The following is a 55,451-nucleotide window of genomic DNA, read 5'->3' as shown; positions in this document are numbered from 1 at the left end:
GCGCCGCCGTTCCTCGATCCGCTCGACGAAGTAGTCGTACAGCGGCGACAGCGAACGGTGCAGCCCGCCGCCGCCCTCGTGCGAGTCGCTCAGCTCCTCACCCAGGCCCATGATCGAGAGCAGCCGCTGGTGGTCGGACTCGGGCACGCCGAGCAGGTCGGCGATGATCAGCAGGGTGTACGGCTGGGCGTAGTCGTCGATGTACTCGCAGCCGCCCCGGGCCAGGACGACGTCGAGCTGGCGGTCGGTCAGGCGGTGGACGAACTCCTCGTTCTCCTGCAGGCGCTTCGGGGTGATCAGACCCATGAGCAGCGCCCGGTGCGCCGTGTGCGTCGGCGGGTCGAAGGTGACGATCTGGTCGCCCTGCGCCATCTGGCCCCGGTACCGCTCGACGAGTTCGGTGATGTCGTCGCCCGCCACCTCGACGCCCTCGGGGAACGGGGACATCGGCCCGGTCACCACGTTGGCCGACGAGAAGGTCTCGGAGTCCCGGAAGACGGTGAGGGCCTCCTCGAAGCCGGACACGACGGCGCAGCCGTACCGGGTGTCCATGTACACCGGGTGCTCGCGGACGAGGGAGTCGTAGTAGGCGTACGGATCGAGCGCCGTCGCCTGGTCGGTGAAGGGGTCGATCGCGGTGACGTCGGTCATCCGTCGGCTCCGGTTCTGCTGAGGTCGGGATCGGTCGAGGTGCTGCAGCTCAGGCGCGCGGGCCGCCGGCGACGTAGAGGACCTGGCCGGAGACGAAGCCGGCGCCCTCGCTGGCGAAGAAGGACACGGCGTGGGCGATGTCGGCGACCTGGCCGACCCGGCCCACCGGGATGCCCTTCGCCCGCTCCGCGGCGTAGTCGTCCCACGACCGGCCGAGGCGCTCGGCGGTGGCCCGGGTCATGTCGGACTCGACCAGGCCGGGCGCGACCACGTTGGCGGTGACGCCGAACTTCCCCAGCTCAACGGCCAGGGTCTTGGTGAAGCCCTGCAGTCCGGCCTTGGCCGCCGAGTAGTTGGCCTGCCCGCGATTGCCCAGCGCCGCCGTCGAGGACAGGTTCACGATCCGGCCCCACGCCGCGTCGATCATGTGCTTCTGCGCCGCGCGGGACATGAGGAACGACCCGCGCAGGTGCACGGCCATCACCGTGTCCCAGTCGGACTCGGTCATCTTGAACAGCAGGTTGTCGCGGGTCACGCCGGCGTTGTTGACCAGCACGACCGGCGGGCCGAGCTCGGATGCGATCCGGTCGACGGCGGACTGGACCTGCTCGGCGTCGCTGACGTCGGCTCCCACCCCCAGCGCCCGGCCCCCGGCGGACTCGATCGCCTCGACGGTGCCCGTCGTCGCCGCCTCGTCGAGGTCCAGCACCGCGACGGCCAGGCCGTCCGCTGCCAGCCGCTGCGCGGTCGCGGCACCGATGCCGCGGGCCGCGCCGGTGACGATGGCGGTCCGTCGGCCGGCGGTGGATCCCGTCATGCTGACTCCTTCTCTCGCACGGATGAGCGGAACCGGGCCCGAGCCCCACGTCGCTCGCCCGTCGGGACGACCGTACCGCCGAACAATAGTCGACGTCGAAGTCAGGAATGACTGGCCCCGGGAACCTGCGGGCGGGCAGGCTGGGGTCATGACCGTCGACTCCCGGCTCCTCGACTTCGTCGCCACCCGCAACCGCGGCGTGCTCGCCACCCTCAAGCGCGACGGACGCCCGCAGCTGTCCACGATCGGCTTCTCCTACGACGCCGAGCAGCGGCTGTTCCGGGTGTCGGTGACCGCCGACCGCGCCAAGACCCGCAACGCCGAGCGCGACCCCCGGGTCACCCTGCACGTGAACAGCGACGACTACTGGACCTGGGCGGCCGTCGACGGGACCGCCGACCTGTCACCGGTGGCCAGCGGTCCGCACGACGACACGGTGGAGGAGCTGGTCGCCCACTACCGCGCGGTCAGCGGCAAGGAGCACCCGGACTGGGACGGGTACCGGGCGGCCCTGGTCACCGAACGGCGACAGGTCCTCCGCTTCACCGCCGAGCACACCTACGGCCGGATCGCCGACTGAGGGCCCCACCCGGCGGCAGCAGTCCGGCCGGGGCGACCGCATCGCCGGGCTCGGTCGATGGCACGCGCGGGAGCCGGTCACTACCCTTCGGCCGTGACCGGCGATGGAGGGACCTCCGAGGGAACTGCCGCCGGCAAGAAGCCGACCCGCGACCTCCTGCTCGACAGCCTGGAACGGCTCATGATCCAGGACGGCTACGCCGCGGTGTCCTACCGCGCGGTGGCCGCCGAGGCGGGCGTGACGCCGAGCCTCGTGCAGTACTACTTCCCGTCCCTGGACGAGTTGCTCGGCGCTGCGGTCCGCCGTCGGTCCGAGCAGAACATCGTCCGGTTGCGGGCGGCGCTGGCGGAGCGACCCGACGAGCCGTTGCGCGTGACGTGGGACTTCAGCCGGGAGGAGGCCACGGCCACGCTCATGACGGAGTTCACCGCCCTGAGCAACCACCGCAAGTCCATCCGTGCGGTGATCGCGGAGGTGACCGAGCAGGTGCGGGAGATCCAGTTGTCGGCCCTGCGCGATGCCACCGAGAACCGCTCGTTCCCCGTGGGCGACCTGACTCCCGAGGCGCTGCTGTACCTGCTGGCGGGCATCCCCAAGCTGATGAGCCTGGAGAAGGGCATCGGCGTGGAGACCGCGCACGCGCACACCGTCCAGGCACTGGAGTCCTACCTGGACGCTGTCGAGCCGCGCCGACCGGCGCGGCCCGACGGCGGAGGTGGCGACCGGCACCCCTCGGGCGCCTGACCGCCCCGGCGGTCAGCCCACCAGGGCCGGCATGCTCGCCCACCCGCGCACCGTGGACGACCGGGCACGGCGTGCCTGCGTCATGTCGATCTCCCACGTCGGGAAGCGCTTGAGGACCTCCTCCAGCGCGACGCGTCCCTCCAGCCGGGCGAGGGCGGCGCCTAGGCAGACGTGGGCACCGGTGCCGAACACCATCTGGCCGGTGACGCGACGGTGGACGTCGAACCGGTCGGGGTCGTCGAAGCGTCGCTCGTCCCGGTTGGCGCTGCTGAGCATGCAGAGCAGAGCACTCCCGGCGGGGACCGTCTCCCCGTGGAACTCGACGTCCTCCGTCACGTATCGGGCCACGTGCGGACCTGGCGGCTCGTAGCGGAGCAGTTCCTCCACCGCGTTCGGGATCAGGCTCGGGTCCTCGACCAGCTCGGCCCGCTGGTCCGGGTGCTCCGCCAGGACCTTGCCCATCCACCCGAAGAGGCGACCCGTCGTCTCCACCCCGGCTCCCGCCACGACCGCGAGGAACACCAGGACCTCGCTCTTCCGGAGCTTGCGGAGGGTTCCGGTCTCGTCGGTGAACTCGACGGTCAACAGGTCGGTGATGAGGTCGTCGGAGGGGTTCTTCGCCCGCCACTCCACGTACTCGGCGTAGTGCGCCCCTCCGGCGGCGTAGTTGTCCTTATCGACGTTCATCGGCTCGCCGGCCTGGTTCTCCAGCGACTTCTGAGCGTGCTCGCGGACGGCGGGCTGCTCGGCGTGCGGGATGCCGACGAGCATGCCGATGGTGCGCATCGGCAGTTCCGCGCCGATGTCCGCGACGAAGTCGAAGCGCCCACTCCCGACGAGCGGGTCCAGGCTGCCCGCGCAGAACGCGCGCACCTGCGACTCGATCTCGCGCATCTTCCTGGGCCGGAACAGCCGCGCGACGAGAGCGCGGTGCATCGCGTGCAGGGGCGGGTCCTCGTTGATGAAGACGCCTGGGGGGATGACCGGCTCGGCCAGCACCACCTCGAGGATGTCGCCCTTCGCCGAGCTCAGCCGTTCGTGGTCGCGCAGCGCCGCCTCGACGTCGTCGGCCCGGCTGAGGCCGTAGAAGCCGTGCTTCTCGTTGTGGTACAGCGGCGACTCGTCCCGCAGACGCCGGTACGTCGGGTAGGGATCGAGGTCGATCTCCACGTCCCAGGGGTCGTAGTACAGGTCGCTCATGGCGCTGCCTCCGCTCTCCGTGCGCCCATCTGGAACGCGGACCATACGGTCGTACAGGGCCCGCGTCGGGTCAAGCGCCCGCTCGCGACTCGTCCGGCGGCCGACGGGGTGGTCCCGGTCACATGTTTCCCTTTACGCCCGTACAGGGCTGCCCTAGGGTCCCCGGCGTGAGTACGCGAGGCAGGTCGTGAATCGGGTCGCCGTCGTCACCGGGGGCGCCTCCGGTGTGGGCCTGGCCATCGGCCGGCACCTGGCGCGGCAGGGTCACCGGATCGCCGTCCTCGACCGGGACGGCACAACCGCGGAACGCGCCGCGGGCGATCTGCGGGACGGCGGCGCGGAGGCGCAGGCGTTCGCCGTCGACGTCGCCGACCGCGCCGCCGTCGAGTCCACGTTCGCCGCGGTCCGGACGGGTCTGGGCCCGGTACACGTCCTGGTCACGAGCGCCGCGGTCTCCGGCTTCACCCCCCTCGACGCCATCACGTGGGAGGAGTGGGACCGGTACCTCGCCGTGAACCTGTCCGGCACGTTCGCCTGCATCAGGGCCGCTCTCCCCGACATGGTCGAGGCGGGATGGGGTCGCATCGTCACCATCTCGTCCGCGGCCGGCCAGACCGGGGTCGCCCGGCAGACGCACTACTCCGCGACGAAGGGCGGCGTGATCGCGCTGACCAAGGCGGTCGCCAAGGAGTACGCGGGCCGCGGCATCACCGCCAACTCGCTGCCCCCGTTCGCCGTCGAGACGCCGATGCTGGCGCACGCGCGGGATTCCGGGGACCTGCCCGCACCCGAGGTGCTCCAGCGCATGATCCCGGCCGGTCGGGTGGGCACCCCGGACGACCTCGCCGCCACCTGCGCGTTCCTGTGCAGCGAGGAGGCCGGCTACCTGACCGGTCAGGTCATCGGCGTCAACGGCGGAGCGGTCACGTGAGCGACAGGTTCTCGGTCGAGGGACGGGTCGCCGTCGTGACGGGCGGCGGCACCGGCATCGGACGCGCCTCGGCTCTGCTGCTGGCCGAGCACGGGGCCGACGTCGTGCTCGCCGGCCGGCGTCCCGAGCCGCTCGAGCAGACCGCCGCCGAGATCGAGCAGCTCGGCCGCCGCGCCCTCGCCGCGCCGACCGACGTCACCGATGCCGCCCGGTGCCAGGACCTGGTCGACCGCACGCTCCAGGAGTTCGGCCGACTGGACATCCTCGTCAACAGCGCCGGCGGCGCTCCCCTGCGCCCCATCCTCGACGTGACCGAGCAGGAGTGGCAGGACATCCTGGCGCTGAACCTCGGTAGCGCCTGGTTCCTGTCACGGTGCGCGGCACACCACATGATCGGCCGGCAGAAGGGCGCGATCGTGAACATCTCCTCCGGCGCGAGCATGCTGGCGATGCCGCCGGCGGCCGTCTACGGCGCGGCGAAGGCGGCCCTGAACAGCCTGACGGGCAGCATGGCGGCCGCCTGGACCGGCCAGGGCGTGCGGGTCAACGGGATCGCCGTCGGCGCCGTGCGCGCCGCGACCCTCACCGACGAGGCCCAGCGCATGGGGCTCGACGCCGAGGACTTCGGCCGGAACAACGGCCTGGGCCGCCTCGGCGACCCGGACGAGATCGCCCACGGGGTGCTCTTCTTCGCCTCGGACGCGTCGAGCTTCTGCTCGGGCCAGACCCTGCGGATGCACGGCGGACCCGGCGCGAGCGGCGTCTGACACCAGGGGCGCCGCCCCTCCCCCACCCGTCCCCTCGCGTCAGGAGCAACCGCCATGGACCCGATCGACCTCGAGCGGCTCGCCCGCGACGTGCAATACCTCAAGGACCGCCGCGAGATCGAGGACGTGGTGCACCGCCACGCGCGCGGGCACGACCGGTTCGACGTGGACCTCATGACCTCCTGCTACCACCCCGACGGCATCGACGAGCACGGCGCCGCGGTCAACACCGGTCCCGACTACGGGGCCTGGGCGAACGAGATCCACGCCCAGGGCTCGCGGCTGACCCTGCACAACATCACGTCGCACACCTGCGAGATCGACGGCGACACCGCGCACGCGGAGAGCTACGTCCTCGTCGCCCTGCTCAACCCCGACGGCGTGACGGCGCGGTTCCTCAACGGGCGGTACGTCGACCGGCTCGAGCGGCGCGACGGCGTCTGGCGGATCGCGCTGCGCCGCTGCACCCTCGACGTCCTCATCCAGGGGGACGCATCCCTGATGGCCTCCCCGTACCTCAGCGCGAGCCGCTACATCCAGGGGCAACGCGACGAGACCGACGTCTCGTACCAGCGCCCGCTGGACCTGGCGGTCGACGTGCCACGGCTGGGCGAGTGACGCCCGGCCTGATCCGTCCCGACATGGCGGCCCTGGTCGGGCAGCCCTACGACGTCCGCGTCTCCTTCCCGGTGACCTCCTCGGACATCCGGCGCTGGGTCATCGCGGTGTACCACCCGGAGCCGCCCCCACCGCGCTACCTCGACCCGGCTGCCGAGCCCGGGGGGCGGCTCGTCGCCCCGCTCGACATGAACGTGTTCGCCTGGGGCGCCGCCCGGGTGGTGCCGACCGGCCGGGAGATCGACGTCGACCCCGTGCTCGCCGCGTACGGGGCCGTGGAGCACCACCTCGGCGTCGTGCCGCCCGACCTGCGGCACGGGCTGCACGGTGGCGCCTCGGTCACCTACACCGGCGTCCGCATCCGTCCTGGCGACGTCATCACCACGAGCACCGTCATCGACCGGTACCTGGAGAAGCGTGGCCGGGTGGGGCCGATGCTCATCGCCGACCTCGAGACCACCTGGACCGACCAGGACGGGCGAACGGTCAAGGTCGCCCGCATGTCCCAGATCCGCTACTGACCCGCCCCGGACACGGGCGGCCGGTCAGGAGACGACGCGGCCGCCGTTGACGCCGATGGTCTGCCCCGTGACGTAGCCGGCCGCCTCCTGGCAGAGCCACGCACACGTGTTCGCGATGTCGTCGGGCTCGCCGACGCGCCGCACCGGGATGGACTTGGCGAGGACCTCGACGGGCACCTGGAAGCGCGCGCTGTTCGCGTCGGCCATGATCGTGCCCATCACGGACCCGGGCGGGATGTTGTTGACCGTGATCCCCAGCGGACCGAGCTCCTGCGCCAGCGACCGCGTCAGGGTGATGACCGCGCCCTTCGACGACGAGTACGCGGCCATGTTCGCCGTCCCCGTCTGCGCCGAGGAGGAGGAGATGTTGACGATCCGGCCCCAGCCGGCCGCCTTCATGTCCGGCAACACCTCCTGGGTGACGATGAACGTGCCCTTGACGTTCACGGCGTAGACGGAGTCCCACAGCTCGTCCGTCGTCTGCTCGAACGGCGTGAAGTCGGTGACGCCGGCGTTGTTCACCAGGACGTTGACGGGGCCGAGCGCCTCGCGGGCCGTCGCGACCGCCGCCTGCACCTGGTCCCGCCGGGAGATGTCCGCACCGAGGGCCACCGCCCTGCCGCCCGCCGCCTCGATCGCCGTGACCGTGTCCGCGCAGCGGTCGGCGTCCAGGTCCAGAACGCCGATCGCGAGTCCGTCCGCGGCCAGGCGCTTCGCGCAGGCCGCGCCGATCCCCGCCGCCGCACCGGTGACGATGGCAACTCTGGTGGTCACTCGCTGTCCTTTGTCCGTCGAGGTCTCTACGAAGGGGGTCCGCCCGTCAGGCGAAGGGCTCCTCGCCCTCGAGCTTGGTGCGGTGCATCATGCGGCCGCTGTCGGCCGGGTACGCCTCGGCCTTGTGCATGGTGCCGGTGTTGTCCCAGATGACCATGTCCCCGACGCTCCACCGGTGCCGGTAGACGAACCGGTCCTGGGTGGCGTGGTCGCGCAGACGGGTCAGCAACGCCTGACCCTCGCGCAGGTCCATCCCCTCCACGTGGGAGGCCGTCGACCCGAGGACCAGCGACTTGCGGCCCGAGCGGTGCTTCCACACGAGCGGGAGGACGTTGGGCTCGAAGCGCTGCCACGCCCGGAGCTCGTCGTAGCTGGGTTCCGGCCGGACATAGCGCTGCGCCGTCTCGAACATGTGCACGACGCGCAACTGGTCGAACTCCTCCTGCTCCTGAGGGGGGAGGTCGTCGAACGCCGCGTAGGTGTTGGCGAAGAGCGTGTCGCCACCGACCGGGGACAGCCGTCGCGCACTCATGACCGACGCGAGGATCGGCACGTCCGCCGTCGTGCCGTCGATGTGCCAGTAGAACGCGCCCTTGATGAACTCGGCGTTCGGGTTCTCCAGCGGATCGATGGTGACCTTGTAGATCCCGCCCTCGCCCTCCTCGACGATCCGCCCGAGGGTGCGGGTGAACGCCACCTGCTGCTCGTCCGTGAGGCCGATCCGCGGGAAGACGATCACCCCGCGCTGCTCCAGCAGCGCACGGATGTCCTGGGCGAGGGCACCGCTGAGCAGCGTGTCGACGTCGGTCTCGATCACGGTCCCGATCCGCGGCGCGACGTCCGTCTGCCGGAGTTCTGACGTGCTGGCCTGGGTTCGCATGACACCTCTTCGGACGGCCGCCCGGAGGCAGCGGATGAGGGGCTTAGGCGACTGATTAATACCGCCCGCTAGTGTGTCCGTCAACACACTGCCGGAGGGAGAACCGTGGTCGACGTCGAACTCGACGAGGGCGTTGCGGTCATCACGATCGATCGTCCGCACGCCCGGAACGCGATCGCGCTGTCGACCATGGGCGAGCTGGAGGACGCGCTCGACCAGGTCGCGGGGGCGCGTGCGCTGGTCATCCGCGGGGCCGGCGACCGGGCCTTCGTCTCCGGTGGGGACCTGAAGGAGCTCGCCGCGATCCGGACCGAGGAGGACGCCGCCGCGATGGCCTGGCGGATGCGCCGGATCTGCGACCGCATCGCCGCCTTCCCGGCTCCGGTCGTCGCCGCGCTCAACGGGCACGCACTGGGCGGCGGGGCCGAGGTCGCGGTCGCCGCCGACATCCGGGTCGCCGCCGACGACATCCGCATCGGCTTCACGCAGGTGACGCTGGCGATCATGCCGGCCTGGGGCGGCGCGGAGCGGCTGGCCACCCTGGTCGGGCGCGGCCGCGCGCTGATGCTCGCGGGCAGCGGCACGGTGCTCGACCCCGTCGAGGCCCAGCGACTCGGCCTGGTCGACGTCGTCCTGCCGCGCGCGTCCTTCGAGGCCGGGTGGCGCGAGCTGGCACGGTCGCTCGCCAACCGGCCTGCCGGCGAGATCAAGCGCATCACCGCCCCGGACGCGACGGCCGAGGACGCCGTCCGTGCCTTCGCCGGCACGTGGGTGTCCGACGACCACTGGCGCCTGGCCGACGCGGTCCTGAAGAAGAGGTGACGGGCGGCGCTCCCTAGGACGCGAGCTCGACCACGGTCGCGTTCGCGGTGCCGCCGCCCTCGCACATCGTCTGCAGGCCGTAGCGGAGCCCGGTGTCGCGCATGTGGTGGATCATGCGCGTCATCAGGACCGCCCCGGAGGCCCCGAGCGGGTGTCCGAGCGCGATCGCGCCACCGAGCGGGTTGACCCGTGCCGGGTCGGCGCCGGTCTCGGCGAGCCAGGCGAGCGGGACGGGTGCGAACGCCTCGTTGACCTCGAAGACCCCGATGTCGGAGAGGTCCAGCCCGGCCTTCCCCAGGACCTTCGCCGTCGCGGGGATGGGGCCGGTGAGCATCAGGACGGGGTCGGAGCCGGTCACCGCGCCGGCGCGGTAGCGGACGAGCGGGGTGAGCCCGAGCTCCCGGGCGCGCTCGGGCGTGGTCACCAGCAGCGCCGCCGCGCCGTCGGAGATCTGCGAGGAGTTCCCCGCGTGGATCACGCCGTCCTCGGCGAAGGCCGGCTTCAGTCCGGCGAGGCCGTCCACGGTGGTGCCGCGCCGGATGCCCTCGTCCGCCGTCACCGTCGTGTCGCCGGTCGCGACGGGGAGGATCTGCGCGTCGAAGGCGCCGGCGTCCTGCGCCGCCGCCGCCCGCGCGTGGGACTCCGCGGAGAACTCGTCCAGCCGGGCCCGCGAGAAGCCCCACTTCTCCGCGATGCGCTCCGCCGAGATGCCCTGGTTGAACGAGAAGCCGTCGTAGCGCTCGATGGCGGCCGGTCCGTAGGGCTGCCCGTCGGCCCTCGCGGCACCCAGTGGCACCCGGCTCATGACCTCCACTCCCCCGGCCACCACGACGTCCATCTGCCCGGACATCACGGCCTGGGCGGCGAAGTCCAGCGCCTGCTGCGACGACCCGCACGCCCGGTTGACCGTGGTGCCGGGGATCTCCTCGGGCCAGCCGGCGGCCAGCACGGAGTACCGGCCGATGTTGCTCGACTGGTCACCGACCTGGGAGACACAGCCCCAGACGACGTCGTCGACGACGTCGGGTTCCACGCCGGCCCGGCGCAGCAGCTCGTTCAGCACCGACCCGGACAGGTCGGCGGGGTGGACGCCGGCCAGCCCGCCCCTGCGCCGGCCCACCGGCGTGCGCACCGCCTCGACGATGACCGCTTCCCGCATGTTCTCCACCCTCTCGATCAGTAGCTCCGTGGCAGCCCGAGCACGTGCGAGCCGAGGTAGTTCAGGATCATCTCCTGGCTGATCGGGGCGATCTTCATCAGCCGCGCCTCGCGGAAGTAGCGCGCGACGTTGTACTCCTCGGCGTAGCCCATCCCGCCGTGGGTCTGCAGCGCACGGTCGGCCGCGGTGAACCCGGCGTCGGCACAGAGGTACTTGGCCGTGTTCGCCTCCCGACCGCACGGACGTCCGTGGTCGTAGAGCCAGGTCGCCTTCCGCAGCACCAGCTCGGCGGCGTCCAGTCGCGCGAGCGAGTCGGCGAGCGGGAACTGGATGCCCTGGTTCATGCCGATCGGCCGGCCGAAGACCTCCCGCTGGTTGCCGTAGGCGACCGCCCGGTCGAGCGCGACGCGGCCGATGCCGAGGGCCTCGGCGGCGATGAGCATCCGCTCGGGGTTGAGCCCGTCGAGGATGTAGGTGAAGCCCCGGCCCTCCTCGCCGACGCGGTCCTCGACCGGGATGCGCAGGTCGTCGATGAAGAGCTCGTTCGAGGTGACGGCGTTGCGGCCCATCTTGCGGATGGGCCGGATGTCGACGTGGGCGCGGTCGAGGTCGGTCAGGAACAGCGTCATCCCGTCCGTCTTGCGCTCGACGTCCTCCAGCTTGGTCGTGCGGGTGAGGAGCAGGATCTTCTCCGACTCCACGGCCTTGGAGATCCAGACCTTGCGGCCGTTGACCACGTAGCTGTCGCCGTCCCGGCGGGCGAAGGTCGTGATCCGGGTGGTGTCCAGCCCGGCCCCGGGCTCCGTGACGCCGAAGCACACGTGCAGGTCACCGCTGGCGATGCGCGGCAGCGTCCGCGCCTTCAGCTCGTCCGACCCGTGGACCACCACCGGGTGCATGCCGAAGATCGACATGTGGATGGCGCTCGCGGCGTTCATGCCGCCGCCGGACCGCGCGACCTCCTCCAGCAGGAGGGACGCCTCGGTGATGCCGAGACCGTGCCCGCCGTAGGCCTCGGGGATGGTCAGCCCGAGCCAGCCGCCGGAGGCGATGGCGTCGTAGTACTCGGTCGGGAACTCGTGGGCCTCGTCCTTCTCCGCCCAGTAGTGGTCGTCGAACCGGCGCACCAGCGCCGCCACCGACTTCCGGATCAGTTCCTGGTCCTCGGTCAGGTCGAACTCCACGACCCCCACCCTCCTGAGAGCTGCCGACGTCCTCGCCACGCGAGCTCACCACGGGACGGGGAGAGCGGAGGAAGCGGGGCGAACGCGTCGGGGGGATCCCACGCCGGCTCCGCCGTGGTCCGAGTGTTGACGCTTTTTGAAGGTGATGTCAATATTCAGTCACTCGATGAAGAACGTCCCCGGCCGGTGTCCACCGTCCGGGGAGACCTGGAGGAGCATCGGTATGGCACTGCCTGCAGAGTTCGCTGACCTGGAGCCCTACGCGGACTGGATCCTGCCGACCGAGCCGCAGCGGTACGACAAGCGTCTCGCCTCCTCGATGGAGCAGATGCAGGCGTTCTACGACGTGGCCTTCCCCCGGATGGAGCAGGCCCTGGCGTACCTCGGCGACACCCCGCTCGAGGACCTGTCGGAGCCCGAGCGCAACCTGCTCTACCTCATGCAGTCGCTGGTCATGGTGTCCTTCCCGATCGAACTCTGGCGCCAGCCGCGGGTCCCGGACACCGGTGCCGCCTACCTCGACCTGATCGTCGAGCCGGTCGTCGCCTGATCCCCCCGGGGCGCCGGCCGCGCCCCGCCCGACCGGGCACCGGAGGACCCTCGGGGGTCCTCCGGTGCCCGGTTCGCTGTCGTCCCCGGCGCTCACTCCGCCGGCAGGGCCAGCAACCGCCTCGCCGCGCCGTAGACGTCGGAGCGCCCGTCGCCGACCTCGGCCACCAGGCCGTCGAGGTCGGGGTGGCTCCGGAGCAGGGTCTGGGCCAGCGACAGGACCTGGACCCGGGCGCGCGCCGCGCGGCGATCCGGATCGTCGGCCCGGTGGTGGGCCTCGATCGCCTCGACCAGCTCGGGCACTCCCTCGCCCCGGATCGCGACCAGGGTGAGGACCGCGAGACCGGTCTCGACGTGCAGGTCGCGCACGGTCTGGGCCGCGCCCTCCCGGTCGGCCTTGTTCACCACCAGCAGGTCGGCCACCTCCAGCAGGCCGGCCTTCGCGGCCTGCACCGCGTCGCCAGCCCCCGGGTTCAGGACGACGACCGTGGGGTCGGCGACGGCGGCGATCTCCACCTCGGACTGGCCGACGCCGACGCTCTCCAGCAGCACCACGTCGAAGTCCAGGGCCGCCAGGACCCGCAGCGCCGCCGGGACCGCCGCCGCCAGGCCGCCGAGGTGCCCACGGGTCGCCAGGGAGCGGATCAGCACATCGGGATCGGACACGTGCTGGGCCATCCGGATCCGGTCCCCCAGGATGGCTCCGCCGCTGTACGGGGACGAAGGGTCGACGGCGAGCACGGCGACACGGAGGCCGCGCTCGCGGTAGGCCCCGACGAGCGCCGCGATGGTCGTGGACTTCCCCGCGCCCGGCGGCCCGGTCACCCCGACCACGCGGACCGGACCGGCGTCGATCGCGTCCAGCAGGACGCCGCGTTCCGGCCCCTCCGCGAGCGTCAGCAGCCGCCCCACCGCGCGGCGGGACCCGCCGCGCGCCGCGTCGAGCAACGCGGCGACCGCGGCCGGGCCGGGTGGGCCCTCCCGATGAGCGCTCAGTCCGGTGCCCACGGGCGATCCCTCAGGACGCGGCGGAGGACCTTGCCGGACGGCAGTCGCGGGATCTCGTCCACGATCTCCACCCGGCGGGGGCGCTTGTAGGAGGCCAGGCGCTGCCCCACGAGGTCCCGCAGCTCGGAGGGGTCCACCGGCCTGGAGACCGTCACGGCGGCCATCACCGCCTCGCCGTCGGCCGGGTCGGGGACGCCGAAGACCGCGCAGTCGGTCACCGCGGGATGGCCGTGCAGCACCGCCTCGACCTCGGCGGGGGCCACCTGGAACCCCCGCACCTTGATCATCTCCTTGGACCGGTCGGTGAGCCGGACCCAGCCCTCGGCGTCGACCGTGCCGACGTCGCCCGTCCGGTACCAGCCGTCGTCGAACGCGTCGGCGGTGGCCTCGGCCGGCACGTACCCGACCATGGCCGACGCTGCCCGGGCCTGGATCTCCCCCACCTCCTCCGGCGGCAGCGTCTCGCCGGTCTCGAGCGACACCACCCGCAGCTCCACCCCGGGGACGGCCCGGCCGGCGCTGTCGAGCCGGGCGCCGTCCAGCGGGTTGCAGGCGATGACGGGCAACTCGGACGCTCCGTAGGCGGGTACCCAGCCCACCCCGGTGCGCCGGGTCACGGTCTCGGCGACGCTCGGGGTGACCGGCGTGGCCCCCCACATGATGTAGCGCAGGGAGGAGAGGTCGAAGGCCTCCAGCCGGGGGTGGTCGGCCATGGCCAGCGCGATGGGCGCCACCGCCATCTCCACGGTGATGCGGTCGGTCTCGATGGCGTGCAGCACGGCGTCGAGGTCGAACCGGCGGTGCAGCCGCATCCAGGCGCCGGCCTCGAGGACCGTGACGATGTTGAGCAGCCCGAGGATGTGCGACGGCGGCGTGGCCACCTGCAGCCGGTCGTCGGCGGTGAGCCCGAGGGCGTCGCGCCAGTGGACGACGGCCGCCCCCAGCGTCGCGTGGGTGTGCCGCACCGCCTTGGGCATGCCCGTCGTCCCGGAGCTGAAGACCAGCACGGCGTCCGCCGCCGGATCGGGGACGACCACGGGCACGTCGGCGGCCGGGGTGATCGGCTCGTCGAGCGACACCATCGGCACGAGCTCGGCCAGCACCGGGTGGTCACCGACGGCGTGCTCCGGTGAGGTGATCCGCAGGGCGTGCTCGGCCTCCCCCCGCCGCCAGGCCGGGCTGAACAGGACGACCGCGGCGCCCAGTCGCCAGATGGCGAGCACCGCGACCACGAACTCCGGCCGGTTCGACGACATCAGCGCCACCCGGCTCCCCGACCGCACCCCGCGTGCGGCGAGGGTGCCCGCCAGCCCGGCGGCCAGTGCGTGCAGCCGCGGGGCGGAGAACTCCTGGTCCTCGAAGACCAGGACGGTGCGCTCGCCGTCGAGCGGCTCGGTCGGGCTCATGCCCAGGGGTCCCCTTCCTCGGAGTGCCGGCGCTACGGGAGCGTCGCCGCGGAGCCGTGCTCGCCCAGCTCCGGCGGCGGGCCGTAGGCGGGGACATGGCCGGCGATGCGGATCGGGCTGCCCACCAGGCGGAAGCCCCCGGCGTCGACCACCATCTCCGGGGTGGCGTCCAGGGCCTCGGGCAGGGACCGCACGGCACCCGCGGGGACCCCCAGGGGTCGCAGCCGCTTCTCCCAGCCGATCGCCGTGTCGCCGGCCAGCACCTCGGTCACCGCGGCGACGACCTCGCTGCGGCGGGCGGCGCGCTCGGCCATCGAGGTGAACCCGTCGATCCCGGCCTCTCCGGCGAAGGCCGCCCAGAAGCGGTCGTGGGTCACGAACAGGGCCAGGTGCCCCTCCGCCGTCGGGAACAGCTGCGCGGGGACGTAGAAGGAATGCGCGCCCGACGGCAGCCGCCCCGGCGTCACCCCGTCGTTCAGGTACGCCGACGCCTTGTAGTTCAGCTGCGACAGCATCACGTCCCGCAGCGAGACGTCGACCTGCCCGCCCCGGCCGGACACGATCTGCGCGAGCAGGCCGAGCGCCGCGGCCAGCCCGGCCGAGTTGTCCGCCGCGGAGTACCCCGGCAGCGTCGGCGGGTCGTCGGGGTCCCCGGTCAGTGCCGCCACCCCGGTCAGCGCCTGGATCACGTAGTCGAAGGCCGGGTCGTCGCCGCCGTCCAGGCCGTACCCGGTGAGCGCCACGCACACGATGCGCTCGTTGTGCTCGCGCAGCGCGTCGTAGGTCAGGCCGAGCCGGCGGATCACCGACGGCTTCAGGTTGACCAGCAGCGCGTGCGACTCCGCCACGAGCTCGTGCAGCCGCGCCCGGTCCTCCGGCTCGTCCAGCGACAGGACGATGCTCCGCTTGCCGCGGTTGATGCTGGCGAAGTAGGCGGGGGTGACCTGCCGGGAGAGGTCGCCCGTCGGCGGCTCGATCTTGGTGACCTCGGCGCCGAGGTCCGCCAGCAGCATCGTCGCGTAGGGGCCGGCGAGGATGTGGCCGACCTCCAGCACGCGGATCCCCGCGAGCGGTCCGTCGGTCACTGCGGCGCGGTCGTGGCGGTGAGCGCGCGCACCTCGGCCACCAGCGTCTCCAGCGGGGTGCCGGTGGGGAACACGGCGGCCACGCCCACCTCCCGGAGCTTCGGGACGTCGGCAGCGGGGATGGTCCCCCCGACGATGACCGCGATGTCGCCGGCGTCCGCGGCGCGCAGGCCCTCGACGGTGCGCTCGGCGAGCGCGAGGTGGGCACCCGACAGGATGCTGAGCCCGACGACGGCGACGTCCTCCTGCAGGGCGATGGAGACGATGTCCTCGATCCGCTGGCGGATGCCGGTGAAGACCACCTCGAACCCGGCGTCGCGCAGGGCGCGGGCCACGATCTTGGCGCCGCGGTCGTGACCGTCGAGGCCGGGCTTGGCGACCAGGATCCGGGCGGGCATCAGAACACCACCGGCTGCTGGAACTCGCCCCAGACCGCCTTGAGCGCGCCGACCATCTCGCCCACCGTGCAGTAGGCGTTGGCGCAGTCGATCAACGGGCCCATGAGGTTGACGTCGCCCTCGGCCGCGCGCTGCAGCGCCGCGAGGGTGTCCCGCACGGCGTCCGGGCTGCGCTCGGCCTTCACCCGCGCCAGCCGCTTGAGCTGCAGCGCGCGCCCCTCGGCGTCGAGCTCGTACGTCGCGATCTCGGGCGCGGGCTCGTCGGACACGAAGCGGTTCACGCCGACGACCGGCAGCTCTCCGGACTCGACCTGCTGGTGGATCTTGTAGGCCTCGTCGGCGATCAGGCCCTGCAGGTAGCCGTCCTCGATGGCACGGACCATCCCGCCGTGCTGCTCGAGGTCGTCCATGATCTCGACGATCCGGCTCTCGGTGGCGTCGGTGAGCGCCTCGACGAAGTAGGAGCCGCCCAGCGGGTCGGCGACGCGGGCGACCCCGGTCTCGTGGGCCAGGATCTGCTGGGTCCGCAGCGCCAGGGTGGCCGACTCCTCGCTCGGCAGGGCGAAGGGCTCGTCCCAGGCGGCGGTGAACATCGACTGCACCCCGCCGAGGACCGACGCCATCGCCTCGTACGCCACGCGGACGACGTTGTTCTGCGCCTGCGGCGCGTACAGGGAGGCGCCGCCGGCGACGCAGCCGAACCGGAACATCGCGGCCTTGTCCGCCGTGGCCCCGTACCGCTCGCGCACGATGGTGGCCCACCGCCGGCGGCCGGCCCGGTACTTGGCGATCTCCTCGAAGAAGTCGCCGTGCGTGTAGAAGAAGAACGAGATCTGCGGCGCGAACTGGTCGATCGTCATCCGGCCGCGCTCGAGCACCGTGTCGCAGTAGGTCACGCCGTCGGCAAGGGTGAAGGCCATCTCCTGGACGGCGTTCGCCCCGGCGTCCCGGAAGTGGGCCCCGGCCACCGAGATGGCGTTGAACCGCGGGACCTCGGCGGCGCAGAACTCGATGGTGTCGGCGATCAGCCGAAGGGAGGGCTCGGGCGGCCAGATCCAGGTGCCGCGGGACGCGTACTCCTTGAGGATGTCGTTCTGCACCGTGCCGGTCAGCTTCGCCCGGGGCACGCCCGAACGCTCGGCCGCGGCGACGTAGAACGCCAGCAGGATGGCTGCCGTCCCGTTGATCGTGAAGCTGGTGCTGATCTCGTCGAGCGGGATGCCGTCGAACAGGACCTCGGCGTCGGCGAGGGTGTCGAGAGCCACCCCGACCCGACCGACCTCCTCGGAGACCTCCGGGTCGTCGGAGTCGTAACCGCACTGGGTCGGCAGGTCCAGCGCCACGGACAGTCCGGTGCCGCCCTGCCCGAGCAGGTAGCGGTACCGCTGGTTGGACTCCTCGGCGGTGCCGAAGCCGGAGTACTGCCGGAAGGTCCACAGCCGGCCGCGGTAGCCGGTGGGGAAGTTCCCGCGGGTGAAGGGGAACGAGCCGGGCGCGGGCGGCTCAGCACCCTTCCGGTCCTCGGGACCGTAGGAGGGCTGCAGCGGTATCCCGGAGGCGGTGTGCGCGAACTCGGTCATGTCTCTCTCGTCTCGTCAGACCGCGGCGATCGAGCGGACCTCGACGAAGCCGTCGATGCCCTCCCGGCCGAGTTCCTTGCCGATGCCGCTCTGCTTGAGGCCCCCGAACGGAGCGGCGGGGTCCATGGGGTACTGCTGGTTGACGCCGAAGGTCCCGCTGCGCACGCGCCGGGCCACCTCCATGCCGCGACCGGGGTCGGCCGTCCAGACCGATCCGGACAGCCCGTAGTCGGAGTCGTTGGCGATGCGGATCGCGTCCTCGTCGTCCCGTGCGGGCATGACCGTGACGACCGGGCCGAAGATCTCCTCGCGGGCGATCCGCATGCCGTTGTCGACCCCGGCGAACAGGGTCGGACGGACGTACCAGCCCCGGTCCAGGCCCTCGGGGGGTGTGCTGCCGCCGACGACGACGCGCGCCCCCTCCGCCTCGCCGACGGAGATGTAGTCCCGGACCCGGTGCTGCTGCCGCTGGGAGACGAGCGGGCCGAGTTCGGTGGCGGGATCGGAGGGGTCGCCGACCGCGACGGAGTCGAACATCGCGGCGAGGGCGTCCACGAACTCGTCCTGCCGGCGCTCCGGCACCACGAGACGGGTGAGGGCGGTGCACACCTGGCCGCTGTTCATCAGGCCGGCGACCCGCTGCGCCGCGGCGAACGCCGCCGGGTCGGCGTCGTCGAGCGCGATCCCCGCCGACTTCCCGCCGAGCTCGAGGCTGAAGCGCTTCAGGCCGCGGCCGCAGACGGCGCCGACCTCGCGGCCGGCCGCGGTGGAGCCGGTGAAGGACACCTTGTCGACCCCGGGGTGGCCCACGAGTGCGACGCCGACGTCGGCGCCGCCGTGCACCACGTTGAGCACGCCCGGGGGGACGCCCGCCTCCGCGCAGAGCTCGGCCATCAGGTTCGCGTCGAGCGGGGTCTCCGGTGCGGGCTTCAGGACGACCGCGCACCCGGCGAGCAGTGCCGGGACGAGTTTCGTCACGATGAGGAACTGCGGCATGTTCCACGGGACGATCGCCGCGACCACACCGACCGGCTCCCGGCGGATGGTCACGTCCTTGCCGTAGACGCCCGGCCGCGGCTCCTCCCAGGGGTAGGACTCCGCGATGTCGGCGAAGGCGCGGATCATCGCCCACGGCAGGCGGGTGTGCGAGCGTCCCGCCCACATCGCCGGAGCGCCCATCTCCGCGGTGATCAGCGTGGCCATCTCGTCGATCCGGGCCTCGTAGAGCTCGGCGAGGCGGCGGACCACCGCGACCCGGTCCTGGGGGTCCCTGCGCGACCAGGCACCGTCGTCCACCACCCGCCGGGCGGCCGCCACCGCCCGCTCGACGTCCGCCGGACCTGCCGTCGCCACCCGGGCGACGACGTCCTCGGTGTGCGGCGAGACGACCTCGAGGACGCCGCCGTCGGACGGGACGGTCCACGCCCCGTCGATGAACAAGCGGTCCTGCACGTACATGTGTCCTCCTGGACTGGGCCCTCGGGTCAGGACTCGCGGCGGGCGATCTCGCGGAGCAGCGTGCTCCTGGGCGGCGGGTCGAACGAGAGCCCGACGGGTGGCGAGTGCTGGCCGGATCGCGCGGCCGTGCTCAGTGCCGTCTGCACCGCCTGGAGGTCGTCGGCCTCGATCTCGTAGATCGCGACGAAGGGCGCGTCCTCGTCGAACGGGGCGAACCGGCGCGCCGAGACGACCCCCTCGACGCCGAGGACCTCTCCGAGGTGCGTCTCCTCGTACCACCGGTGGTAGTCGGCGGCCTCCGCGGCCGAGCTGGGCCGGGTCTCGACGTAGAGGATCCCCTTGGGCATCGAACGTCCTCCTGTTTCGTGTCGGGTGGGTGGTCGGCGTCGGGCCGGCCGGGGACGGTGCCCCGGCCGGCCCGGCGCCGGACGACCTGGGTCGTCCGGCGAGGCGGCGGATCAGTCGTTCCGGAAGACCCGGCCGTCCTTCATCACGAACCGCACGTCGCCCAGCGCCGAGATGTCCTCGGCCGGGTTGCCGGACACCGCGATGATGTCGGCCAGCAGACCCGGGGCGAGCCGGCCCCGGTCGTCGACGTCGATCAGCTCGGCGCTGGTCACCGTCGCCGCCCGGATCGCCTGCATCGGGGTCATCCCCCGGTCGACGAGCGCCCAGAGCTCCTTGTGGTTGGCACCGTGCGGGATGGCCGGCGCGTCGGTGCCGCAGGCGATCTTCACCCCCGCCGCGATGGCCTTGCTCAGCGTCCGCCGGGCGATCGGGAAGATCTCGGCGGCCTTCGCCTGGAGCGCCGGGTGCGCCTTGGAGACGTCGAGCCCCTCGGAGAGATAGCTCGTCGGCACCAGGAACGTCCCGTGGTCGATCATCATCTGGATCGTCTCGTCGCTGGCCAGCGAGCCGTGCTCGATGCAGTCGACCCCGGCGCGGACGCACGCCCGGATCGCGGCGTCGCCGTGCGCGTGCGCGGCGACCCGGAGCCCGGCCCGATGCGCCTCGTCCACGATCGCCGCCAGCTCCTCGTCGGAGTACTGCTGCGCTCCGGCCGCGGTGCTGTGCGACATGATCCCGCCGGACGCGGAGATCTTGATCAGGCCCGCGCCGTACTTGATCTGGTACCGCACGGCCTTGCGCACCTCGGACACCCCGTTGGCGATGCCCTCCTCGACGCTGAGCGGCATGATCTGCGGCGCCAGCTTCTGGAACATCGTCGGCTCCAGGTGCCCGCCCGTCGGCGCGATGGCGTGACCCGCGCAGACGATCCGCGGCCCCTCGACCCACCCGTTGTCGATCGCGCGGCCCAGGGCCACGTCGAGCAGGTAGCCGCCGGTCTTCACCATCAGGCCGAGGTTGCGCACGGTGGTGAACCCGGCCATCAGCGTCGTCCGCGCGTTCAGCGTCCCGCGCAGCGTCCGGTACACGGGATCGTCCTGCACACCGTGCATCGGGGTCGGCAGACCCGTGGGGGTCTCCGGCCCGCCGATGAGCAGGTTGACCTCCATGTCCATGAGGCCGGGCAGCAGGGTGACGTCCCCGAGATCGATCTCGGTCGCGGCGGTGGGCGGGGTCTCGGGGTCCACCGCGACGATGCGGTTCCCCTCCACCACGACCACCGCCGGCGACCGGACCTCGCCCGCGTCGACGTCGACCCAGCGCTGCGCCCGCAGGACGTAGCGGTCGGTCATCGGGCCGCCCGCCACGTGGACGACAGCTCCGGGACGGGCGTCACGGTGCGCCGACCTCCACCCGGGACTGCCGCAGGTACTCCTCGACCTTGTCGGCCACGACCTTGTGCAGGTGGCGCACCAGCACCTCCTGGTCGTTGAGCGCGAACGTGGTGACGGCGCCGGACTCCAGCGAGATCTGCGTCGCCTCCAGGGTGTTCGCGTCCTGCAGGCCGTACTCCTTGAAGGTCACCGCCGCCATCTCCTGCGCGATGCGCTCCCGGGCGTTGCGCGGCGGGACGAAGTACACGTTCGCCTCGAACACGTGCTTGTTGTAGGCGGTCGGCCAGTAGTGGTAGGTGAGGTACCAGCCGCTCCCCCAGACCAGGAGCACCATGTTCGGGAAGACCTGGAACGAGTCCAGGCCCCACGGGTCGCACTTGGCGGGGTTGAGGCCGGGCGGGTCGACCCACTCGATCTCGGGCTTGTCCCAGGGCCCGAACAGACCGCTGCGGGTCGCGTCCTCCATCGGCCGGCGCATCTCGTCGGGCATGTCCTGGGCGCGCACGCCGGCCGTGCTGACCAGCCGGTGCGGCCCGTCGACCTGGTAGTGCGGCGCCTCGAAGCCGATCTGCGCCATGGCGGTCGCGTAGGCCTTGGTGGTCTGCCCCGCGTGCAGGATCGGCGCGTGGTAGAACTCGGCGAAGGCGTCCATGTAGAGCTTCCAGTTGGCGCCGACCTCCGCCCGGTAGTGGTAGCGCTCGGACAGCTTGTCGAACGGGTAGCCCTCGAGGTCGGTGACCATGGGGCCGAGGAAGTCCCGCAGCGACTGCTCCGGCTCCTCGGACAGGTTGATGAAGATGAAGCCGGCCCACACGCCCACGTGCACCGGGGCGAGGCCGAACTCGCTCTTGTCCAGGTCGAAGAACTCGCCTTCCTGCTGGACGTAGTTCAGCGAGCCGTCCAGGTTGTACCGCCAGGCGTGGTACTTGCAGGTGAACTGGCGGCAGGTGCCGGCGGTCTCGTCGCGCGGGTTGTCGTCCCAGACCAGCTTGTTGCCGCGGTGCCGGCAGACGTTGTGGAACGCGCGGACGCCGTCGTCACCCTCGCCGCTGCGCACGATGATCACCGAGTTGTTGGTGACCTGGATCTCCTTGGTGAAGTAGCTGCCCTTGCGCGGCAGCTGTTCCACCCGCCCGACGTTCAGCCAGGCCTTCTTGAAGATCGCGTCGCGCTCCAGCTCGTGGAACTCGGGAGAGATCGAGTCCGCGTAGGAGATGGGTGCGGTGTCCAGGTCGAAGTGCTTGGTCCAGCTGCCCTCAGCCGGCTTGGGCCAACGTGCCATCGGATGCTCCTCGGGTCGGTCGTCGGTGGTGCGGGAGGTCGTGCAGGGGGTGGTGCAGGGGGTGGGACTGCGGCCGCGCCGGCCGCTCACCCCCTGGTCTCGGGGAGGTCGGGCGCCGCGCCGGGGTCCATCTCGGCGTCCAGCTCGAGGCCGACGCTGTTGAAGACCAGGGCCAGGCACAGGTAGGAGCCGACGATGAACAGGACCTCGAGCAGCTGACCGCTGTCGAGCTCGCCCTGCAGGCCGCTCCAGGTCGCGTCCTCGACGCGGTGGACGTCGAGCAGCTGGTCGGTCGCGTCGAGCAGGAGTCGCTCGACCGGCGTCCACACCGGGTCGTCGGAGCCGCGCGTGACGGCCTCGACCTGCGGGTACGTGAGACCGACCTGCTGACCGATGCGCGCGTGCTGCACCCACTCGTACCGGGAGTGGGTCTGCCAGGCCACCCGCAGGATCAGCAGCTCCCGGAGGCGGGGTTCGAGGGAGACGTCCTGGAGGAGCACCCCGTTGTAGTGCAGCCAGGCGCTGCCGAGGCTGAGCTGGTGCCCCAGGATGCCCAGCACGTTGGGCAGCCGCGGCGCGTCCGGCTCCCCGGAGAGGTACTTCTCGGCCGTCCGCAGGTGCCCGCGCAGCATCGCGCGGGACGACTCGTCCCACTGGTCGGCCGGCACGGGCGCCAGCCGCACGGAGGTCTCGGTCACGTCGTCCCGCCTCACTCGTAGACCACGGACACGGAGGGGCCTTCCGGCACCGCCTGGCAGGTGAGCACCCAGCCCTCGTCGAGGTCGTCCTGTTCGAGCACGTCGTTCGCGCGCATCGGCGCCGAGCCCTCCTCCAGCCGGGCCATGCACGTGGCGCAGTTGCCCGCCTCGCAGGACGACGGCGGGGTGAGGCCCAGCGTCCGAGCCGTCTCGAGGACGGTCGTCCCGGGGTGGTGCTCCCCCGTCACCGTGCGCCGCCCGAGGCGGATGGTGACCTGGGTCCTGGTCAGCGCCTGACCGTTCTGGGTCACCGGTGCTCGCCACCCGGTCCGACGGCCGCCCGGGAGCCCCTGCCCCCGGCGAGCGTTCGCGTCACCGCACCCCCTGCTGACGTCCCGGCCGCGCGGGACGGGCAGGCAGCGAGCCGGCTCCGCCGTCCAGGCGCGCTCTTAATCGACTGATTATGTGATGCTAACCACTGGGGTTCGACGGATGTCAAGAGGGGCACGGCACCGCCGGGCCGACGGCGCGGCACGGCGCAGGCCACGGGCGCGCGCCGCCCGGTCGGCTCCTTGCCGCGTTGCGCCCCGCGGGCGATGCTGTGGCGTCGGAGACGTGCGGGATCCCCGCCCCCATCGGTTGACGGAGGTCGTACCTCGTGAGTTCGGGCCGCCCGGTACCCGTCGACGAGGGCAGCCCCGCCGCCCTGCTCGACGCGGCGGAGAAGATCCTGATCGAGGAGGGCTACGCCGCCGCGAGCTCCCGCCGGGTGGCCGGGGAGGCCGGGCTCAACGCCGCGCTCGTCTACTACTACTTCGGCACGATGGACGACCTCTTCGTGGCCCTGTTCCGGCGGGGATCCGACCGCAGCTTCCAGCGACTGCAGGAGGCGCTGTCGGCCGACCAGCCGCTGTGGTCGCTGTGGGAGGCCATCAACGACCGGTCCAGCACGGCGCTGACCCTGGAGTTCATCGCCCTCGCCAACCACCGCAAGGCCATCCGGAGCGAGATCTCCAGCTCCGCCCTGAGGTTCCGGCGCATGGAGCTGGACGCGGTGACCGAGGTGCTGGCCCGCCACCCCCAGCAGCCGCCGCCCGTCTCCCCCGCCGCGCTGATCCTGCTGATGGGCAGCGTCTCCCGCTTCCTGCTCATGGAGAAGGCCTTCGACGTCACCGTCGGTCACGAGGACGCGGTCGCCATGGTGGAGGGCTACCTGACCGCCATCGAGGGCGACCGCCGCCCGACGGCCGCCTGAGCGGTCCTGGCGGCCGAGCCCCGCCCCGGCGGTCACCGGCCGGCCAGCCGCAGCACGCGCTCGGCCTGACGGAAGATCGGGCCGTCCACCATGCGGCCCTCGAAGGTGGTGACCCCACGGTCGTCCCCGACGGCCTCGAGCAGCCGGCCCGCCCAGGCGACCCGCTCGTCATCGGGCCGGTAGGCGCCGCGGATGACCTCGACCTGGCTCGGGTGGATGGCCACGGTCGCGTCGAAGCCGACGGCGACGGCGTCCTCGCACTCGGCGCGCAGTCCCTCGACGTCCGCGATGTCCATGTGGACCGCGTCGATCGCGAGCCGGCCGTGCGCCTTGGCCGCCACCAGCGCCCGGCTCCGGGCATGGCGGGCGACGTCCCGGTACCTGCCGTCGGCATGCCGGCTGCTCAGCCCGCCCAGCCCCGCGACCAGGTCGTCGGCCCCCCACATGACGCCGACGACGTGCGCGACCGCGGCCAGCTCGCCCACCCGCTCCACGCCCAGCGGTGACTCCACCAGCGCGAGGACCTCGAACGCGTCGAGGGCGGCGAGGGCGGCGGGGTCCTCGGCCTTGGCCAGCATCACCCGCCGCAGGGGCGTGCCGGCCAGCAGCGCCAGATCGGCGTCGTGGTCGGGCGTCCCGGCAGCGTTGATCCGCAGGACGGTGCGCTCGGGGTCGAACCCGCCGGCGCGCACGGCGTCACGGGCGGCCGCCTTGCCCGCCGGGGCGACGGCGTCCTCGAGGTCGACGATCACCACGTCGGCCACGGCCGCCGCCTTGGCCCAGCGGTCGGGGCGGTCGGCGGGGCAGAACAACCACGCGGGGCCGGGTCGCCACGTCACTGCGGCGCCGTCCGGACCAGGGTCTGGCGGACGGCGACCGCCACGATCTCGCCGTCCTGGTTGCGGGCGGTGTGCCGGAGCGACACCACGCCCTCCCCCGGGCGGCTGGCCGACAGCCGCGTGTCGGTCACCAGCGTCTCGGCGTACAACGTGTCGCCGTGGAACACCGGCTTCGGGAAGGCCACCTCCGAGAACCCGAGGTTGGCCACGATGGTGCCCTGGGTGAGCTGGGCGACCGACAGGCCGACCAGCGTGGAGAGCGTGAACATCGAGTTGACGAGGCGCTGGTGGAACGGCGGCCGCTCCGCGCTGGCCGCGGCGTCCAGGTGCAGGGCCTGGGTGTTCATCGTCAGCGTCGTGAAGAAGACGTTGTCCGCCTCGGTCACGGTCCGCCCCGGCCGGTGCTCGTACACCGTGCCGACCTCGAACTCCTCGAACCACAGGCCCCGCTGCACGATCCGCGGCCCCGGGGGCGTGTCGGTCATCGGTCCTCCGGACGGCCACCGGAGTCCAGCAGCCCGCTCATCACCCGGTCGCGGACGATTGACGCGGACGGCGGCGGGACGAGCTGCAGCACGACGAGGTCGGCTCCCGCGTCGAGGTGGGCATCGATGCGCGCGCTGAGCCCCTGCGGGTCGGCCGGCGCGACGAGGGCGTCGACGAGGCGGTCGCTGGCCGTGCGGAAGTCCTCCTCGGTGTACCCGAAGCGCTCGAGGTTGCTCGTGTAGTTGGGCAGCCCGAGGCAGAAGCGCATGTACTCCTGGAGCGCCTGCCCGTTCTCCGGCGCCACGGGCACCATCAGCGCGGGGGCCAGCCAGCGATCCGGGCCGAGCAGCTCGCGCGAGCGCGCGGTGTGCTCGACCGGGCAGAAGTAGGTGTGCACCCCGTCGGCGGCCTCCGCGGCCAGTTCGGTCATCTTCGGGCCGAGCGCGGCGAGGATGCGGGGCGGGAGCTTCCGCCCCTTGGCCGTCGCGTCCATGGCCGCGAGGTAGTCGCGCATCGTCTTCAGCGGTGGCCCGAAGACGTGTCCGCGCGCCTCGACCAGGGCGCGGTGACTCACGCCCATGCCGAGGACGAAGCGGCCGGGGAAGGCGTCCTCGAGGGTCGACGACGCGGCCACCATGGCCTCGGGGTCGCGGGCGTAGATGGTCGCCACCCCGAGGGAGATGCGGAGGTCCGTCGTCGCGGAGAGGTACAGCGCCGACCGGACGAAGGGGTCGGCGCCCCGGAACTCGGGGAGGAAGAGGGTGCCGACCCCCGCGGCCTCGAAGTCGCGGACCATCTGGACGGCCTCGGCGACCGGCAGGTCGTCCAGGAAGCCGCCCCACAGCCCGGTCCGGCGGGGGTCGAGCGATCTGCCGGCGATCCCGGCCCGCCGCGAGTCGTGCTCGGCAACCATGTCCCCGGCCTCCCATACTGACGTCGACGTCGAAAATAGGTGCGTGCCCTCGACGGCGTCAAGGGCCCGGGGGGTCCCGGCCCCGGGGCGCTCAGGTCGTCAGGATCGAGACGGCGGCGACCCCCGGCGCGCCGTACAGCTGGGCCAGCCCGACCCGGGGCACCGACGGCACCTGCCGGTCGCCGGCCCGGCCCCGCATCTGCGTCACCAGCTCGTGCACCTGGCGGAGCCCCGAGGCCCCCACCGGTTCGCCGTTCGCGATCAGCCCACCGTCGGTGTTCACCGGGAGGGAGCCGGTGATCGTCGTCGCCCCGGCCGCGATCAGCTCGTTCTGCTCGCCGTCGGCGCACAGTCCGACCTCGGCCATGTGCATGACCTCGTTGCCCGCGTCGGTGTCCTGCAGCTGCGCGATCTGGACGTCCTCGGGACCGATGCCGGCCGCCTCGTAGGCCGCCCGGGCCGCCTCGACGGTGGGCGCGGGCACGTGCTCCAGCGCGGCGGACGGGGTGTGCACCTCGAACGCGCCGTACCGCCGCGTGCGGGTCACCACGCTGCGGAGGTAGACCGGGGTGTCGGTGTACCGGCGGGCGATGTCGGCGTCGCAGACGACCACGGCGGCCGCTCCCTCGTCCGGCGAGCAGAACATGTACTGGGTGAGCGGGAAGTTCAGCATCCGGGAGGAGAGGATCTCCTCCTCGCTGAGCGCCGTGCGCCGGAACGCGGTGGGGTTGACGGCCCCGTTGGCGTAGGCCTTGGCGGCGACCCGGGCCAGCGTCTGCTGCGTGATCCCGTGGTCGTGCATGTAGCGGTTGATCTTCATCCCGAAGAACTTCGTCGTCAGGAACAGGCCCATCTCGCCGTACCAGGCCGGGCAGGCGTAGGCCGTCGGGTCGGCGGTGAACGCCCCGCCTTCGTGCTTGTCCAGGCCCAGCACCAGACCGATCCGGTGCTCCCCCAGCCGGATCTGCTGGGCGGCGAGAGCGAGGGCACTGCCCGCGGTCGCGCAGCCGTTGTAGACGTTGGTGAACGGCAGCCCCGTCATGCCGAGCTCGGCCACCACCGCGTCGGGCTGGTCCACCTCGAAGCTGCCGCCGACGGCGAAGTCGACGTCGGGCCACGCGAGGCCCGCGTCGGCGAGCGCCAGCCGGGCCGCCTCGGCGCCCATGGTCAGCGCGGACTTGCCGGGATACCGGCCGAAGGGGTGCAGACCCACCCCGATGATCGCGACGTCAGACACCTGCTGCCACCCCTCCACCGTCGTGGGCCGCCTGCCCGGCCGCGCCCGGCGCGAACGCGAAGGTGACGGTCTCGCGCCCCTCGTCGTCCACCCGCCAGGGCACCACCACCAGGTGCACGGGCATGCCGATCTCGATGGTCTCGGGCGTCACGCCGACCAGCAGCGCCTCGATCCGCAGCTCACCGGGGATCTCCACCAGCCCGACGAACCACGGCGCGTGCTGCGCCCCGACCGTCACGTTGCCGTTGAACGGCTCCTTCGGGGCGAAGCCCTGGGACGTCCAGGTCCACAGAGTCCCCTCGCGCCCGAGCAGCTCCTCGGTCACCGCGACCGCGCCGCACCGGGGGCACCCGTGCCGCCGGGGGAAGCTGACCGCGTCGCACTCGCCGCACCGCCCCCCGATGAGCCGGGGCTGGTCGCTGGGCCAGGTGAACAGTCCCTCAGCGATCGGTTCGCCGGCCACCGCGCCTCCACTCTCGACGTCGTGCTTGTCCTGGCGGTCAGCAAAATCCTACACTGACGTCAATATCGATTGGTGGTGTCCGAAGGAGGGCTGCGTGGCCGCACGAGGACCAGGGGACCTGTCGCAGGACGGGGACCTCGCCGGCTTCGCGGCCCGGTTCCGCGACTGGCTGACGGAGGAGTCGGCCGTCGTGGCGCCGCTCCTGGCCGAGCACAGCGACTACGACCTGCGGGTGGACAACGCCCGCGCCCTCCGGCGGCTGCTCTGCGAGCACGGATGGGGCCTCGCCGGCTGGCCGGAGGAGGCCGGCGGGCTGGGTGGCTCGATCCTGCACCGCTCCGTCGTGACCGAGGAGCTGTTCCGCGCGGGCTGGTCCGGCCCGACGGTGTTCGAGCACCTCGAGATCATCGCTCCCACGCTGGTGCGCTTCGCGGAAACGGAGTTCGTGCGGTCCGTCGTCCCGTCCTTCCTCGACGGTTCCCGCTCCTGGTCGCAAGGCTTCTCCGAGCCCGAGGCCGGTTCGGACCTCGCGTCGCTGCGCACCCGCGCGGTGCGCGACGGCGACGACTTCGTGGTCAACGGCGGGAAGATCTGGACCACGTGGTCGAAGTGGGCGCACTGGTGCCTCGCGCTCGTGCGCACCGGCACCGCCGAGGAGCGGCACCGGGGGCTCACGATGATCGCGATCGACCTCTCCTCCCCCGGCGTCGAGGTGCATCCGATCCGGCAGGCCAACGGGACCGACGAGCTGGCCCAGGTGCACTTCACCGACGTCCGCGTCCCGGCGGCCCAGCTCGTGGGCGAGGTCGGCGGCGGCTGGAACGTCGCCCTGTACCTGCTCGCCCGGGAGCGCGGGACGCTGTCGTGGCTGCGCCACTGCGCCTTCCGGCACTGGCTGACCGCCGGCACCGAGGTGATGGCCGAGGACTCCGACCGGCAACTGGGGGCCGTCGTCCTCCAGCTCGCCGGCGTCCGCGCCGCCGCGGCGCGGCTGCTCAGCCGTGCTGCCGACGGCGCGGAGCTGGGCCCCGAGGCGGCGTTCAACAAGCTGCTGATGACGCGCACCGAGCAGTCGCTGTTCGACCTGCTCCGGGAGGTCGACGGCGTGCGCGTCGCGCTGCCCGCCGACTCGCCGGCGGAGGTCCTGCAACAGCAGGAGTACCTCTTCTCCCGCATCGTCACGATCTACGGAGGCAGCCAGCAGATGCAGCTCACCACCGTCGCGCGGCACGTCCTGGGGCTGCGGGATGGCTGACGCGTCGCTGCGCCCGGCCGAGTACCTCGGCTTCCGGGACGCCGCCGCCGCCATCCTGGGCCGCCATTCCGGGGCGAAGGCACTGGACGCGTTCGGGTTCACCGACGTCTACGCCGACGGAGCCGGGGACCTGCGCCCGGCGTATGCGTTCCTCGAGGCCCAGGGCTCCTCCTGCGTCTCCACCCCGGCCCTGGGCCTGCTGGCGCTGGCCGGCATCGGCGTCGACCCCCTCGCTCCGGACGGCGGGGCCCCGCTGTTCGGCGCCCCGGTCGGCCGCTCGTCGCTGGTGGCGGTGCCCGGCATGACGCCGGAGGACCGGGTCGTCGTGGACCGTCCCGGCGCCGGCCTCGTCGCGATCGGCGACCCCTCCGCGGCCCGGCGGACGCCGCCCGCGCCGGTCGCCGACGACTACCTCACCGTGCTCGACGTCGACGGCGCCGAGTGCCGGGTGGTCGTCGCCGAGGAGGAGGCGGGGGCGCTCCGCGAGGGGATCGTCGTCCGCACCCAGCTCGGCGCCGCCGCCGAGCTGCTGGGCCTGACCGACCGGCTGCTGCAGGACGCTGCCGGCTACGCCGGGCAGCGCGCGCAGTTCGGGCGGACGCTGAGCAGCTTCCAGGCCATGCAGCACCTGCTGGCCTGGGCCGCGACCGAACGCCACCAGCTCGCGTGCCTCCTCGACATCGCCGTGGCCCGCTCGGCGAACGGCCCGGTGGACCCGCAGCTCGCGCGCGCGGTGAAGGCGATGGCCGGGCGGGTCTTCCACGCCGTCGCGCAGACCGCCATCCAGGTGACCGGCGCGATCAGCTTCACCTGGGAGCACTCCCTGAACCGGCCGCACCAGCGGGGAATGGCACTGGACCAGCTGGCCGGGTCCTCCGCCGACCTGGTCGTGGCGATCGGCCGCCAGGCCCGGACCGAGGGCGTCGTCCCGGAGCTGTTCACCCTCGCGGACGGGGCCGCGGGCCCCTGACCGGGCCGCCGTCGGACCTCACCCGTCGAGGGGACGCGGCCGGCGCGCGCCCGGGCCGGCCACTGCTGCTCACCTATGCTCAGCTGATCACGAGAGGCCGCAGAACCGGTGCGGCCGCCCGACGGGCGCTGCGAGGGAAGGTGTCGTCGATGGAGTCCGAGCCCCGCTCGGCCAAGGGCCGGCGCACCCGAGCACGGCTCATCGACGCCGGCAAGCGGGTGTTCGAGCGCGACGGCTTCCTGCAGGCCCGCATCTCCGACATCGCCGCCGAGGCCGAGGTCAGCCACGGGTCCTTCTACCACTACTTCGACTCCAAGGAGTCGCTGTTCCGCGAGATCGCCGCGGAGGTCGAGGTCCGGCTGCTGTCCACGGACGAGACCGACGAGGAGCGCGCGACCGGGCCGATCGACCGCATCCGCGCGGCCAACCGGTCCTACCTCACGGCATACCGCGAGGAGGCCGCCATCATGCGGGTCATCGAGGAGGTGAGCCGCTACGACGAGGACGTCCGCCGGGTGCGCACCGAGCGCGACGACGAGCTGGCCGCGCGCCTGGAGGCCGCCATCGCCCGCCTGCAGTCCGAGGGGCTGGCCGACGAGCGCATCGACACCCGCTACGCGGCACAGGCGCTGGGCGGCATGGTGGCCCGCTTCGCCGAGACCCTCTTCTTCGCCCACCGCGAGCTCGACCTGGACACCGCGGTCGATCAGCTGACCCTGCTGTGGGCGAACTCCCTCGGGCTCAAGGAGAACCGCCCCCGCAAGGCCCGCAAGGCCGCCGGGGCCGCATAGCCGGTCTCCCACCCGGGCTCCTTCGGCTAAAGTCGACGTCGACCAATATTTCGACCCCTGGAGCTCCGGTGCCGCCGAGCGAGACCGTCTTGACCGAGGCCCCCGACGCCGACGGCGTCGCCGTCGTCACGCTGAACCGCCCGGCCGCCCTCAACGCCGCGGACGAGGAGCTGCACGCCGCCGTCACCGGCGTGTGGGCCGAGCTCGCCGAGCAGCCGGGGCTGCGCGCGGTCGTCCTCACCGGGGCGGGCACCGCCTTCTCGGCCGGCGGCGACCTCGCCTTCCTCCAGCGGCTGGCCGACGACACGACGCTGCGCGCCCGGGTGATGGCAGAGGGCGGCGACCTCGTCCGCGCGATGGTCGGCTTCCCGCATCCCGTCGTCGCCGCGGTGAACGGCCCCGCCGTCGGCCTCGGCTGCAGCCTGGCCTCGCTGGCCGACCTCGTCGTCATGGCCGACGACGCCTACTTCGCCGACCCGCACGTCGCCCTGGGCCTGGTGGCCGGCGACGGCGGCATCCTCACCTGGCCGCTCAACATGGGCCTGCAGCGGACCAAGGAGTGGCTGCTGCTCGGCGGCCGCCTGCCCGCCGCCCAGGCGCTGGAGTACGGCCTGGCCAACCGGGTCGTGCCGAAGGGCGACGTGGTGGCCGAGGCGCGGGCGCTCGCCGCGCGACTGGCGGGACTGCCGCCGCAGTCGCTGCGCGAGACCCGCCGCGTGCTCAACCAGCCCCTCGTCGCCCGGATCGAGGCCGCGCTGGACGACGTGCTGGCGGTCGAGACCGCGTCCTTCGACGAGCCGGCCTTCCAGCAGACGCTTGCGGCGATGCGGGCCCGGTCCCGTGGCTGACGGCCGCCGGCTGAGCGCCGAGGACCGCCAGGACATCGAGGACCTGCTGTCGGCCTACGTCCTGACGCTGGACGTCGACGACGTCGACGGGGCGCTCGCGCTGTTCGCCGAGGGCGCCGAGTTCCGGACCTACGGTCGCGTGTTCACCGGCGAGAAGCTGCGCCGGATGTTCACCACCGCCCCGAAGGGCCAGCACCTCACCGGGCGCAGCCTGGTGACGCCCTCGGCCGACGGCGCGACGGTCCGCTCCCAGCTCGTCTTCCTCCCCGCCGACGGCGCGGAGCGTCGCCTGACCATCTACGACGACGAGGTCGCCCTCGTCGACGGTCGCTGGCTCTTCCTCAGCCGCACGGTGCGGTTCATGGACCACGACGGGCTGCTGCAGGAGCGCCCGCCGGAGTCCCAGCGCACCTGAGCGTCAGCCCCCCTCACGGTGCAGGTGTGATCGCGGCCGGATGTCCCGGCTGACGATGGCGGGGCGAGATCCCTGCCGCAGTGGCCGGTCAGCGAGGACGCTCCCGGCATGACCGAACACGGCCGGCCCTCCGTCCGTCCCGCCACGGCCGCGGACGTCGACCGGCTGTCCCGGACCCTGGCGGCTGCTTTCGCCGACGACCCGGTGTTCTGCCACCTGTTGCCCCCAGGTGTGCGCTCACGCGACGAGCGCAGGCGCCGGGTCTTCGCCGTCGACAGCGCGCGCAGCCTCGCCCACGGTGGCCTGTGGACCATGGCCGACGGGGACGCCGCCGCGGTCTGGTTCCCGCCCGGACACTGGAGGCCGACCCCCTGGGACGACCTCCGCGAGACGCCGGCCTGGTTGAGGATCGGCGGCCGCCGGATGCGCGTCTTCCAGCGGTTGCGGGCGGCCATGTTCGCCCACCACCGCGAGCTGCCGCCGCACTGGTACCTGTACTACGCCGGCACGCTGCCGCCGCGGCAGGGGGAAGGACTCGGCAGCGCCCTCCTGCAAGCGGTTCTCAGCCGCTGCGACGCCGAGCAGGTCCCCGCCTACCTCGAGTCGACCTGCGAGCGGAACCTCCCGCTGTACCGGCGCCACGGCTTCGTCGCACAGGGCACCCTCGACGTGCCGCCCGGCTGCCCGCCCATGACCCCGATGTGGCGAGACCCCCGCTGACAGCGGAGTGCTGTCCCCGGCGCCCCAGCGGCGCGGCGCTGGGGCTGCGTCATCTCACTCTCACCGTGAGGGGGGTCAGCTCAGCCGCGGGGCCAGCAGCGTCCGGCCCTCGGTGCCGTCCGCCAGCAGCCGGCGCTGCACCTTGCCGCTCTCCGTGCGCGGCAGCGGCCGGCCCCGGACGACGACCTGCTCGGGCAGCTTCCACTTGGCCAGGCCGGCGTCGAGCAGCCATCCGGTGACGCCGTCGAAGGTGACCGCGTCGGGATCGGCGGTGACCACGGCGAGCGCCAGCCGCTCCCCCGTCTCCGGGTCCGGCACGCCGAACGCGGCGACCTCCTCGGCGCCGGGCAGGCGGCGGGCGACGTCGTCGATCTCGGTCAGCGAGATCTTGAGCCCCTTGCGGGAGACGATCTCCTTGAGCCGCCCGGTCACGGTGAGCCGGCCGTCCGCGAAGCGACCGAGGTCGCCGGTGCGGTACCAGCCGCCGGTGGTGAAGGCCTCGGCGTTGTCGCCCTCGTCGAGGTAGCCGAGCATCCGCATGGGCCCGCGCAGCAGCAGCTCGCCGGGCTGCTCACCGAGGATGCGCACCTCGGTGCCCCGGGCGCAGGCGCCGTCGTCGGCGATCCGCCCCTCCCCCTCGTCGGAGGGCAGCGTGCCGGTCGACATCGGGACCTCCGAGGACCCGTAGGCGCGCACCGGCCGGATGCCGTACCGCTCGACGGCGAGCTCCAGGACGTCCCGCGGGATCATCGCGCCGCCCAGCGCCATCGTCCGCAGCGGCACCTCGTGCAGGTCCTCGCGCTCGGCCTGCGTGAACAGCTCCTCGATGATCACCGGGGCGCCGCCCAGGATCGTGGCCCCCTCCGCCCACAGCCGGGCCAGCGAGGAGGCGGCGGCGAAGCGGTCCTCCAGGAGCAGGCCGGCGCCGCGCTCGGTGGTGAGGTGGGTCTGCAGCAGCCCGGTGATGCTGGCCAGCGGGGTGGAGAGGAACGCGGTGTCGCGCTCGGTCACCTCCATGATCTCGGCCATGTTGCGGGCGCCCGCGCGGAGGGTGTCGAGGCTGTGCACGACGCCCTTCGGCCGGCTCGTCGTCCCCGAGGTGAACACGATCGCGGCCGGCAGCGCGGGGTCGCGCTCGACCCAGCCGGTCGACGGCGTCGTGCACTCCAGGACGTGGTCGAAGGAGACGATCGGGACGTCGAGCTCCCCGACGCCGAGCGCCTCCGCCAGGTCGGGGGTGGTCACGACCAGCTCCGCCGCGGTCGCCTCGAGGGCGTTGACCACGTCGGCCCGACCGCACCGCCGGTCGACCATCACCGCGACGCCGCCGCAGCGCAGGACCGCGTGGTAGACCGCGACCGCGGGGGCGACGAGCGGGGCGATCACGAGGACCGCGGTGCCCGGCCCGCAACCGTGCCCGCCCAGGCAGCCGACCGCGCCGTCGACCGCCGCGACGAGCTCCGCGTAGGTCCACGTCGTCGTCCCGTCGCCGACCGCCACCCGCTGCGGATCCCGGGCCGCGGCCGCCTCCAGGCCGTCGCGCAGCCCCTGGCCGCCCCAGAGCCCCTCGTCGACGTAGCGCTGCCGCACCTCGGCGGGGATCGGCTCCACTCCGGCGATCTGCACGGCGCTCCTCCTCGTCATGGTGCGGGAACGGCGTTCCCGCACAGGGCGTCCACGTCCGCCGGCGGCAGGCCGAGCTCGGTGAGGATCGCCCGGGTGTGCTCCCCCACCGCCGGGATGGGCCCGAGCGGCGTCGTCCACGAGTCGCTGGTCCACGGCGGCAGCAGCGACGCGACCGGCCCGACCGGGCTCCCGACCTCCTGCCACCGCCCGCGGGCGGTGAGCTGCGGGTGCTCCACGACGTCGAGCACCTCGTTGTAGACGGCGTTGCCGATGGCGGCCGCGTCCGCCCGGCGCAGCACCTCGGCCAGGTCGACCTGACCGGCCCACTCCCCGATCGCCGCGTCGATGCGGTCGCGCTGCTCGCAGCGCTGGGCGTTCGTGGCCAGGGCGGGGTCGGCGGCCAGGTCCGGGCGCTCGATGATCTGCAGGGCCAGCCGCTGCCACTCCGCGTCGTTCGTCGTGCCGAGGACGGCGACCCGGCCGTCGCGCGTCCGGTAGGCGCCGTAGGGCGAGACCACCGGGGAGCTCATCCCGATCGGCGGCCGCTCCTGGCCGGAGTAGCGGGCGTGCAGCAGCGCGAACCCGAGGAAGTCGGCGACCGTGTCGAACATGCTGACCTCGATCGCCGCGCCGGCGCCGGTGACCCCGCGACGCACCAGCGCGGCGAGGACGGCGACGGCCGCCTCGAGCCCGCTGCCGACGTCGGCCACCGGTGGCCCCGGCTTGGCCGGCCGGCCGGGCTCGCCGGTGGTGGCACAGCCACCGGCCTCGGCCTGGACGAGCAGGTCGTAGGCCCGCCGGTGGTCCAGCGGTCCGCCGGTGCCGTAGCCGGACAGGTCGAGGGCGATCAGCCGCGGACGGGCGGCCACCAGGCTCGCGGCGTCCAGGCCCAGCCGGCGCGCGGCGCCGGGGGCGAGGTTCTGGACGACGACGTCGGCGCGGTCGAGCAGCCGGTCCAGCGCCGCCCGCGCGAGCGGCTCCTTCACGTCGAGCCCGAGGGACTCCTTGTTGCGGTTCAGCCAGGCGAAGTGCGTGCCCATGCCCGCGGCCACGTCGTCGTAGCCCCGGGCGAAGTCACCGCTGCCGGGCCGCTCGACCTTGACGACCCGGGCGCCGAGGTCGCCCAGCAGCCGCGTGCAGTACGGCGCCGACACCGCCTGCTCGAAGGAGACGACGGTGAGGCCGGTGAGCGGAGCCTGCTGTGCGCCCGCGGACCCGTCCGACATGGGGCTCCCCTCGTCGTTGCCCTGCCTCGTCCAGCGACTCTAACCTGACGTCGACGTCGACGTCGCCAATCGTCGCGTGGGAACCGGACGAGAGGACGCCACCGTGGCAGACGGCCCGCAGGATCTGGACACCGGTACCGACGAGCTGCTGGCGACCCTCGACCGGGGCGTCCTGACGGTGACGCTCAACCGGCCCGCCGCCCGGAACGCCTACTCGATGCCCCTCCTCGACGCCCTCGGCGAGCTGCTCGCCGCGGCCGAGGACGACGAGCGGGTCCGGGTCGTCGTCGTCACCGGTGCGGGCGCGGGCTTCTGCGCCGGCGGGGACGTCAAGGTGATGGCCCGCGGCGAGAGCATCTTCGGCCCGGCGGACGACGTCGAGGCGCGGCGCACCCGGCACGCGGCCGCCCAGCGGGCGACCACCGTCCGGCTCGCGCAGTTCGCCAAGCCCACGCTCGCCCTGGTGAACGGTCCGGCGGTCGGCGCCGGCCTGGCCCTCGCGCTCGCCTGCGACCTCCGCTGGGCGGCGGAGTCCGCGGTGCTCCGCACCGGTTTCGTCCGAGCCGGCCTCGCCGGCGACTTCGGGTGCACCTGGCTGCTGACCCGCCTGGTGGGCCCGGCCCGCGCCACGGAGCTGCTGTTCACCTCGGCGGCGCTGACCGCGGAGGCGGCCCGCGCGGAGGGCCTGCTGACCGGGGTGGTCCCGGACGGCGAGCTCCCCGCCCGCGGTGCCGCGGTGGCCCGCACGCTGGCGGAGACCTCTCCCCTGGCCCTGCGTGCGGTGAAGGACAACGTGGCCCGGGCGTCGACCCAGGACCTGGCCTCGTGCGCCGACGCCGAGGTGGACTGGCACGTCCGGCTGGTGGAGACCCCGGAGCACCGCGCCGCGGTCGCCGCGCTGTCCACCCCTCGACCGGCCGGCCCCTACTCGTAGGCCGCGGGCATCGCCCCACGGGGCATCGGCATCTGCAGGTAGATGTCCAGGTGCCGGATCTTCCCGGCGGCGTCGAACTCGTAGACCGAGACGGAGTTCACCGCCGTCCTGCCCTCGCCTGCGCCACTGCGCTCCTCCAGCTCGAGGAAGACGACGCCGTCGTGCTCGGTCACCCGCCTGAAGGAGCACTCCCACTGCGCGCTGCTGGCCCACCGCGCCAGGAACTGGACGTACTCGGGCCAGCGCATCACCTCCAGGAAGTTGCCGACCCGCTCGAAGTCGTCCACCGCGACCATGTCCGCCAGCGGCGCCCAGTCGTCCACCGTGGCCCCCGGCGCCTTGGCCGCGTCCACGAGGCGCTTCATCGTCAGGCTGTACTCGAGCACCCGCCGGGCGAGCCCGGAGTGCTGCTCCAAGACCGCCCCGACGTCGTCGACGACCTTCTCGACCATCCCGCTCCCCTTCCCGAGACCGGACGCACCGTGCGCCCGGGAACCGTGCCCGCTGCCGTGCCCGGCGCGTGGCCGAGAATCGGCCGGTGGACACCAGCGACAACGTGCTGTGGCTGCTCATCCAGGCGCACCGGTCCGGCCGCCGGTGGGTGGACGACGCCGTGCGCTCCCACGGGGTGACCGCGGCGCAGGTGGGCGTGCTGAACCGGCTGGCCGAGCAGCCCGGCCTGTCGGGCGCGGAGCTGGCGCGGTCGTCGCTGATCAGCCCGCAGGCCAGCTCGCTGGTGCTGGAGACCCTCGAACGGCGCGGGCTGGTCGAGCGACGGCCCGACCCCGCCCACGGCCGGATCCTGCGCAACCACCTGACCGCGGAGGGCCGGCGGCTGGCCGCGGCCAGCATCGCGGCCGCCGTCGCCGGGGAGGCCGAGCTCCTCGCCGTGCTCGACGACGACGAGCGCGCGACCCTGCGCCGGCTGCTCGAGCGACTGGTCGCGCGGACGCCGCCCGGGGACCGCGAGAGGTCCGGCGCCTAGCGCGGCCGCGCGCCGGGTCACGGCAGGTACCGGTCCCAGGCGTGCGGGACGACGACCTGGAAGGGGGCGGCCAGCAGCGCCGGGTGCCCCGCCGCCCGCGACCGCTCCTCGACGACGGGGCGCAGCCGGGCGGCGGCGGCGACCGGGTCGTCGTCCAGGAAGCACCAGGTGAGCTGCTGACCGGCCGGGGCGGTGGAGTCCGCGCCCACGGGCCCGGCCACCGCGGACCACACGCCCGCCACCCCGGGCACCTCGACGAGCGGCGCCACCTCGGCGGCCGACCGCTCCACGAGCAGGTAGACGCCGACCGCCGGCCACCACGGGAGGACGTCCGCGCCGGCCAGGATGGCGGGGTCGGCGCGGCGCTCCCGGATGCCGTAGACGCCGCGCTCGACCGGCGGCACCACGAAGGGCGTCCGCCCCGCCCCCCGCAGGGCCGCCGACAGCCGGCGGAACCCGTCGAGCCCCGACTCGTCGGTGAACCAGTACGTCATCACGTGGTCCACGGCGTCGAGGGCGCCGGCGGCCGGGGCACGCGCGGCACGGCACTCCGGGGTCGAGACGAGCCGCAGCGACGTGCGCAGCGCCGGCAGGCGCTGCTGCTCGGGGCGGTGGTCCAGGCTGTGCCAGGCGAGGTAGTCGGCGTCCGCGCCGTCGGGGTGGCGCGCCCCCAGGGAGACGAAGGCCGTGGCCACTCCGGAGCGCCCGGTGGCGAGGATCGCCTCGTCGTCGTCGGACGGGGTGCCGGTGAGCGTCATCGCTCGTCCGCGAGCACGAGCTCCGGGTGCAGCGCCTGCACCATGCGCCGGAAGCCCTCGCGCCAGGGCAGGTGCGTACGGCCCAGGACCTCGTGCATGTGGGTGACGTCGGGCCACAGCGGCGTGTGCGCCTGCGGCGTGTACTCGAAGACCGGCTCGCGGCCGACCAGCTCGCCCAGGTAGCGGCAGTACTCCTCGATGCTGACCGTCTCGCTGCCGGCCCAGTTCACGAGGACGGGCGGCGAGGCCGCCACCTCCATGGCGCGGATGCCGAGGTCGACGTAGTCGTCCTCGTAGACCGGGTTGTAGTTGTTGGGGGCGTCCGGGTGCAGCCGGATGGGCCGGCCGGCGAGGATCGCCTCGAGGCGGTCGGCGGGCGCCCCGCCCAGGGGTCCGTACGTCGAGCAGATCCGGATGATGGTCAGCGGGATCCCGAAGTGCGTGGAGATCCAGGTGCAGACCGACTCGGCCGCGATCTTGGAGAAGCTGTAGTTGGCGCGCAGCGGCACACCGGGGCCGTCGTCCTCGGTGAGCGGGCGCTGCCCCGGGTAGCCGTACACCGAGCCGCTGGAGCAGTAGACGAAGCCCTTCGCGCCGCGGAGGTGGTGCATCAGGTCGCCGGAGTTGTGCGCGTTGGTCCGCACGGCGGCCGGCCAGCCGTCGTTCCCCGGGTCGACGGCGGCGTGGAAGACGTAGGAGAAGTCGTCGGGCAGCGTTCCGACGTCGTCGCTCGAGACGTCGAACCGGAGCGGGCGGATGCCGGCGTCGGCCAGCCGCTGTCCGTCCCCCGCACCGCGCAGCCGCGCGGCACCCCAGACCTCGTTCCGCCCCGCGAGCGCACGCGCGATGGGGAACGCGATCTTCCCCGTCGCGCCCGTGATCAGGACCTTCTCGCCCTCGAGCACCGCGACCTCCACTGACGTCGATGTCAGGTTCGGAACGTAGCAGTTGTCAACTGCTTGATGCTCCACGAGCATCCGTGCATGGCCCGCCCTGACGACCTCCTGCCGGGAACGCCGTCGGACGCCGTCCCCCGGATGCTCGCGACCGGGCGCACCGACGTCCGCACGGTCTACGTGTCGATGTCGGCCCGGCACCCGGAGGGCCGCGACGCCGACTACCTGGCCTGGCACTCGCTCGACCACCGGCCGGAGCAGCACCGGCTGGCGGCGCTGCGCGCCTCCTTCCGGCTGGTCTCCACCCCGGCCTGCCGCGCCGCCCGGGCGACCCGGCACGAGAGCTACGACGCCGTCGACCACGTCATGACCTACCTGTGGACCGACCGCTCGGCGATGGCGGCCTTCAACGAGCTGAACGCCGCCATGGCCGAGGCCGGCCGGACGCCGTACCTCACCCCCACGGTCGAGCGGAGCGTCTTCGCCCTGGACGGCGGGGCGGCTGCCCCGCGGATCAAGGTGGGCGCCGACGTCCTGCCGTGGTGGCCGTCGACGGGCGTCTACCTGCTCGTCGAGCGGGGCGGTCCGCCGCCTGCGGAGCTCGTGGACGTCGACGGGGTCGGCGGCGTGTGGTGGGCCGGGGCGGACCCCATGGAGCCGCCGTACACCACCCGGGACAACACGGGCCTGCAGATCAGCTACTGCTTCCTGGACGACGACCCGCCGACCGTGGGCGACCGGCTGCGGCCGGTGCTCGAGCGCCGCTGGAGCCGGTCGGGTGCCGAGCCGCTCCTGGCCGCGCCCTTCCACGCCCTGGTGCCGTACGACTGGGGCCGGTACACGCCCTGACCCCGACGCAGATCAGCTCTCGTCGACGAGCGCGCGCAGGCGGCGGATGTCGCCCAGCGGATCGGCGCCCACCGGTTCCACCTGCAGGACCGTCACACCCGACGCCCGGTGCGCGGCGAGCCGGTCGCGGACGTAGCCCGCGTCGCCGATGAGCGACGTCCCCTCCAGCAGCGCGTCGGGCAGTCGCGCGGCGGCCTCCTCGCGGCGGCCCTCGAGGTAGAGGTCCTGCACCTCCGCGGCCTCCTGCTCGAAGCCGTACCGCTGCACGATCTGCGTGTAGAAGTTCTTGCCCCGGGGGCCCATGCCGCCGACGTACAGCGCCAGGTGGGCACGGTCGCGGTCGCGCAGGTGGGTGACGTCGTCCCCGATCGCCATCGGGACCGCCGCGGTGACGTCGAGCGTCCCGAGGGCGGAGTCCCGCTTCGCCAGACCCCGGGCCAGCGGCTCGCCCCAGACGCGGTCCGCGAGCTCGGGCACGTAGAGGTAGGGCACCCAGCCCTCGGCGAGCTCGGCCGCCAGCTCGACGTTGGCCGGGCCGAGGGCGGCGAGGTGGACCGGGATCCGCGGGCGCAGCGGGCGGTCGATCAGCTTGAGCGGCTTGCCGGCGCCGGTGCCGCGGTCCGCCGGCAGCGGGACGGGGTGACGGGGCCCGTCGTGCTCGAGCTTCTCCCGGCGCCACACCGTGCGGCAGATCTCCACGATCTCCCGGGTGCGGGCGACCGGGGCGTCGTAGGGGACGGCGTGCCAGCCCTCGACGACCTGGGGTCCGCTGGCGCCCAGGCCCAGGACGAACCGTCCGCCGCTGAGGTGGTCCAGGCCGGCCGCGGTCATGGCGGTCGTCGCCGGCGTCCGCGCGTAGATCGACAGGATGTGCGCGGCGAGCTCGACCCGCTCGGTCCCCGCGGCCAGGAACCCCAGCCAGCTGACCGCGTCGAAGCCGTAGGACTCCCCCGTGGCGATCACGTCCACGCCGGCGTCCTCGTAGGCGCGCGCGAGCCGCGCGGCGGCCCGGGGGTCGGGCACGGGCCGCAGCAGCACCGCGATCTTCATCGGTCGGCCTCCCCCGGGACGTCGAGCTCGAGCCGGCCGCGGGCCTCGATCTCCCGCCGGCGGAACCGCAGTCCGGAGTCGCCGCGGACCAGCTGGTCGCGGTAGGTACCGGCGACGACCGTGCGCGCCCCGGCGTTGACGAACGCGAAGGGAGCCACCGCCAGCACGCCGCCGTCCGGCTGCGGCTCGACGGACGGCAGCGCCGGCAGGTGGACGCCGACCGGCGACTCCCGGGCGAACCGGACCAGCTCGTCCCTCCCCGTGACCGTGCCGGCGGCCAGGACCAGCGTCGCGTCCTCGGTGAACAGCAGGCTCCATGCGGGAAAGTCCCGCGCGTCGATGAGCCGCGCGTACTCCGCGTGGAGCTGCACGACGTCCGCGAGCGCCAGCGCCCGCTCGAGGTCCCCGCTCATCGGCCGCTGGGCAGCCGGAGCCGCCGCTTGGCGAGGATGTTCCGCATCACCTCGGAGCTGCCACCGGAGATGGTCTGGACCCGCGACCACAGCCACGCGTCCTGCAGCCGGCCCGCGGCCTCGGCGCCGGCGCCCTCGGCGGGCCCGTACGTCGCGACGAGCTGCGTGCCGTACCGGGCGATCTCGTTGTAGGCCTCGGTGTAGAGCAGCTTGGCGATCGGCCCCTCGGACTCGCCCTCCCGGCCGGCGAGCACCCGCTCGACGTGGCCCGACACGAACGCCCGGGCCGCCTCGAAGCGAGCCAGCAGCCCGGCGATGCCGCCGCGGACCACCGGGTCGCCGGCCAGCGGCGCGCCGTCGGACCGGAGCTCGCCGGCCACGGTCAGCACGTCGGACAGCAGCTGTTCGAGCAGCACGACGTTGGCGCCGACGTTGACCCGCTCGACCTCGAGGCCGGACATGGCGATGGCCCAGCCCTGCCCCACGTCGCCGAGCACCTGCTCCGGTCCGAGGACGACACCGTCGAGGAACGTCTCGTTGATGTCGACGGCGTCGCTGTTCATCCGGATCGGCCGGACCTCGACGCCGGGGGCGTCCATCGGCACGATGAAGACCGTCAGGCCGGCGTGCCGCTTCGCCTCCGCGGACGTCCGGACCAGCGCCAGCCCGTGCTGCGCCCAGTGCCCGTCGGTGGTCCAGGTCTTCTGCCCGGTGAGCACCCAGGACCCGTCGTCCCGCTGCTCGCCCCGCGTGCGCACGCCGGCCAGGTCGCTGCCGGCTCCCGGCTCGCTGAACAGCTGGCACCAGATGTCCTCGACGCTGCGGATCCTCGGCAGGTACCGCTGCTTCTGCTCCGCCGTGCCGAACTCCAGCAGGACGTGGCTGGCCAGCTGCACCTGGTCGATGGCACGCGGGGCCCGCGCGCGGATGAGCTCCTCGGTGACGACGAGCTGGTGCGCCGGCCGGAAGCCGGGGCTGCCGCCCTCCTCCTCGGGCCACCAGCCGCCGAGCAGGCCGGTGTCGTAGAGGGTGCGGTACCAGGCCCGCAGCCGCGCCTCCTGCTCCGGCGTCGTCGGTGCGCGGTGCCCCTCGCGGGCCGGCGGCGGGTCGCTCTCGGCGATCACCGACCGGACGTGCCGGCGGACGTCCTCGGTCCCCGGGATCGCCGGCCGCTCGACCTCGAGCGCGGTCCGCATCTCGTCGGCGGACGGCACCGCCGACGGCCGGACGGCGGCGTCGACGACGGCCCGGCGGACGGCGTGGTGCACCGGCCACTCCCAGGTGACGCCGAGGCCCCCGGAGAGCTGGACGCAGTCGTCGAGCGCCGCGGGGGCCCGCTCGGCCAGGAAGGTGTGCGCGGCACGGACGAGGGCCGCCGCGTGCGGCGCGCGGTCGGCCAGCGCCGTGGCGGCTGCGGACACCAGCGACCCGGTCGTGACGACGAGGACGTCGAGGTCGACGAGGCGGTGCTGCAGCACCTGGAAGGCGGCCAGGGGCTGCCCGAACGCGTCCCGGTCCGACAGGTGACGGGTGACCCGCTCCACGGTGACCGCGAGTGCGCCCAGCGTGTCCGCGCACGCGAGGAGGACCGCGGCGTCGGCGAGCGTGTCGCGGTCGGCGCCGGGCAGCGCCCGGGCGGGGGCGTCGTCGGCGGTGAGGAGGACGGTGCCGCGGCTGCTGTCCAGGGCGTCGGGCTGCAGCCGGCACGAGAGGTCCGCCCGGTCCACGGCGACCAGCGGCCGCCCCGGGGACGCGAGCACCAGCACGTCCGGCGACCCGGTGCCCGGCACGGCGTAGGCGCCCGAGACGCGCCATCCCCCGTCGGCCGGGGTCGACCCCGGCCGCTCGACGAAGGCCGCGCCGGCCGTGCCCTCCACGAGCCGGGCGGCCAGGGGCTCCCCGCCCGGGAAGCCGGCCAGCGCCGCGGCCGCGACGAGGTTCCCGGCGATGGGCAGCGGCGACAGCGCCCGTCCGGCCTCGGTGGCGACGGCGACCGCCTCGACCACGTTCCACCCGCTGCCGCCGGAGGACTCCGGGGTGAGCAGGCCCAGCAGCCCGAGCCGCCCCAGGTCGGGGAGCGTGCCGCTCGTTGCCAGGACGCCGCGTGCCGTGGCACGCAGCAGCTCCAGCTCCCCGGGGTCGGGAACGCTCGTCGGCACTCCTGTCTCCGTCCCGCGGTCGGGCCTGCTCGCCGGACCACATTCCCACGTGCCGCAAACTATTGATTTCGACGTCAGAACCTAGATACCGTGCGCGCCGGCTGTCAACGCCACCCACTGCTGCGTCGAGGAGACACCCGGACATGAGGACGACGACCCGGAGGGCGGCCGGCGTGACCTGCGCGCTGCTCCTCGCACTGACCGCCTGCGGCACCGACGACGAGAAGGACGACGGCGGCGACAGCGCTGCCTCGAGTGGAGGCGGCGGGTCGCAGACGATCAAGGTCGGCGTCATCACCCCCACGTCCGGACCGGCGGCGGCGACCTACGGCGAGAACGCGCACGCCGGCGTCCAGGCACGCCTCGACGCCTATCAGGAAGAGGGCGGCGAGTGCGCCGACAACGACTTCGAGATCGTCGACGCCGACGACACCTCCAGCCCCGCCGGCGCCCTCACCGCCGTCCAGAAGCTGGTCCAGCAGGACGACGTCTACGCGGTCCTCTCCAGCAGCCCGAACTTCTTCGGTGCCACCCAGTTCGCCCTCACCCAGGCGTCCGATGTCCCGATGCTGAGTGACGGCACCGACCAGAGCCCGGAGTGGCGCGAGCCCGGCAACAACCTGTTCCTCGCCCAGCCGGTCCCCGACCCCGAGGCGGTCTACGCGAACACCGGCGACTTCTTCGCCGCCACCGGCGCCACCACGTTCGGCGGGGTCGCCTTCTCCGTGCCCGCCTCGCAGAACGCCCTGCGCTCGGCCGCCGACTCGGCCGAGGCCGCCGGCCTGGACGTGGGCTACCTCAACGACAACCTGCAGTTCGGCAGCACCGACGTCGGCCCGATCGTGCTCGGCATCAGGGACTCCGGCACCGACGGGGTCTACCTGCCGATCACCTTCGACACCTCGCTCGCCATCGTCCAGGGGCTCGAGCAGGAGGGCGTCGAGACCAAGGCCATCCTCGCCGCCACCGGCTACGGCGCCGACCTGCTCGACAACCCCGTCGCCGTCGAAGCAGCCCAGGGGGTCAGCTTCTCCGTCGGCTACGCCCCCGTGTCGCTGGGCACCGAGGCGACCGACCGCCTCAAGAGCGCGGTGCAGGACCAGGGCGTCGAGTCCGGGATCCCTGGCTACGCGATGTCCTCGGGCTGGCTGAACGCCGACCTGCTGCTGCACGGCCTGGAGGTCGCCGGCTGCGACGCCAGCCAGCAGGAGTTCATCGACGCCCTGAACCAGGACGACACCTTCGACGCCAGCGGGCTCTACGGGCAGCCGATCGACTTCACCGTCGCCGACCAGGAGCAGTCGTGCCTGTACTACGTGACGCTGGAGGGCGAGGAGTTCGTGCCGGTCGAGGGCGCCTCGCCGGCCTGTGGTGAGCGCATCAACTGAGCCGCTCGACCTCGGACCGGCGCCGGACGGGCGCCGGTCCGAGTCGCCCGACCGTCGCTCACCGGACGGTGCCCTCCCGGTGCGACAGCTCCCGCCCGCCGTCCGCGGCCCACTGCGCACGCACGCTGCGCCGCACGTCCCCGAGTACGCGCAGCTGCAGCACGATCCCGGTCACGGCCAGCACGGCGTACAGCACCCACCAGCCGGCCGAGTCGTCGATCCGCGCCACGACCGCCTCCGAGTCCAGGTCGTCCGCATCGAGGGCGCCGGTGAGGAGCATGATCCCGGCGACGATCGTGGCCGCCCCGGCCAGCCCGGTCAGCACGGTGAGCACCACCATCGGCAGCCGGCCGACGACCGCCAGCACGGCCAGCGCCAGGCCCGCCAGCACCCCGGCCAGGACCACCGTCCACGACCACCGGACGTCCAGCGCGACCATCAGGCCCGAACCGAGCACGAACCCCACCGCCGCCATCGCCAGCACCACGCAGACCTCGTAGTACGTGTACGCGAGCAGACCGAAGAGGAGGGCCACGGCGAATCCGACGACCCAGGCCAGCGCGCCGGACAGGAACCCGTCGCCGCTCCACCCGTCGACGATGCCGGCGCCCAGCAGGAACCCGGTGAAGGCACCCCAGATCGGGATCACGACCCGCATCGTCAGGTAGCCGCGGAAGCAGAAGAGGCTGCCGACGCCGATCGCGAGGAGGCCCAGGAGCACGTCGGGCACGGTGTGGCCCCTCTCGCCGCAGTGGGTCGTCGCACCCACTCCACCGGACGGCGACGCGACCGGGCTCACCCGCCGAGGGTGAGGCCTCAGCGGGTGAGCCGGCGGCCGCTCAGTGCACCGGCCGGTGCCCGTCGGCCCCCGCGTGGGCCAGCGACCTCGTCACGCCCCGGACGCCGGCGTAGACGACGCCCGCCGCCGCGACCCACGGGCCGGCGACGATCACCGGGTCCAGCGGCTGGTGCTTGAGGTCCGCGCGGTTCTGGCCGAGCCGCGACTTCAGGCCGTGCCGGGTGAACTCCGCCTTCACACCGGTCTCGGTGATCGGGTTGTCCGGGTGCAGCGTGAGGAACGACTTCAGGTGGTTCTCCCACGCGTCCACCCGGTCGCCGAGGATCAGCAGCAGCCAGTGCGCCGTCCGGCCCTCGCTGTAGCGGTAGGCGTAGCGGCGGATGGCACCGGAGACGCCCGAGAGCGGCTGGGCGGTACCGAACACCGGGGTCAGCATCCCGTGCTCGACCGAGCGCTCCCGCGGGTACGTCTCCGGCTGCCGCTCGGGGAACTCCCAGTGCGCGCCGGTGAGGTCCTCCTGGAACTTCAGCTTCGGCACCGACGGGCGGTCGGCCGGGTCGAGGTCGACGCCCCAGCCGGGGATCCGCGCCCTCAGCTGCTCCGGCGACTCCGCGATCGGGGGCTTGTGCGGTGTGTAGGTCATCGGATGTCTCCCGTGCTCAGGCCGCGGTGGGGACGACGAGGGGCTTGATGCAGCCGTCGAGCTTGGCCGAGAACATGTGGTAGCCCTCCGCGATGTGCTCGAGCGGCACGCGGTGGGTGACCAGCTCGCTGGGCTTGAGGTAGCCGTTGCGCACGTGTTCGAACAGCCGGGGCCACTGCCGCTTGACCGGGCACTGGTTGGTCCGGATGGTCAGCCCCTTGTTCATGGCGTCGCCGAACTTGACGGCGCTGAAGAGCGGGCCGTAGGCGCCCATCACCGAGATCGTCGCGCCCTTGCGGACCGAGTCGATGGCCCAGTTCAGCGCGACCGGGGAGCCGCCCTGCAGCTTGAGCTTGGCCGAGGTGACGTGCTGGAGGAAGTTGCCGTCCGCCTCGGCGCCCACGCAGTCGATGGCGACGTCGGCCCCCAGCCAGTCGGTGGCCTTCTTCATCTCGAGCACGATGTCGCCGTACTCGGTGAAGTTGTAGGTCTCGGCGTGGGCGAAGGTGCGCGCCTTCTCCAGCCGGTGCTCCAGGTGGTCGATGACGATGACCCGGCCGGCGCCCATGAGCCAGGCCGACTTCGCCGCGATCAGCCCGACCGGCCCGGCGCCGAAGACGACGACGACGTCCCCCTCGACGATGTCGCCCAGCTGCGCCCCGAAGTAGCCGGTCGCCGTCATGTCGGTCAGCAGGACGGCGTCCTCGTCGCTCATCCAGTCCGGGATCTTCGACGGGCCCACGTCGGCGAACGGCACCCGGACGAACTCGGACTGGCCGCCGTCGTAACCGCCGGTGGTGTGCGAGTAGCCGTAGATGCCTCCGACCGCCGTCGCGTTCGGGTTCACGTTGTGGCAGTTGGAGTACAGGCCCCGCGCGCAGTACCAGCAGGTGCCGCAGAAGATGTTGAACGGGACCATGACCCGGTCGCCGACGGCGACGTTGCGCACCGACGACCCGACCTCGTCGACCACCCCGATGAACTCGTGGCCGAACGTGTGACCGATCCGGGTGTCCGGCATCATCCCGTGGTAGAGGTGCAGGTCGGAGCCGCAGATCGCGGCCAACTGCACCCGGACGATCGCGTCGTTGGGATGCTCGATCGCCGGCCGCTCCTTCTCCTCCATCCTGACCTTGTACGGCCCCCGGTACACCATCGCTCGCATCGCACACCCCTCTCAGGCTCGCCGGCCGCGGCACCCGCGCCGTCCCCCTCGTGCGTACCCACGCCGCTTCCGCCGGCGTATCGGCAGAACGACCGATATCCGTCGGCCACCGGCCGCGACGCCTCACGCGGGTGCCGGCGCGGCCGCCCGGTCCTCCACCTCGAGGTCGAGGTCGCCGTCCCGGACTCCGACGCGCACCCGCTGACCGCTGCGCACCCGGCCGTCGAGCATCAGCCGGGCGAGCCGGTTGTCCACCTCGCGCTGGATGGCCCGGCGGAGCGGCCGGGCGCCGAACTGCGGTTCGAAGCCGCGCTGGGCGAGCCAGCCGACCGCCTCCGGCGTGAACTCGACCTCGATGCCCTGAGCCCGCAGCCGCCGGCGGGTCTCGTCGAGCAGCAGGTCGGTGATCCGCTGCAGTTGGGCGTCGTCCAGCCGCTGGAAGACGACGATCTCGTCGATCCGGTTGAGGAACTCCGGCCGGAACGCCTCCCGGAGCCGGCGCATCACCTGGTCCCGCAGGTCGGCCCCGGCCGCGTCGTCGGCGCTGGTGAAGCCCAGCGGGCCGCGCTGTCCCACGATCAGCTCGGACCCGAGGTTGCTCGTCATGATGATCACGGTGTTGCGGAAGTCGACGGTCCGGCCCTGCGAGTCCGTCAGGCGGCCGTCGTCCAGCACCTGCAGCAGGGTGTTGAAGACGTCGGGATGGGCCTTCTCGATCTCGTCGAAGAGCACGACCGAGTAGGGCCGGCGGCGCACCGCCTCGGTCAGCTGCCCGGCGTCCTCGTACCCCACGTAGCCGGGCGGGGACCCGACCAGCCGGCTGACCGTGTGCCGCTCCTGGAACTCGCTCATGTCCAGCCGGATCATGCGGTCCTCGTCCCCGAACAGCGCCTCGGCCAGCGCCCGTGCCAGCTCGGTCTTGCCCACGCCGGTCGGCCCGAGGAAGAGGAAGCTGCCGATCGGCCGGTCCGGGTCGCCCAGGCCGACACGGGAGCGGCGCACCGCCTCGGCGACGACCTCGACGGCCTCGTCCTGCCCGACCACCCGCTCGTGCAGGTGCTGCTCGAGCTCGAGCAGCCGCTCCATCTCCTCCTGGGTGAGCTGGCTGACCGGGATGCCGGTGGCCCGGGACACCACCTCGGCGATCTCCTCGACGCCGACCTCGGGGACGGCTGTGCCCTCTCCCCCGCCGTCCCGGGCCCGGTCGAGGCGCTGCTGGGCCTCACCGACCTGGTCGCGCAGCTGGGAGGCCCGCTCGTACTGCTCGGCCGCGACCGCCTGGTCCTTCTCCCGCTGCAACCGCTCGACCTCCTGCTCCAAGCCGCGCAGGTCGGTCGGGGGCGTCTTCGCCCGGCGGCGCGCGCGTGCCCCCGCCTGGTCGATGAGGTCGATCGCCTTGTCGGGCAGGTGCCGGTCGGTGATGTAGCGGTCGGAGAGCTCCACGGCCGCGACGACGGCGTCGTCGGTGAACCGCACCTGGTGGTGGGCCTCGTAGCGGTCGCGCAGGCCGCAGAGGATCTGCACCGTGTCCTCGATGCCGGGCTCGGCCACCAGGATCGGCTGGAAGCGGCGCTCCAGAGCGGCGTCCTTCTCGATGTTGCGGCGGTACTCGTCGAGCGTCGTGGCGCCGATGATGTGCAGCTCGCCGCGGGCCAGCGCCGGCTTGAGCATGTTCCCGGCGCCGCCGGACCCCTCGGAGGCGCCCGCCCCCACGACGGTGTGCAGCTCGTCGATGAAGGCGATGACCTCGTCGGAGTGCTCGCGGATCTCGTCGATGATCTTCTTGAGCCGCTCCTCGAAGTCACCGCGGTATCGGGTGCCGGCGACCAGCCCGGTCAGGTCGATCTCCACCACCCGGCGCCCGCGCAGGGTCTCCGGGACGTCGCCCTCGGCGATCTGGGCGGCGATCCCCTCGACGATCGCGGTCTTGCCGACGCCGGCCTCCCCGATGAGGACGGGGTTGTTCTTCCGGCGCCGGGAGAGCACCTCGACGGTCTGCTCGATCTCCTGCTCCCGGCCGATGACCGGGTCGATCTCCCCGTTGCGGGCCATCTCGGTCAGGTCGCGGCCGTACTCGTCCAGCGTCGGCGTACTCGACGCGGGGCGGCCGCCCCCACCCTGCCCGCCGCCTCCGCCGACGGCGGCCTGCTGCAGGGCCTCCGGCGTGATCCCCCGCTGGCGCAGGAGCCGCCCGCCCGGCGAGTCCGGGTTGACCGCCAGCGCGAACAGCAGGTGCTCCGGGCCGATGTAGGTCGAGCCCAGCGCCCGGGAGATCTGGTGCGCGTCGAGCAGGGCGCGCTTGGCCGCGGGGGTGAGGGCCGGGGTGTCTGCGCGCTGTTCCCCGCGACGCGGCAGGCCGTCGAGCTCGGCGCGGAGCTGCGCCGGGTCGGCGCCCGCGCGGCGGAGGAGCAGGCCGGTGGGCTCCCCCTCCGCCAGCGCCCACAGCAGGTGGTCGGTGTCGAGGTCCGGGCTGCCGACCTCGGCGGCCCGGCGCGCCGCCGCGTTCACCAGCTCGCGGGCCTGGTCGCTGAGGAACTGGGTGATGTCCACCCGCTGGCGCGGCTGCCGGGCGCCGCCCATGTAGCGGGCGAAGAAGTCGTCGAAGGGGCTGCCGTAGGAGCCTGGGGGGTATCCGCTCGTCATCGCTCGTCCGTCCCGGGTTGGCGTTGTCCCCTCCTGCCCTACTCGCCCCGGCCCGCAATCACCATCGGTCATCCTGCCGAGGCGCGCGGGGCGGGACGGAGGGTGAGATGGGAGGACCGTCCGCCGCGCCGCCCTCCCGGCCGGCCCGAGCCCCGGGGAGCCCGATGCGCCTCGCCCGTCTCGTGCACGCGATCCGGACCAGCCTCTGGCTGATCCCCCTGCTGTGCGTCCTCGCCGGCGTGCTGGTGGCCCTCGGCACGCTCTGGCTGGATCGCCGGTCGGACTACACGCTCGTCCCCCAGAGCGTGACGGGGACGCCGAGCGACGCCTCGACGATCCTGTCGGTCTTCGCCTCCGGGATGCTCTCGCTGACCACCCTCGTGCTCACGGTGACGCTGGTCGTGGTCCAGCTGGCGATGGGGCAGTTCTCCCCGCGGATCGTCGCGGCGCTGCTGACCGACCGGTTCAGCCAGTTCGCGATCGGCCTGTTCGGAGCCACCTTCGTCGTCGCCGTCCTCACCATCCGGGAGATCCGCGGGTCCGACACCGGCAGCGTCCCCGGCCTGTCGGTCCTGCTGGCCTACCTGCTGATGGCGGCCAGCCTCGGAACGCTGATCCTGTTCGTGCACCACTCCGGGCAGACCATGCGGGCGACCGGCCTGATCGACCTGGTCGGCGACCGCACCCGCGACCTCATCGAGTCGTCCTTCCCCGCCGCGTCCCCACCGGCGGACGGGTCGGAGACCGGCCCGTCCGTGGTGCCCGCGCGGGAGCCCGGCAACGTCGTCCGGGTGGATCGGGCCGCGCTGGTCGCCGCCGCGCGCCGCGCCGACTGCGTCCTCGAACTGGTCCCGGTGGTCGGCGACTTCGTGCCCGGCGGCGCGCCCCTGTTCCGCGTGCACCCCGGTCCACAGCGGGCGCAGGACGGCGCGCCGGGTGCACGGCTGGACGCCGACGAGGTGGCGCGGCTGGTCCTCGTGGGCCCCGAGCGCGTGCACGGCGACGACGCGTCCTACGGCATCCGCAAGCTGGTCGACGTCGCGGAGCGGTCGATCGCCCAGCCCTTCGACGACCCGACGACGACGCTCCAGGCGCTGCACCGCCTGCACGACCTGTTGCGCCAGCTGGCCGTGCGGCCGCTGCCGCCGGGCGAGCACCGGGACGCGGACGGCGTGGTCCGGCTGGTCGAGCGCACGCTCTCCTGGGAGGGCCACGTGCGGCTCGCCTTCGACGAGATCCGGCTGGCCGGCGCGGCCTCGCCACAGGTGACCCGCCGCCTGTGCGCGGCCCTGCACGACCTCAAGGGCGTCGCCCCGCCCGACCGTCAGGCACCGTTGGACCGCCAGCTGCGGTTGCTCACCGCCGCCGTCCACCGGACCTACGACGACGAGGAGGACGTCGTCGCCGCGCTCACGCCCGACACCGAGGGCATCGGGTCCGGCGCCGACGTCACCACCACGGTGCGCCTCGACGGGACCGACCAGGCCACCCGGCACGACGGCGCGCGGCACGGCGCCCGCATCCCCGGGTAGGAGCACGCCGCCTCAGCCACGCCCCGCGCCCGCGGATCGGTCGAGCTGCCGATGGGCCGGCCCCGCCCTGCGCTGCCACAGTGGGACGCCGATCGACCGGAACAGCGGTGCCGGGAGGGGCCCGCTCGGGGGGAGGCACGGTGAGGGACGACGACCCGGCGCTCGTGCGCCTGCAGGACGAGCTGGCCGACATCGGCACCATGGCGACGGGCGTGGAGCAGCGAGCCGCGGACGTCCTCGAGGTGCTGCGCCGGGAGCTCCGCTTCGACTCCGCGTGGATCGCCGTCCGGGATCCGGAGCGACATCGCCACGTCGCCCTGGCGACCACGGGCCCGGCCGAGGCCCTGCACCGCTACTTCTCCACTCCCGAGGCCGACGTCGAGCTCGACCTGCTCGGGCTCAACAGCCTCCAGCCGCCGGTGCTCGCCGGCGAGCTGCCGACACCCCTCCCGGAGATCCGCGCCTGGGGCGAGTACCTGATCCCGGCCGGGTTCCGGGGCGGGGTCGCCGGTGCGCTGTTCGCCTCCACCGGACGGCACGTGGGCTTCCTCAGCCTCCTCGGCGCGGACCCGGCGCGGCCCGGCCCGGCAGACCGGGACGTCCTCGCCGCCGTCACCCGGGTGATCGCCGACGACCTGGACCGGACGCGGGAGATCGCCGCGACCGCGAAGATCGTCGGGACCGCCGAGGCCGGGGTGGTGGTCACCCGCGGCGGCACGCCCCTCCCCCTGCCCGGCCTGCCCGACGACCCCCTGCTCGCCCCCGGCTCGCCGGTCCTCGCCGCCGTGGCCCGCGAGCTGGCCGCCGGCGGCCCCTACGCCGCGTTCCTCGTGCCGGTGCCGGGCGCGGACGGCGAGGGACTGCGGCGGGTCACGGCGCTGGACTGCGCGATGCCCGAGCTCGACCACCTGTCGGGTGCGGTGCTGCTGTCCTCCCCGGGCGACCTGCGCGGCCTCACCTGTCTGGATCTCCGGCTCCTGGGGCACCTGGTGGCCGGTACGACGCAGGTCCCGGCGCTGGCCGCGGCGGTGGGGGTGGACCCGCGCACGGCGACCGTGTCCCTCCGCCGGGCGCAGCTCGCCCTCGACGTGCCCGGTCCCGCCGCCACCGCCACCCGCGCCGTGCGTACCGGGCTGCGCATCCCGCCGGCGCTCGGCGGACCGCCAGGGACAGGGCGCCGGTGACTCCTCAGGACGACTGGCCCAGGTTGGTCACCAGGTTCACCGCCACGGCGATCACCACGGTGCCGAAGAGGTAGGACAGCAGGGCATGCCCGAGGGCGACCTTCCGGACCGACCTGTCGGCGAGCTGGGTGTCCGGGGCCGCGAAGCTCATCCCCACGGTGAACGCGAGGTAGGCGAAGTCGCTGTAGGCCGGTGGGTCGTCCTGGCCGAAGTCGATGCCGCCGTCGCCGCCCGAGTAGTAGCCACGGGCGTACTTCAGGGCGAAGACCGTGTTCACCAGCGCCCACGACAGGATCACGACCAGGACGCCGAGCACCACGGTGGCGATGCTGACGGCGTCCTGGGTCTGCGAGCGGACGAGCGCCTCCACCACGGCGGCGAGACTCGCCACCGCCGCGCACAGCACGACCGTGTCCGTGACCCGGGTCCGCCCCTCCTCCTCGGCCAGCCGCTTGGTGCCCGGCGCGTCGCGCGGCCAGCTGATCCGCCACACCCAAACCAGCAGGCCGGCGGCGGCGACGCTCCAGCCGAGGAGGACCGACATCTCGGGGATCCCGGCGACCGTGACCAGGGCGGCGGCGAGGAGGCCCGCGCCGAAGCAGACCAGCAGGCGTCGCCACGACAGGATCGTCGTGCCGTTGCCCGCCCGCACCGCCTCGGCACAGGCGACGCTCACCCGGCCGCCCGTCGGCGCCTCAGGCACCCGGACGGAACACGGCGCGGACGCACCCGTCCTCCTTCTCCTTGAACATCCGATATCCCTTCGGCCCGTCGTCCAGCGACATCACGTGCGTGGCGAGGTGCTCGGTACGCACCTCGTCGCGGCTCATCCGCTCGAGGATCTCCGGGATGTAGCGGTGCCCGTGCTGCTGGGCCCCGCGCAGGGTGAGCGCCTTGTTCATCACCGCGCCGAGGGGGAACTTGTCCACCAGGCCGCCGAAGACGCCGAGGGTGAACACCGTCCCTCCCTTGCGGCAGGCGTAGATCGCCTCCCGGACCGCGGTGGGCCGGTCGCTCTGCAGCCGCATCTGCTGCTTGACCTGGTCGTACAGGTACGACGGGCCCGGGTGGTGCGCCTCCATCCCCACCGCCTCGATGCAGACGTCCGGCCCCCGCCCGCCGGTCATCTCCCGCAGCTCGCCGGGGACGTCGGACTGCTCGTAGTCCAGCGTCTCCGCCCCGATGTGCGTACGGACCTGCTGGAGCCGGTTCTCGAACCGGTCGATGACGACGACCCGCTCGGCGCCCATGAGCATGGCCGCGCGGGCGGCCATCTGCCCCACGCCGCCGGCTCCCCAGACCGCGACGACGTCGCCCGGCCGGACCTCCGCCTGGTGCGCTCCGGTCCAGCCAGTGGGTGCGGCGTCTGAGGCGAACAGCGCCCGCTCGTCCGAGACGCCGTCGGGGATCGCGAACGCCCCCTGGTCGGCGTAGGGGACGCGGATGTAGGGCGCGTGACTGCCCGCATAGCCGCCCAACGCGTGGGAGTACCCGTAGCAGCCGCCGATGGCCTGGCCCCACAGCGCCTCGGTGATCCCGGGGTTGGGGTTGCCGTTGTCGCACAACGACCACAGCCCCTGCTTGCAGTACCAGCACTGCCCGCAACTGGTGAACGAGACCACCACCACGCGGTCGCCCACCCTGTGCTTGGTCACGGCGGGGCCGACCTCCGCGACCGTGCCCATGAACTCGTGCCCGAGCACGTCGCCGGCCCGCATCGCGGGGATGTAGCCGCCCATGAGGTGCAGGTCCGAGCCGCAGGTCGCGGTCAGCCCCACCTGGAGGATCATGTCGTGGTCGTTGAGGATCTTCGGTTCGGGGACGTCCTCGACACCGATCTCGTTCACCCCGCGCCACGTGACGGCCTTCATCGCACACCCGCCTTCGGCGCGACCTTGGTCCACGCCTCCAGGAGCGCCCCGCCGGGCGTCGCCGACCGCTTGCCGTGCGGTGCCGGGTCCACGGCGAGCACCTCACCGACCTCGATGAGCTGCTTGGCCTTGCGCAGTGCCGACCGCAGGTCCGCCTGCGGGTCCTTGCCGCTCAGCCGCTGAGCGGCCGAGCCGGACGGCCGGTCGCGCAACCGGGCCGCCAGCTCGGTCCCCTTGCCACCCGGGGCCGGGCGGACGCGGACCTCGATCCGGTCGCCGAACTC

General features: G+C 73.3%; 59 protein-coding genes (2 of these 59 running past the window's edge). 21 read left to right on the top strand and 38 right to left on the bottom strand.

Features of this window, described 5'->3' with window-relative positions:
* A protein-coding gene (locus N555_RS0115050) for a cytochrome P450 (RefSeq protein ID WP_029432325.1) crosses the window boundary here: on the bottom strand, positions 1–651 show its 5' portion. It extends 618 nt beyond the left edge of the window; 651 of the gene's 1,269 nt are visible here — the first part of the coding sequence; its start codon is at positions 649–651; its stop codon lies beyond the left edge, outside the window.
* A 49-nt stretch (positions 652–700) separates the two neighbouring features.
* Complete coding sequence (gene fabG, locus N555_RS0115045; protein WP_029432324.1) at positions 701–1,468, bottom strand: 3-oxoacyl-ACP reductase FabG; 768 nt, start codon at positions 1,466–1,468, stop codon at positions 701–703.
* 148 nt (positions 1,469–1,616) lie between these two features.
* On the opposite strand from fabG, the gene N555_RS0115040 reads away from it, so the two are divergent.
* Positions 1,617–2,048, top strand: coding sequence for a PPOX class F420-dependent oxidoreductase (locus N555_RS0115040; RefSeq protein ID WP_029432323.1), 432 nt, complete (start codon positions 1,617–1,619; stop codon positions 2,046–2,048).
* A gap of 93 nt (positions 2,049–2,141) precedes the next feature.
* Positions 2,142–2,792, top strand: a complete 651-nt coding sequence (locus tag N555_RS0115035; protein WP_051684107.1) for a TetR/AcrR family transcriptional regulator — start codon at positions 2,142–2,144, stop codon at positions 2,790–2,792.
* Between the two features lie 12 nt (positions 2,793–2,804).
* Here N555_RS0115035 and N555_RS0115030 read toward each other — a convergent pair whose 3' ends face one another.
* The gene (locus N555_RS0115030) at positions 2,805–3,992 is read right to left on the bottom strand and encodes a cytochrome P450 (protein WP_029432321.1); all 1,188 of its coding nucleotides are present in this window, start codon (positions 3,990–3,992) and stop codon (positions 2,805–2,807) included.
* A gap of 187 nt (positions 3,993–4,179) precedes the next feature.
* On the opposite strand from N555_RS0115030, the gene N555_RS0115025 reads away from it, so the two are divergent.
* The 4 genes from N555_RS0115025 to N555_RS0115010 are packed head-to-tail and all read left to right on the top strand — an operon-like array spanning position 4,180 to position 6,829.
* Positions 4,180–4,923: an SDR family NAD(P)-dependent oxidoreductase gene (locus tag N555_RS0115025; protein ID WP_029432320.1), complete on the top strand. Its 744-nt coding sequence runs from the start codon at positions 4,180–4,182 to the stop codon at positions 4,921–4,923.
* Positions 4,920–5,690, top strand: a complete 771-nt coding sequence (locus N555_RS0115020) for an SDR family NAD(P)-dependent oxidoreductase (RefSeq protein ID WP_029432319.1) — start codon at positions 4,920–4,922, stop codon at positions 5,688–5,690. The genes N555_RS0115025 and N555_RS0115020 overlap by 4 nt, the downstream gene beginning before the upstream one ends.
* A gap of 54 nt (positions 5,691–5,744) precedes the next feature.
* Positions 5,745–6,308: a nuclear transport factor 2 family protein gene (locus N555_RS0115015; RefSeq protein ID WP_029432318.1), complete on the top strand. Its 564-nt coding sequence runs from the start codon at positions 5,745–5,747 to the stop codon at positions 6,306–6,308.
* Positions 6,305–6,829, top strand: coding sequence for an FAS1-like dehydratase domain-containing protein (locus N555_RS0115010; protein WP_051684106.1), 525 nt, complete (start codon positions 6,305–6,307; stop codon positions 6,827–6,829). Before N555_RS0115015 ends, N555_RS0115010 begins: the two co-directional genes overlap by 4 nt.
* A gap of 24 nt (positions 6,830–6,853) precedes the next feature.
* Here the strand turns inward: N555_RS0115010 and N555_RS0115005 are convergent, their stop codons facing one another.
* A complete protein-coding gene (locus N555_RS0115005; RefSeq protein ID WP_029432316.1) occupies positions 6,854–7,603 on the bottom strand; it encodes an SDR family NAD(P)-dependent oxidoreductase in 750 nt (249 codons plus the stop codon).
* A gap of 46 nt (positions 7,604–7,649) precedes the next feature.
* Positions 7,650–8,483, bottom strand: a complete 834-nt coding sequence (locus N555_RS0115000) for a TauD/TfdA dioxygenase family protein (RefSeq protein WP_029432315.1) — start codon at positions 8,481–8,483, stop codon at positions 7,650–7,652.
* A gap of 105 nt (positions 8,484–8,588) precedes the next feature.
* Between N555_RS0115000 and N555_RS0114995 the strand changes: the two genes are divergently transcribed.
* The gene (locus N555_RS0114995; protein WP_029432314.1) at positions 8,589–9,305 is read left to right on the top strand and encodes an enoyl-CoA hydratase/isomerase family protein; all 717 of its coding nucleotides are present in this window, start codon (positions 8,589–8,591) and stop codon (positions 9,303–9,305) included.
* A gap of 13 nt (positions 9,306–9,318) precedes the next feature.
* Here the strand turns inward: N555_RS0114995 and N555_RS0114990 are convergent, their stop codons facing one another.
* Positions 9,319–10,464, bottom strand: coding sequence for a thiolase family protein (locus tag N555_RS0114990; RefSeq protein WP_029432313.1), 1,146 nt, complete (start codon positions 10,462–10,464; stop codon positions 9,319–9,321).
* Between the two features lie 17 nt (positions 10,465–10,481).
* On the bottom strand, positions 10,482–11,648 hold the full coding sequence (locus N555_RS0114985) for an acyl-CoA dehydrogenase family protein (protein ID WP_029432312.1): 1,167 nt from the start codon (positions 11,646–11,648) through the stop codon (positions 10,482–10,484).
* A gap of 223 nt (positions 11,649–11,871) precedes the next feature.
* On the opposite strand from N555_RS0114985, the gene N555_RS0114980 reads away from it, so the two are divergent.
* A complete protein-coding gene (locus N555_RS0114980) occupies positions 11,872–12,198 on the top strand; it encodes a hypothetical protein (protein ID WP_029432311.1) in 327 nt (108 codons plus the stop codon).
* 92 nt (positions 12,199–12,290) lie between these two features.
* Here N555_RS0114980 and meaB read toward each other — a convergent pair whose 3' ends face one another.
* The 11 genes from meaB to N555_RS0114925 all read right to left on the bottom strand — a co-directional run bounded on the left by meaB (position 12,291) and on the right by N555_RS0114925 (position 23,165).
* Complete coding sequence (gene meaB, locus N555_RS0114975) at positions 12,291–13,205, bottom strand: methylmalonyl Co-A mutase-associated GTPase MeaB (protein WP_197029034.1); 915 nt, start codon at positions 13,203–13,205, stop codon at positions 12,291–12,293.
* A complete protein-coding gene (locus N555_RS0114970) occupies positions 13,190–14,611 on the bottom strand; it encodes a class I adenylate-forming enzyme family protein (RefSeq protein ID WP_029432309.1) in 1,422 nt (473 codons plus the stop codon). Before N555_RS0114970 ends, meaB begins: the two co-directional genes overlap by 16 nt.
* Before the next feature lie 32 nt (positions 14,612–14,643).
* A complete protein-coding gene (locus N555_RS0114965) occupies positions 14,644–15,696 on the bottom strand; it encodes a CaiB/BaiF CoA transferase family protein (RefSeq protein ID WP_029432308.1) in 1,053 nt (350 codons plus the stop codon).
* Complete coding sequence (locus tag N555_RS0114960) at positions 15,693–16,094, bottom strand: cobalamin B12-binding domain-containing protein (protein ID WP_029432307.1); 402 nt, start codon at positions 16,092–16,094, stop codon at positions 15,693–15,695. Before N555_RS0114960 ends, N555_RS0114965 begins: the two co-directional genes overlap by 4 nt.
* Complete coding sequence (locus tag N555_RS0114955) at positions 16,094–17,674, bottom strand: methylmalonyl-CoA mutase family protein (RefSeq protein ID WP_029432306.1); 1,581 nt, start codon at positions 17,672–17,674, stop codon at positions 16,094–16,096. The genes N555_RS0114960 and N555_RS0114955 overlap by 1 nt, the downstream gene beginning before the upstream one ends.
* Before the next feature lie 15 nt (positions 17,675–17,689).
* On the bottom strand, positions 17,690–19,132 hold the full coding sequence (locus tag N555_RS0114950) for an aldehyde dehydrogenase (RefSeq protein ID WP_029432305.1): 1,443 nt from the start codon (positions 19,130–19,132) through the stop codon (positions 17,690–17,692).
* Between the two features lie 26 nt (positions 19,133–19,158).
* Positions 19,159–19,479, bottom strand: coding sequence for a hypothetical protein (locus N555_RS0114945; protein WP_029432304.1), 321 nt, complete (start codon positions 19,477–19,479; stop codon positions 19,159–19,161).
* A gap of 111 nt (positions 19,480–19,590) precedes the next feature.
* On the bottom strand, positions 19,591–20,832 hold the full coding sequence (locus N555_RS0114940) for a metal-dependent hydrolase family protein (protein WP_029432303.1): 1,242 nt from the start codon (positions 20,830–20,832) through the stop codon (positions 19,591–19,593).
* 40 nt (positions 20,833–20,872) lie between these two features.
* Complete coding sequence (locus tag N555_RS0114935; protein WP_029432302.1) at positions 20,873–22,156, bottom strand: aromatic ring-hydroxylating oxygenase subunit alpha; 1,284 nt, start codon at positions 22,154–22,156, stop codon at positions 20,873–20,875.
* An 86-nt stretch (positions 22,157–22,242) separates the two neighbouring features.
* Positions 22,243–22,854 carry a carboxymuconolactone decarboxylase family protein gene (locus N555_RS0114930; RefSeq protein WP_029432301.1) on the bottom strand — a complete coding sequence of 204 codons (612 nt, stop codon included), beginning with the start codon at positions 22,852–22,854 and terminating at the stop codon, positions 22,243–22,245.
* Positions 22,855–22,865: 11 nt separating this feature from the next.
* Positions 22,866–23,165: a 2Fe-2S iron-sulfur cluster-binding protein gene (locus N555_RS0114925; protein ID WP_029432300.1), complete on the bottom strand. Its 300-nt coding sequence runs from the start codon at positions 23,163–23,165 to the stop codon at positions 22,866–22,868.
* Positions 23,166–23,512: 347 nt separating this feature from the next.
* On the opposite strand from N555_RS0114925, the gene N555_RS0114920 reads away from it, so the two are divergent.
* Positions 23,513–24,109, top strand: a complete 597-nt coding sequence (locus N555_RS0114920) for a TetR/AcrR family transcriptional regulator (protein WP_029432299.1) — start codon at positions 23,513–23,515, stop codon at positions 24,107–24,109.
* Between the two features lie 32 nt (positions 24,110–24,141).
* On the opposite strand, the gene N555_RS0114915 is transcribed toward N555_RS0114920, so the two are convergent.
* From N555_RS0114915 to N555_RS0114895, 5 genes are all read right to left on the bottom strand, one after another.
* Complete coding sequence (locus N555_RS0114915) at positions 24,142–24,948, bottom strand: HpcH/HpaI aldolase/citrate lyase family protein (RefSeq protein WP_029432298.1); 807 nt, start codon at positions 24,946–24,948, stop codon at positions 24,142–24,144.
* Entirely contained in the window at positions 24,945–25,433 is a 489-nt protein-coding gene (locus N555_RS0114910; protein ID WP_029432297.1) for a MaoC family dehydratase, read from the bottom strand. The genes N555_RS0114915 and N555_RS0114910 overlap by 4 nt, the downstream gene beginning before the upstream one ends.
* Positions 25,430–26,347 (bottom strand): TIGR03620 family F420-dependent LLM class oxidoreductase, encoded by a 918-nt coding sequence (locus tag N555_RS0114905; protein WP_081866248.1) that lies wholly within the window; start codon positions 26,345–26,347, stop codon positions 25,430–25,432. Before N555_RS0114905 ends, N555_RS0114910 begins: the two co-directional genes overlap by 4 nt.
* Before the next feature lie 91 nt (positions 26,348–26,438).
* Positions 26,439–27,584, bottom strand: a complete 1,146-nt coding sequence (locus N555_RS0114900; protein ID WP_029432295.1) for a thiolase family protein — start codon at positions 27,582–27,584, stop codon at positions 26,439–26,441.
* A complete protein-coding gene (locus tag N555_RS0114895) occupies positions 27,577–28,047 on the bottom strand; it encodes a Zn-ribbon domain-containing OB-fold protein (RefSeq protein WP_051684104.1) in 471 nt (156 codons plus the stop codon). Before N555_RS0114895 ends, N555_RS0114900 begins: the two co-directional genes overlap by 8 nt.
* 94 nt (positions 28,048–28,141) lie before the next feature.
* Here N555_RS0114895 and N555_RS0114890 point away from each other — a divergent pair, with 94 nt between their 5' ends.
* From N555_RS0114890 to N555_RS0114865, 6 genes are all read left to right on the top strand, one after another.
* Positions 28,142–29,302 carry an acyl-CoA dehydrogenase family protein gene (locus N555_RS0114890; RefSeq protein ID WP_051684103.1) on the top strand — a complete coding sequence of 387 codons (1,161 nt, stop codon included), beginning with the start codon at positions 28,142–28,144 and terminating at the stop codon, positions 29,300–29,302.
* Entirely contained in the window at positions 29,295–30,272 is a 978-nt protein-coding gene (locus N555_RS26940) for an acyl-CoA dehydrogenase family protein (protein WP_051684102.1), read from the top strand. Before N555_RS0114890 ends, N555_RS26940 begins: the two co-directional genes overlap by 8 nt.
* Before the next feature lie 149 nt (positions 30,273–30,421).
* The gene (locus N555_RS0114880; protein WP_029432291.1) at positions 30,422–31,063 is read left to right on the top strand and encodes a TetR/AcrR family transcriptional regulator; all 642 of its coding nucleotides are present in this window, start codon (positions 30,422–30,424) and stop codon (positions 31,061–31,063) included.
* Positions 31,064–31,152: 89 nt separating this feature from the next.
* Positions 31,153–31,911 carry an enoyl-CoA hydratase/isomerase family protein gene (locus tag N555_RS0114875; protein ID WP_029432290.1) on the top strand — a complete coding sequence of 253 codons (759 nt, stop codon included), beginning with the start codon at positions 31,153–31,155 and terminating at the stop codon, positions 31,909–31,911.
* Entirely contained in the window at positions 31,904–32,326 is a 423-nt protein-coding gene (locus N555_RS0114870) for a nuclear transport factor 2 family protein (protein ID WP_051684100.1), read from the top strand. The genes N555_RS0114875 and N555_RS0114870 overlap by 8 nt, the downstream gene beginning before the upstream one ends.
* A 108-nt stretch (positions 32,327–32,434) precedes the next feature.
* Positions 32,435–33,046 carry a GNAT family N-acetyltransferase gene (locus N555_RS0114865; RefSeq protein WP_029432288.1) on the top strand — a complete coding sequence of 204 codons (612 nt, stop codon included), beginning with the start codon at positions 32,435–32,437 and terminating at the stop codon, positions 33,044–33,046.
* A gap of 75 nt (positions 33,047–33,121) precedes the next feature.
* On the opposite strand, the gene N555_RS0114860 is transcribed toward N555_RS0114865, so the two are convergent.
* Both N555_RS0114860 and N555_RS0114855 read right to left on the bottom strand, forming a co-directional pair.
* Complete coding sequence (locus tag N555_RS0114860; protein WP_051684099.1) at positions 33,122–34,672, bottom strand: class I adenylate-forming enzyme family protein; 1,551 nt, start codon at positions 34,670–34,672, stop codon at positions 33,122–33,124.
* A gap of 14 nt (positions 34,673–34,686) precedes the next feature.
* Positions 34,687–35,898 (bottom strand): CaiB/BaiF CoA transferase family protein, encoded by a 1,212-nt coding sequence (locus N555_RS0114855; protein ID WP_029432286.1) that lies wholly within the window; start codon positions 35,896–35,898, stop codon positions 34,687–34,689.
* Positions 35,899–36,001: 103 nt separating this feature from the next.
* Between N555_RS0114855 and N555_RS0114850 the strand changes: the two genes are divergently transcribed.
* The gene (locus tag N555_RS0114850) at positions 36,002–36,832 is read left to right on the top strand and encodes an enoyl-CoA hydratase-related protein (RefSeq protein ID WP_029432285.1); all 831 of its coding nucleotides are present in this window, start codon (positions 36,002–36,004) and stop codon (positions 36,830–36,832) included.
* Here N555_RS0114850 and N555_RS0114845 read toward each other — a convergent pair.
* A complete protein-coding gene (locus tag N555_RS0114845; RefSeq protein WP_029432284.1) occupies positions 36,823–37,284 on the bottom strand; it encodes a hypothetical protein in 462 nt (153 codons plus the stop codon). The genes N555_RS0114850 and N555_RS0114845 overlap by 10 nt on opposite strands.
* Positions 37,285–37,370: 86 nt before the next feature.
* Between N555_RS0114845 and N555_RS0114840 the strand changes: the two genes are divergently transcribed.
* Positions 37,371–37,817: a MarR family winged helix-turn-helix transcriptional regulator gene (locus tag N555_RS0114840; protein ID WP_029432283.1), complete on the top strand. Its 447-nt coding sequence runs from the start codon at positions 37,371–37,373 to the stop codon at positions 37,815–37,817.
* A 17-nt stretch (positions 37,818–37,834) separates the two neighbouring features.
* Here N555_RS0114840 and N555_RS0114835 read toward each other — a convergent pair whose 3' ends face one another.
* Together N555_RS0114835 and N555_RS0114830 are read right to left on the bottom strand one after the other, a co-directional pair.
* Positions 37,835–38,575 (bottom strand): hypothetical protein, encoded by a 741-nt coding sequence (locus N555_RS0114835; protein ID WP_029432282.1) that lies wholly within the window; start codon positions 38,573–38,575, stop codon positions 37,835–37,837.
* Positions 38,572–39,480, bottom strand: a complete 909-nt coding sequence (locus N555_RS0114830; protein WP_029432281.1) for an NAD-dependent epimerase/dehydratase family protein — start codon at positions 39,478–39,480, stop codon at positions 38,572–38,574. Before N555_RS0114830 ends, N555_RS0114835 begins: the two co-directional genes overlap by 4 nt.
* 78 nt (positions 39,481–39,558) lie before the next feature.
* On the opposite strand from N555_RS0114830, the gene N555_RS0114825 reads away from it, so the two are divergent.
* Positions 39,559–40,320 (top strand): hypothetical protein, encoded by a 762-nt coding sequence (locus tag N555_RS0114825; protein WP_029432280.1) that lies wholly within the window; start codon positions 39,559–39,561, stop codon positions 40,318–40,320.
* A gap of 12 nt (positions 40,321–40,332) precedes the next feature.
* Here the strand turns inward: N555_RS0114825 and N555_RS0114820 are convergent, their stop codons facing one another.
* The 3 genes from N555_RS0114820 to N555_RS27480 are packed head-to-tail and all read right to left on the bottom strand — an operon-like array spanning position 40,333 to position 43,942.
* The gene (locus tag N555_RS0114820) at positions 40,333–41,370 is read right to left on the bottom strand and encodes an LLM class F420-dependent oxidoreductase (protein ID WP_029432279.1); all 1,038 of its coding nucleotides are present in this window, start codon (positions 41,368–41,370) and stop codon (positions 40,333–40,335) included.
* On the bottom strand, positions 41,367–41,783 hold the full coding sequence (locus N555_RS0114815) for a nuclear transport factor 2 family protein (protein WP_029432278.1): 417 nt from the start codon (positions 41,781–41,783) through the stop codon (positions 41,367–41,369). Before N555_RS0114815 ends, N555_RS0114820 begins: the two co-directional genes overlap by 4 nt.
* The gene (locus N555_RS27480) at positions 41,780–43,942 is read right to left on the bottom strand and encodes an acyl-CoA dehydrogenase (protein ID WP_081866243.1); all 2,163 of its coding nucleotides are present in this window, start codon (positions 43,940–43,942) and stop codon (positions 41,780–41,782) included. Before N555_RS27480 ends, N555_RS0114815 begins: the two co-directional genes overlap by 4 nt.
* Positions 43,943–44,085: 143 nt before the next feature.
* Here N555_RS27480 and N555_RS0114805 point away from each other — a divergent pair, with 143 nt between their 5' ends.
* Entirely contained in the window at positions 44,086–45,330 is a 1,245-nt protein-coding gene (locus N555_RS0114805; RefSeq protein ID WP_029432276.1) for an ABC transporter substrate-binding protein, read from the top strand.
* Positions 45,331–45,388: 58 nt separating this feature from the next.
* Here the strand turns inward: N555_RS0114805 and N555_RS0114800 are convergent, their stop codons facing one another.
* The 4 genes from N555_RS0114800 to N555_RS0114785 all read right to left on the bottom strand — a co-directional run bounded on the left by N555_RS0114800 (position 45,389) and on the right by N555_RS0114785 (position 50,580).
* The gene (locus N555_RS0114800) at positions 45,389–46,060 is read right to left on the bottom strand and encodes a TM7S3/TM198-like domain-containing protein (protein WP_029432275.1); all 672 of its coding nucleotides are present in this window, start codon (positions 46,058–46,060) and stop codon (positions 45,389–45,391) included.
* 109 nt (positions 46,061–46,169) lie between these two features.
* Positions 46,170–46,772 (bottom strand): hypothetical protein, encoded by a 603-nt coding sequence (locus tag N555_RS0114795; RefSeq protein WP_051684097.1) that lies wholly within the window; start codon positions 46,770–46,772, stop codon positions 46,170–46,172.
* A gap of 16 nt (positions 46,773–46,788) precedes the next feature.
* Positions 46,789–47,937 carry a zinc-dependent alcohol dehydrogenase gene (locus tag N555_RS0114790; RefSeq protein ID WP_029432273.1) on the bottom strand — a complete coding sequence of 383 codons (1,149 nt, stop codon included), beginning with the start codon at positions 47,935–47,937 and terminating at the stop codon, positions 46,789–46,791.
* A 123-nt stretch (positions 47,938–48,060) separates the two neighbouring features.
* Positions 48,061–50,580, bottom strand: a complete 2,520-nt coding sequence (locus N555_RS0114785) for an ATP-dependent Clp protease ATP-binding subunit (protein WP_029432272.1) — start codon at positions 50,578–50,580, stop codon at positions 48,061–48,063.
* 164 nt (positions 50,581–50,744) lie between these two features.
* Between N555_RS0114785 and N555_RS0114780 the strand changes: the two genes are divergently transcribed.
* Together N555_RS0114780 and N555_RS0114775 are read left to right on the top strand one after the other, a co-directional pair.
* Positions 50,745–52,112, top strand: a complete 1,368-nt coding sequence (locus N555_RS0114780; protein ID WP_029432271.1) for a DUF2254 domain-containing protein — start codon at positions 50,745–50,747, stop codon at positions 52,110–52,112.
* A 140-nt stretch (positions 52,113–52,252) separates the two neighbouring features.
* The gene (locus N555_RS0114775; protein ID WP_029432270.1) at positions 52,253–53,296 is read left to right on the top strand and encodes a hypothetical protein; all 1,044 of its coding nucleotides are present in this window, start codon (positions 52,253–52,255) and stop codon (positions 53,294–53,296) included.
* Between the two features lie 4 nt (positions 53,297–53,300).
* Here N555_RS0114775 and N555_RS0114770 read toward each other — a convergent pair whose 3' ends face one another.
* The 3 genes in view from N555_RS0114770 to N555_RS0114760 are tightly spaced (at most 19 nt apart) and all read right to left on the bottom strand, a layout consistent with a single transcriptional unit that may run on beyond the window.
* Entirely contained in the window at positions 53,301–53,972 is a 672-nt protein-coding gene (locus N555_RS0114770; RefSeq protein WP_029432269.1) for a DUF1345 domain-containing protein, read from the bottom strand.
* 19 nt (positions 53,973–53,991) lie between these two features.
* On the bottom strand, positions 53,992–55,167 hold the full coding sequence (locus N555_RS0114765) for a zinc-dependent alcohol dehydrogenase (protein WP_029432268.1): 1,176 nt from the start codon (positions 55,165–55,167) through the stop codon (positions 53,992–53,994).
* Positions 55,164–55,451: the 3' portion of a hypothetical protein gene (locus N555_RS0114760; RefSeq protein WP_029432267.1), read on the bottom strand. The gene runs 198 nt beyond the window's last position; only the last 288 of its 486 coding nucleotides appear in the window; its start codon lies off the right edge, out of view — the gene reads right to left on this strand; it ends in the stop codon at positions 55,164–55,166. The genes N555_RS0114765 and N555_RS0114760 overlap by 4 nt, the downstream gene beginning before the upstream one ends.

Origin of the sequence: Blastococcus sp. URHD0036, from assembly GCF_000701365.1 — a bacterium.
GTDB lineage: Bacteria > Actinomycetota > Actinomycetes > Mycobacteriales > Geodermatophilaceae > Trujillonella.
This window is presented reverse-complemented; position numbering and strand designations above follow the sequence as displayed.

Bases quoted from the DNA above. Each gene is read 5' to 3' on its own strand.
- fabG (WP_029432324.1), bottom strand. From the start codon at position 1,468: ATGACGGGATCCACCGCCGGCCGACGGACCGCCATCGTCACCGGCGCG.
- N555_RS0115040 (WP_029432323.1), top strand. From the start codon at position 1,617: ATGACCGTCGACTCCCGGCTCCTCGACTTCGTCGCCACCCGCAACCGC.
- N555_RS0115030 (WP_029432321.1), bottom strand. From the start codon at position 3,992: ATGAGCGACCTGTACTACGACCCCTGGGACGTGGAGATCGACCTCGAT.
- N555_RS0115015 (WP_029432318.1), top strand. From the start codon at position 5,745: ATGGACCCGATCGACCTCGAGCGGCTCGCCCGCGACGTGCAATACCTC.
- N555_RS0115000 (WP_029432315.1), bottom strand. From the start codon at position 8,483: ATGCGAACCCAGGCCAGCACGTCAGAACTCCGGCAGACGGACGTCGCG.
- N555_RS0114990 (WP_029432313.1), bottom strand. From the start codon at position 10,464: ATGCGGGAAGCGGTCATCGTCGAGGCGGTGCGCACGCCGGTGGGCCGG.
- N555_RS0114980 (WP_029432311.1), top strand. From the start codon at position 11,872: ATGGCACTGCCTGCAGAGTTCGCTGACCTGGAGCCCTACGCGGACTGG.
- N555_RS0114970 (WP_029432309.1), bottom strand. From the start codon at position 14,611: ATGAGCCCGACCGAGCCGCTCGACGGCGAGCGCACCGTCCTGGTCTTC.
- N555_RS0114960 (WP_029432307.1), bottom strand. From the start codon at position 16,094: ATGCCCGCCCGGATCCTGGTCGCCAAGCCCGGCCTCGACGGTCACGAC.
- N555_RS0114955 (WP_029432306.1), bottom strand. From the start codon at position 17,674: ATGACCGAGTTCGCGCACACCGCCTCCGGGATACCGCTGCAGCCCTCC.
- N555_RS0114950 (WP_029432305.1), bottom strand. From the start codon at position 19,132: ATGTACGTGCAGGACCGCTTGTTCATCGACGGGGCGTGGACCGTCCCG.
- N555_RS0114945 (WP_029432304.1), bottom strand. From the start codon at position 19,479: ATGCCCAAGGGGATCCTCTACGTCGAGACCCGGCCCAGCTCGGCCGCG.
- N555_RS0114940 (WP_029432303.1), bottom strand. From the start codon at position 20,832: ATGACCGACCGCTACGTCCTGCGGGCGCAGCGCTGGGTCGACGTCGAC.
- N555_RS0114935 (WP_029432302.1), bottom strand. From the start codon at position 22,156: ATGGCACGTTGGCCCAAGCCGGCTGAGGGCAGCTGGACCAAGCACTTC.
- N555_RS0114910 (WP_029432297.1), bottom strand. From the start codon at position 25,433: ATGACCGACACGCCCCCGGGGCCGCGGATCGTGCAGCGGGGCCTGTGG.
- N555_RS0114905 (WP_081866248.1), bottom strand. From the start codon at position 26,347: ATGGTTGCCGAGCACGACTCGCGGCGGGCCGGGATCGCCGGCAGATCG.
- N555_RS26940 (WP_051684102.1), top strand. From the start codon at position 29,295: ATGGCTGACGCGTCGCTGCGCCCGGCCGAGTACCTCGGCTTCCGGGAC.
- N555_RS0114880 (WP_029432291.1), top strand. From the start codon at position 30,422: ATGGAGTCCGAGCCCCGCTCGGCCAAGGGCCGGCGCACCCGAGCACGG.
- N555_RS0114865 (WP_029432288.1), top strand. From the start codon at position 32,435: ATGACCGAACACGGCCGGCCCTCCGTCCGTCCCGCCACGGCCGCGGAC.
- N555_RS0114855 (WP_029432286.1), bottom strand. From the start codon at position 35,898: ATGTCGGACGGGTCCGCGGGCGCACAGCAGGCTCCGCTCACCGGCCTC.
- N555_RS0114845 (WP_029432284.1), bottom strand. From the start codon at position 37,284: ATGGTCGAGAAGGTCGTCGACGACGTCGGGGCGGTCTTGGAGCAGCAC.
- N555_RS0114835 (WP_029432282.1), bottom strand. From the start codon at position 38,575: ATGACGCTCACCGGCACCCCGTCCGACGACGACGAGGCGATCCTCGCC.
- N555_RS0114825 (WP_029432280.1), top strand. From the start codon at position 39,559: ATGGCCCGCCCTGACGACCTCCTGCCGGGAACGCCGTCGGACGCCGTC.
- N555_RS0114820 (WP_029432279.1), bottom strand. From the start codon at position 41,370: ATGAAGATCGCGGTGCTGCTGCGGCCCGTGCCCGACCCCCGGGCCGCC.
- N555_RS0114815 (WP_029432278.1), bottom strand. From the start codon at position 41,783: ATGAGCGGGGACCTCGAGCGGGCGCTGGCGCTCGCGGACGTCGTGCAG.
- N555_RS0114805 (WP_029432276.1), top strand. From the start codon at position 44,086: ATGAGGACGACGACCCGGAGGGCGGCCGGCGTGACCTGCGCGCTGCTC.
- N555_RS0114795 (WP_051684097.1), bottom strand. From the start codon at position 46,772: ATGACCTACACACCGCACAAGCCCCCGATCGCGGAGTCGCCGGAGCAG.
- N555_RS0114790 (WP_029432273.1), bottom strand. From the start codon at position 47,937: ATGCGAGCGATGGTGTACCGGGGGCCGTACAAGGTCAGGATGGAGGAG.
- N555_RS0114785 (WP_029432272.1), bottom strand. From the start codon at position 50,580: ATGACGAGCGGATACCCCCCAGGCTCCTACGGCAGCCCCTTCGACGAC.
- N555_RS0114780 (WP_029432271.1), top strand. From the start codon at position 50,745: ATGCGCCTCGCCCGTCTCGTGCACGCGATCCGGACCAGCCTCTGGCTG.
- N555_RS0114765 (WP_029432268.1), bottom strand. From the start codon at position 55,167: ATGAAGGCCGTCACGTGGCGCGGGGTGAACGAGATCGGTGTCGAGGAC.